Annotated in this window: 63 protein-coding genes and 2 tRNA genes (2 of these 65 cut by a window edge); 21 read left to right on the top strand and 44 right to left on the bottom strand. The window is 66.2% G+C overall.

Annotated features, from left to right (window positions below):
• The 10 genes from CFB41_RS08350 to CFB41_RS08305 form a co-directional block, all read right to left on the bottom strand.
• Positions 1 to 681, bottom strand: partial view of a LacI family DNA-binding transcriptional regulator gene (locus CFB41_RS08350; protein ID WP_011351902.1) — the 5' portion only. The gene continues 351 nt to the left of window position 1, outside the view; the window shows 681 of its 1,032 coding nt (coding positions 1-681); the start codon lies at positions 679 to 681; its stop codon lies off the left edge, out of view.
• A gap of 35 nt (positions 682 to 716) precedes the next feature.
• Positions 717 to 1,736, bottom strand: a complete 1,020-nt coding sequence (locus CFB41_RS08345; protein ID WP_046545645.1) for an ABC transporter permease — start codon at positions 1,734 to 1,736, stop codon at positions 717 to 719.
• Entirely contained in the window at positions 1,733 to 3,346 is a 1,614-nt protein-coding gene (locus CFB41_RS08340; RefSeq protein WP_089456161.1) for a sugar ABC transporter ATP-binding protein, read from the bottom strand. Before CFB41_RS08340 ends, CFB41_RS08345 begins: the two co-directional genes overlap by 4 nt.
• A 145-nt stretch (positions 3,347 to 3,491) precedes the next feature.
• Positions 3,492 to 4,442, bottom strand: a complete 951-nt coding sequence (locus CFB41_RS08335) for a sugar ABC transporter substrate-binding protein (protein ID WP_089456160.1) — start codon at positions 4,440 to 4,442, stop codon at positions 3,492 to 3,494.
• Between the two features lie 275 nt (positions 4,443 to 4,717).
• Positions 4,718 to 5,104, bottom strand: coding sequence for a DUF805 domain-containing protein (locus tag CFB41_RS08330; RefSeq protein ID WP_089440026.1), 387 nt, complete (start codon positions 5,102 to 5,104; stop codon positions 4,718 to 4,720).
• Between the two features lie 510 nt (positions 5,105 to 5,614).
• Positions 5,615 to 6,541, bottom strand: a complete 927-nt coding sequence (locus CFB41_RS08325) for a CysB family HTH-type transcriptional regulator (protein WP_006484201.1) — start codon at positions 6,539 to 6,541, stop codon at positions 5,615 to 5,617.
• A 75-nt stretch (positions 6,542 to 6,616) separates the two neighbouring features.
• The gene (locus CFB41_RS08320; protein WP_089431032.1) at positions 6,617 to 7,678 is read right to left on the bottom strand and encodes a sulfate/molybdate ABC transporter ATP-binding protein; all 1,062 of its coding nucleotides are present in this window, start codon (positions 7,676 to 7,678) and stop codon (positions 6,617 to 6,619) included.
• A 13-nt stretch (positions 7,679 to 7,691) separates the two neighbouring features.
• The gene (cysW, locus tag CFB41_RS08315) at positions 7,692 to 8,636 is read right to left on the bottom strand and encodes a sulfate ABC transporter permease subunit CysW (protein ID WP_089425349.1); all 945 of its coding nucleotides are present in this window, start codon (positions 8,634 to 8,636) and stop codon (positions 7,692 to 7,694) included.
• Positions 8,633 to 9,526: a sulfate ABC transporter permease subunit CysT gene (gene cysT / locus CFB41_RS08310; RefSeq protein ID WP_089456159.1), complete on the bottom strand. Its 894-nt coding sequence runs from the start codon at positions 9,524 to 9,526 to the stop codon at positions 8,633 to 8,635. The genes cysW and cysT overlap by 4 nt, the downstream gene beginning before the upstream one ends.
• A 123-nt stretch (positions 9,527 to 9,649) precedes the next feature.
• Positions 9,650 to 10,687, bottom strand: coding sequence for a sulfate ABC transporter substrate-binding protein (locus tag CFB41_RS08305; RefSeq protein WP_089440023.1), 1,038 nt, complete (start codon positions 10,685 to 10,687; stop codon positions 9,650 to 9,652).
• Between the two features lie 264 nt (positions 10,688 to 10,951).
• On the opposite strand from CFB41_RS08305, the gene lexA reads away from it, so the two are divergent.
• Genes lexA through CFB41_RS08285 form a run of 3 tightly spaced genes read left to right on the top strand, consistent with a single transcriptional unit; the run spans position 10,952 to position 12,697 of the window.
• A complete protein-coding gene (lexA, locus tag CFB41_RS08295; RefSeq protein WP_009689103.1) occupies positions 10,952 to 11,599 on the top strand; it encodes a transcriptional repressor LexA in 648 nt (215 codons plus the stop codon).
• Positions 11,600 to 11,625: 26 nt separating this feature from the next.
• A complete protein-coding gene (locus CFB41_RS08290; RefSeq protein WP_006476078.1) occupies positions 11,626 to 11,961 on the top strand; it encodes a hypothetical protein in 336 nt (111 codons plus the stop codon).
• Between the two features lie 28 nt (positions 11,962 to 11,989).
• A complete protein-coding gene (locus CFB41_RS08285; protein ID WP_089456158.1) occupies positions 11,990 to 12,697 on the top strand; it encodes a DUF2939 domain-containing protein in 708 nt (235 codons plus the stop codon).
• A gap of 97 nt (positions 12,698 to 12,794) precedes the next feature.
• On the opposite strand, the gene CFB41_RS08280 is transcribed toward CFB41_RS08285, so the two are convergent.
• A complete protein-coding gene (locus CFB41_RS08280) occupies positions 12,795 to 13,292 on the bottom strand; it encodes a universal stress protein (RefSeq protein ID WP_089456157.1) in 498 nt (165 codons plus the stop codon).
• 340 nt (positions 13,293 to 13,632) lie between these two features.
• Between CFB41_RS08280 and nodI the strand changes: the two genes are divergently transcribed.
• Together nodI and CFB41_RS08270 are read left to right on the top strand one after the other, a co-directional pair.
• Positions 13,633 to 14,547 carry a nodulation factor ABC transporter ATP-binding protein NodI gene (gene nodI / locus CFB41_RS08275; RefSeq protein WP_089456156.1) on the top strand — a complete coding sequence of 305 codons (915 nt, stop codon included), beginning with the start codon at positions 13,633 to 13,635 and terminating at the stop codon, positions 14,545 to 14,547.
• A gap of 6 nt (positions 14,548 to 14,553) precedes the next feature.
• The gene (locus tag CFB41_RS08270) at positions 14,554 to 15,387 is read left to right on the top strand and encodes an ABC transporter permease (RefSeq protein ID WP_089456155.1); all 834 of its coding nucleotides are present in this window, start codon (positions 14,554 to 14,556) and stop codon (positions 15,385 to 15,387) included.
• Between the two features lie 36 nt (positions 15,388 to 15,423).
• Here the strand turns inward: CFB41_RS08270 and CFB41_RS08265 are convergent, their stop codons facing one another.
• The 4 genes from CFB41_RS08265 to CFB41_RS08250 all read right to left on the bottom strand — a co-directional run bounded on the left by CFB41_RS08265 (position 15,424) and on the right by CFB41_RS08250 (position 19,148).
• Positions 15,424 to 15,846 carry a hypothetical protein gene (locus CFB41_RS08265; RefSeq protein WP_179249984.1) on the bottom strand — a complete coding sequence of 141 codons (423 nt, stop codon included), beginning with the start codon at positions 15,844 to 15,846 and terminating at the stop codon, positions 15,424 to 15,426.
• A 101-nt stretch (positions 15,847 to 15,947) separates the two neighbouring features.
• Positions 15,948 to 17,006 (bottom strand): permease, encoded by a 1,059-nt coding sequence (locus CFB41_RS08260; RefSeq protein WP_089456154.1) that lies wholly within the window; start codon positions 17,004 to 17,006, stop codon positions 15,948 to 15,950.
• Complete coding sequence (mnmH, locus tag CFB41_RS08255; protein ID WP_089456153.1) at positions 17,003 to 18,130, bottom strand: tRNA 2-selenouridine(34) synthase MnmH; 1,128 nt, start codon at positions 18,128 to 18,130, stop codon at positions 17,003 to 17,005. The genes CFB41_RS08260 and mnmH overlap by 4 nt, the downstream gene beginning before the upstream one ends.
• Before the next feature lie 64 nt (positions 18,131 to 18,194).
• Positions 18,195 to 19,148, bottom strand: a complete 954-nt coding sequence (locus CFB41_RS08250) for a LysR family transcriptional regulator (RefSeq protein WP_089456152.1) — start codon at positions 19,146 to 19,148, stop codon at positions 18,195 to 18,197.
• Between the two features lie 165 nt (positions 19,149 to 19,313).
• Between CFB41_RS08250 and CFB41_RS08245 the strand changes: the two genes are divergently transcribed.
• Together CFB41_RS08245 and CFB41_RS08240 are read left to right on the top strand one after the other, a co-directional pair.
• Entirely contained in the window at positions 19,314 to 20,735 is a 1,422-nt protein-coding gene (locus CFB41_RS08245; RefSeq protein WP_089456151.1) for a M20 family metallopeptidase, read from the top strand.
• Between the two features lie 35 nt (positions 20,736 to 20,770).
• Positions 20,771 to 22,057 (top strand): MFS transporter, encoded by a 1,287-nt coding sequence (locus CFB41_RS08240; RefSeq protein ID WP_089456150.1) that lies wholly within the window; start codon positions 20,771 to 20,773, stop codon positions 22,055 to 22,057.
• 87 nt (positions 22,058 to 22,144) lie between these two features.
• On the opposite strand, the gene CFB41_RS08235 is transcribed toward CFB41_RS08240, so the two are convergent.
• Positions 22,145 to 23,197: an NADP(H)-dependent aldo-keto reductase gene (locus tag CFB41_RS08235; protein ID WP_089456149.1), complete on the bottom strand. Its 1,053-nt coding sequence runs from the start codon at positions 23,195 to 23,197 to the stop codon at positions 22,145 to 22,147.
• A 147-nt stretch (positions 23,198 to 23,344) separates the two neighbouring features.
• Complete coding sequence (locus CFB41_RS08230; protein WP_089456148.1) at positions 23,345 to 23,782, bottom strand: PaaI family thioesterase; 438 nt, start codon at positions 23,780 to 23,782, stop codon at positions 23,345 to 23,347.
• 178 nt (positions 23,783 to 23,960) lie between these two features.
• Between CFB41_RS08230 and CFB41_RS08225 the strand changes: the two genes are divergently transcribed.
• Entirely contained in the window at positions 23,961 to 24,449 is a 489-nt protein-coding gene (locus CFB41_RS08225) for a helix-turn-helix domain-containing protein (protein ID WP_089456147.1), read from the top strand.
• Between the two features lie 338 nt (positions 24,450 to 24,787).
• On the top strand, positions 24,788 to 25,411 hold the full coding sequence (locus CFB41_RS08220; protein ID WP_089456146.1) for a phospholipase D family protein: 624 nt from the start codon (positions 24,788 to 24,790) through the stop codon (positions 25,409 to 25,411).
• A 106-nt stretch (positions 25,412 to 25,517) separates the two neighbouring features.
• Here the strand turns inward: CFB41_RS08220 and CFB41_RS08215 are convergent, their stop codons facing one another.
• Positions 25,518 to 25,736: a hypothetical protein gene (locus tag CFB41_RS08215; protein WP_089440010.1), complete on the bottom strand. Its 219-nt coding sequence runs from the start codon at positions 25,734 to 25,736 to the stop codon at positions 25,518 to 25,520.
• Positions 25,737 to 26,001: 265 nt separating this feature from the next.
• On the opposite strand from CFB41_RS08215, the gene CFB41_RS08210 reads away from it, so the two are divergent.
• Positions 26,002 to 26,973: a diguanylate cyclase gene (locus CFB41_RS08210; RefSeq protein WP_089456145.1), complete on the top strand. Its 972-nt coding sequence runs from the start codon at positions 26,002 to 26,004 to the stop codon at positions 26,971 to 26,973.
• A 66-nt stretch (positions 26,974 to 27,039) separates the two neighbouring features.
• On the opposite strand, the gene CFB41_RS08205 is transcribed toward CFB41_RS08210, so the two are convergent.
• From CFB41_RS08205 to CFB41_RS08185, 5 genes are all read right to left on the bottom strand, one after another.
• On the bottom strand, positions 27,040 to 27,513 hold the full coding sequence (locus CFB41_RS08205) for a VOC family protein (protein ID WP_089456144.1): 474 nt from the start codon (positions 27,511 to 27,513) through the stop codon (positions 27,040 to 27,042).
• A gap of 162 nt (positions 27,514 to 27,675) precedes the next feature.
• Positions 27,676 to 28,218, bottom strand: a complete 543-nt coding sequence (locus CFB41_RS08200) for an aspartyl-tRNA synthetase (RefSeq protein WP_089456598.1) — start codon at positions 28,216 to 28,218, stop codon at positions 27,676 to 27,678.
• A gap of 178 nt (positions 28,219 to 28,396) precedes the next feature.
• On the bottom strand, positions 28,397 to 28,639 hold the full coding sequence (locus CFB41_RS08195; protein WP_089456597.1) for a hypothetical protein: 243 nt from the start codon (positions 28,637 to 28,639) through the stop codon (positions 28,397 to 28,399).
• Positions 28,640 to 28,847: 208 nt separating this feature from the next.
• Positions 28,848 to 29,156: a phosphatidylserine/phosphatidylglycerophosphate/cardiolipin synthase gene (locus tag CFB41_RS08190; RefSeq protein ID WP_089440395.1), complete on the bottom strand. Its 309-nt coding sequence runs from the start codon at positions 29,154 to 29,156 to the stop codon at positions 28,848 to 28,850.
• A gap of 46 nt (positions 29,157 to 29,202) precedes the next feature.
• Positions 29,203 to 29,586 (bottom strand): VOC family protein, encoded by a 384-nt coding sequence (locus CFB41_RS08185; protein ID WP_089440006.1) that lies wholly within the window; start codon positions 29,584 to 29,586, stop codon positions 29,203 to 29,205.
• Positions 29,587 to 29,672: 86 nt separating this feature from the next.
• Here CFB41_RS08185 and CFB41_RS08180 point away from each other — a divergent pair, with 86 nt between their 5' ends.
• Positions 29,673 to 30,416, top strand: a complete 744-nt coding sequence (locus CFB41_RS08180; protein ID WP_089440005.1) for a DUF695 domain-containing protein — start codon at positions 29,673 to 29,675, stop codon at positions 30,414 to 30,416.
• A gap of 430 nt (positions 30,417 to 30,846) precedes the next feature.
• Here the strand turns inward: CFB41_RS08180 and CFB41_RS08175 are convergent, their stop codons facing one another.
• Together CFB41_RS08175 and CFB41_RS08170 are read right to left on the bottom strand one after the other, a co-directional pair.
• A complete protein-coding gene (locus CFB41_RS08175) occupies positions 30,847 to 31,473 on the bottom strand; it encodes a hypothetical protein (RefSeq protein WP_089456143.1) in 627 nt (208 codons plus the stop codon).
• 209 nt (positions 31,474 to 31,682) lie between these two features.
• Positions 31,683 to 32,078: a hypothetical protein gene (locus CFB41_RS08170; RefSeq protein WP_089456142.1), complete on the bottom strand. Its 396-nt coding sequence runs from the start codon at positions 32,076 to 32,078 to the stop codon at positions 31,683 to 31,685.
• 325 nt (positions 32,079 to 32,403) lie between these two features.
• Here CFB41_RS08170 and CFB41_RS08165 point away from each other — a divergent pair, with 325 nt between their 5' ends.
• Positions 32,404 to 32,868 (top strand): hypothetical protein, encoded by a 465-nt coding sequence (locus CFB41_RS08165; protein WP_089456141.1) that lies wholly within the window; start codon positions 32,404 to 32,406, stop codon positions 32,866 to 32,868.
• Between the two features lie 75 nt (positions 32,869 to 32,943).
• Here the strand turns inward: CFB41_RS08165 and CFB41_RS08160 are convergent, their stop codons facing one another.
• Positions 32,944 to 33,459, bottom strand: coding sequence for a GNAT family N-acetyltransferase (locus CFB41_RS08160; protein ID WP_089456140.1), 516 nt, complete (start codon positions 33,457 to 33,459; stop codon positions 32,944 to 32,946).
• A 240-nt stretch (positions 33,460 to 33,699) separates the two neighbouring features.
• The gene (locus tag CFB41_RS37255; protein WP_144029910.1) at positions 33,700 to 34,182 is read right to left on the bottom strand and encodes a hypothetical protein; all 483 of its coding nucleotides are present in this window, start codon (positions 34,180 to 34,182) and stop codon (positions 33,700 to 33,702) included.
• A gap of 101 nt (positions 34,183 to 34,283) precedes the next feature.
• On the opposite strand from CFB41_RS37255, the gene CFB41_RS08155 reads away from it, so the two are divergent.
• Positions 34,284 to 34,802 carry a VUT family protein gene (locus CFB41_RS08155; RefSeq protein ID WP_089456139.1) on the top strand — a complete coding sequence of 173 codons (519 nt, stop codon included), beginning with the start codon at positions 34,284 to 34,286 and terminating at the stop codon, positions 34,800 to 34,802.
• 268 nt (positions 34,803 to 35,070) lie between these two features.
• On the opposite strand, the gene CFB41_RS08150 is transcribed toward CFB41_RS08155, so the two are convergent.
• The 8 genes from CFB41_RS08150 to ssuD all read right to left on the bottom strand — a co-directional run bounded on the left by CFB41_RS08150 (position 35,071) and on the right by ssuD (position 40,178).
• A tRNA-His gene (locus CFB41_RS08150) sits at positions 35,071 to 35,146 on the bottom strand.
• A 57-nt stretch (positions 35,147 to 35,203) separates the two neighbouring features.
• Positions 35,204 to 36,190, bottom strand: a complete 987-nt coding sequence (gene dusA / locus CFB41_RS08145; protein ID WP_071334403.1) for a tRNA dihydrouridine(20/20a) synthase DusA — start codon at positions 36,188 to 36,190, stop codon at positions 35,204 to 35,206.
• 130 nt (positions 36,191 to 36,320) lie between these two features.
• Positions 36,321 to 36,566: a hypothetical protein gene (locus tag CFB41_RS08140; RefSeq protein ID WP_089456138.1), complete on the bottom strand. Its 246-nt coding sequence runs from the start codon at positions 36,564 to 36,566 to the stop codon at positions 36,321 to 36,323.
• Between the two features lie 55 nt (positions 36,567 to 36,621).
• Positions 36,622 to 36,819, bottom strand: a complete 198-nt coding sequence (locus CFB41_RS08135; protein WP_089456137.1) for a hypothetical protein — start codon at positions 36,817 to 36,819, stop codon at positions 36,622 to 36,624.
• Between the two features lie 142 nt (positions 36,820 to 36,961).
• Positions 36,962 to 37,177, bottom strand: coding sequence for a molybdopterin-binding protein (locus CFB41_RS08130; protein ID WP_006476104.1), 216 nt, complete (start codon positions 37,175 to 37,177; stop codon positions 36,962 to 36,964).
• A 57-nt stretch (positions 37,178 to 37,234) separates the two neighbouring features.
• A complete protein-coding gene (locus CFB41_RS08125) occupies positions 37,235 to 38,194 on the bottom strand; it encodes an ATP-binding cassette domain-containing protein (protein WP_089456136.1) in 960 nt (319 codons plus the stop codon).
• Entirely contained in the window at positions 38,191 to 39,003 is an 813-nt protein-coding gene (gene ssuC, locus CFB41_RS08120) for an aliphatic sulfonate ABC transporter permease SsuC (RefSeq protein WP_089439997.1), read from the bottom strand. Before ssuC ends, CFB41_RS08125 begins: the two co-directional genes overlap by 4 nt.
• A 17-nt stretch (positions 39,004 to 39,020) precedes the next feature.
• Positions 39,021 to 40,178, bottom strand: a complete 1,158-nt coding sequence (gene ssuD / locus CFB41_RS08115) for an FMNH2-dependent alkanesulfonate monooxygenase (RefSeq protein ID WP_089439996.1) — start codon at positions 40,176 to 40,178, stop codon at positions 39,021 to 39,023.
• 341 nt (positions 40,179 to 40,519) lie between these two features.
• Between ssuD and CFB41_RS08110 the strand changes: the two genes are divergently transcribed.
• Positions 40,520 to 40,948 carry a hypothetical protein gene (locus tag CFB41_RS08110; protein WP_006484223.1) on the top strand — a complete coding sequence of 143 codons (429 nt, stop codon included), beginning with the start codon at positions 40,520 to 40,522 and terminating at the stop codon, positions 40,946 to 40,948.
• Positions 40,949 to 41,066: 118 nt separating this feature from the next.
• Here the strand turns inward: CFB41_RS08110 and CFB41_RS08105 are convergent, their stop codons facing one another.
• Genes CFB41_RS08105 through CFB41_RS08095 form a run of 3 tightly spaced genes read right to left on the bottom strand, consistent with a single transcriptional unit; the run spans position 41,067 to position 43,092 of the window.
• Positions 41,067 to 42,221, bottom strand: a complete 1,155-nt coding sequence (locus CFB41_RS08105; RefSeq protein ID WP_089456135.1) for an enoyl-CoA hydratase/isomerase family protein — start codon at positions 42,219 to 42,221, stop codon at positions 41,067 to 41,069.
• A 31-nt stretch (positions 42,222 to 42,252) separates the two neighbouring features.
• The gene (locus CFB41_RS08100; RefSeq protein ID WP_039358831.1) at positions 42,253 to 42,591 is read right to left on the bottom strand and encodes a multidrug efflux SMR transporter; all 339 of its coding nucleotides are present in this window, start codon (positions 42,589 to 42,591) and stop codon (positions 42,253 to 42,255) included.
• A gap of 3 nt (positions 42,592 to 42,594) precedes the next feature.
• Complete coding sequence (locus CFB41_RS08095; protein WP_089456134.1) at positions 42,595 to 43,092, bottom strand: heme-degrading domain-containing protein; 498 nt, start codon at positions 43,090 to 43,092, stop codon at positions 42,595 to 42,597.
• A 197-nt stretch (positions 43,093 to 43,289) separates the two neighbouring features.
• On the opposite strand from CFB41_RS08095, the gene CFB41_RS08090 reads away from it, so the two are divergent.
• The 7 genes from CFB41_RS08090 (at position 43,290) to CFB41_RS08060 (ending at position 48,584) form a co-directional block, all read left to right on the top strand.
• Positions 43,290 to 43,366 (top strand) — tRNA-Met (locus CFB41_RS08090).
• A gap of 186 nt (positions 43,367 to 43,552) precedes the next feature.
• Positions 43,553 to 44,098 (top strand): NUDIX hydrolase, encoded by a 546-nt coding sequence (locus CFB41_RS08085; RefSeq protein ID WP_089425269.1) that lies wholly within the window; start codon positions 43,553 to 43,555, stop codon positions 44,096 to 44,098.
• Positions 44,099 to 44,109: 11 nt separating this feature from the next.
• A complete protein-coding gene (gene aat, locus CFB41_RS08080; RefSeq protein WP_089456133.1) occupies positions 44,110 to 44,874 on the top strand; it encodes a leucyl/phenylalanyl-tRNA--protein transferase in 765 nt (254 codons plus the stop codon).
• A gap of 33 nt (positions 44,875 to 44,907) precedes the next feature.
• A complete protein-coding gene (locus tag CFB41_RS08075; protein WP_089425267.1) occupies positions 44,908 to 45,738 on the top strand; it encodes an arginyltransferase in 831 nt (276 codons plus the stop codon).
• A gap of 98 nt (positions 45,739 to 45,836) precedes the next feature.
• Positions 45,837 to 46,874, top strand: a complete 1,038-nt coding sequence (locus CFB41_RS08070) for a quinone-dependent dihydroorotate dehydrogenase (protein WP_021161559.1) — start codon at positions 45,837 to 45,839, stop codon at positions 46,872 to 46,874.
• Between the two features lie 100 nt (positions 46,875 to 46,974).
• On the top strand, positions 46,975 to 47,769 hold the full coding sequence (locus tag CFB41_RS08065) for a cystine ABC transporter substrate-binding protein (RefSeq protein WP_039358847.1): 795 nt from the start codon (positions 46,975 to 46,977) through the stop codon (positions 47,767 to 47,769).
• A gap of 122 nt (positions 47,770 to 47,891) precedes the next feature.
• On the top strand, positions 47,892 to 48,584 hold the full coding sequence (locus CFB41_RS08060; RefSeq protein WP_006484207.1) for an amino acid ABC transporter permease: 693 nt from the start codon (positions 47,892 to 47,894) through the stop codon (positions 48,582 to 48,584).
• Between the two features lie 59 nt (positions 48,585 to 48,643).
• Here the strand turns inward: CFB41_RS08060 and CFB41_RS08055 are convergent, their stop codons facing one another.
• From CFB41_RS08055 to rnr, 6 genes are all read right to left on the bottom strand, one after another.
• Complete coding sequence (locus CFB41_RS08055; protein WP_089439992.1) at positions 48,644 to 49,630, bottom strand: Gfo/Idh/MocA family protein; 987 nt, start codon at positions 49,628 to 49,630, stop codon at positions 48,644 to 48,646.
• Positions 49,631 to 49,730: 100 nt separating this feature from the next.
• Positions 49,731 to 50,447: a FadR/GntR family transcriptional regulator gene (locus CFB41_RS08050; protein ID WP_089456132.1), complete on the bottom strand. Its 717-nt coding sequence runs from the start codon at positions 50,445 to 50,447 to the stop codon at positions 49,731 to 49,733.
• 279 nt (positions 50,448 to 50,726) lie between these two features.
• Positions 50,727 to 51,422, bottom strand: a complete 696-nt coding sequence (gene rpiA / locus CFB41_RS08045) for a ribose-5-phosphate isomerase RpiA (protein ID WP_011351848.1) — start codon at positions 51,420 to 51,422, stop codon at positions 50,727 to 50,729.
• A gap of 91 nt (positions 51,423 to 51,513) precedes the next feature.
• Entirely contained in the window at positions 51,514 to 52,386 is an 873-nt protein-coding gene (locus tag CFB41_RS08040) for an N-acetylmuramoyl-L-alanine amidase (protein WP_089456131.1), read from the bottom strand.
• A gap of 97 nt (positions 52,387 to 52,483) precedes the next feature.
• A complete protein-coding gene (rlmB, locus tag CFB41_RS08035) occupies positions 52,484 to 53,227 on the bottom strand; it encodes a 23S rRNA (guanosine(2251)-2'-O)-methyltransferase RlmB (RefSeq protein WP_059234599.1) in 744 nt (247 codons plus the stop codon).
• Between the two features lie 148 nt (positions 53,228 to 53,375).
• On the bottom strand, positions 53,376 to 53,578 hold the end of the coding sequence (rnr, locus tag CFB41_RS08030) for a ribonuclease R (RefSeq protein ID WP_089425263.1). It continues 2,266 nt past the right edge of the window; the window shows 203 of its 2,469 coding nt (coding positions 2,267-2,469); the start codon falls outside the window, past its right edge; it ends in the stop codon at positions 53,376 to 53,378.

The raw sequence follows: 53,578 nt of genomic DNA, 5'->3' as shown, positions 1-53,578 counted from the left end.
CGCGTGATAACCGCCGAGGCACGAGAAGTCGCTTTCCGCGATCGCGCCCGGCACGATGTCGACCCCGCGCTCGGCCATCGCGCGGATGAAGCCGTGCACGCGCATGGCGCTGACCGCCGTGTCGGTCGGCCCCGTGATGCAGCCGATCTTCGCGTGCCCGAGCTCGAGCAGGTGACGCGTCGCCAGGTATGCACCGCGCTCGTGATCGATCTGCACGAGGTCGGCCGCGAGCCCCTCGATGTTGCGGTCGACGACGACGAGCGGCGCGTGGATATCCGCGAGTGTCTGCGCGAGCACCGCATCCTCGCCCGCCGACGCGACGATCAGCCCGTCGATTCGCTTTTCCTGCAGCACGCGCAGGTAGTTGCGCTGCTTGACGGGATCGTCGTCCGAGTTGCAGAAGAACACGCAATAGCCATTGGCCGCGCACTGATCCTCGATCCCGCGCGCAAGCTCGGCGAAGTACGGATTCGTGCTGTTCGGCACGACAAGGCCGATGGTCGCCGTCGCACGCGCCTTCAGCGAGCGCGCCACGGCCGACGGCACGTAATTCAGCTCGCGGATCGCGCCCTCGACCTTCGCACGCACATCCGCGGACACCGGCCGCGAATTGTTCACCACGTGCGAGACGGTCGTAAACGACACGCCCGCCATGGCCGCCACATCCTTGATCGTCGCCATTTCCCGTTTCTCTCTGGTCTGTTCTGTCTGTCTTTTTACCGCACGCGGGTGCGCCGGCTACGATACGTATCGAGCACGACCGCCACCACGATCACCGCGCCGGTGATGATCCGTTTCGTCGGCTCGTTCGCACCGATCTGCGCCAGCCCCGCGGCCAGCACGGAGATGATCAACACGCCAAAGAACGTGCTGATCACCGAGCCGCGCCCGCCCATCAGGCTCGTGCCGCCGATCACGACGGCGGCGATCACCTGCAGTTCGAGACCGACGCCCGCATTCGGGTCGGCCGCCTCGAGCCGCGAAATCTGGAACAACGACGCCAGCCCTGCGAGGGCGCCCATCAATGCGAATACGAGAATTTTATACGGCCTCGGGTTAACCCCTGCAAGTCGAACCGCTTCTTCGTTCGTGCCGATCCCGACGAGATAGCGGCCGAACACGGTGCGCGTCAGCACGAACTGGGCCGCGATCATCACCGCGACCGCGATCAGGAATGCCGGCGAGATGCCGAGCGCGATCGGGTTCGACAGGAAATCGAACGCGTCGCCGATATAGGCCGTGCGCGAATTCGTCAGCTGGTACGCGAGGCCGCGCGCGGCCTCCAGCACGCCGAGCGACACGATGAACGACGGGATCCGCCAGCCGACCGTGACCGCGCCCGTCAACGCGCCCGTGACGGTCGCGACCGCGATGCCGATCAGCGCGGCCGGCAGCGGCCCCCACTGCCATTTCAGCGCGGCGACGCTGACCATCGACGCGGCGAGCGCGAGCACCGAGCCGACCGACAGGTCGATCCCGGCGATGATCAGCACGAAGGTCATCCCGACCGACATCACGACGAGATCGGGAATCTGGTTCGCGATCGTGCTGAACGTATCGTAGGTCAGGAAATGCGAGCTCAGCACCGAAAACAGCGCGATCATCGCGGCGAGCGCACCGGCGAGCCCGAGGTAGTTCGACAGGCCGAGCCGCGTGCCGGACAGCGTGCGCGCACGGCGCCCCGTCACGTCCTGCTGCGCGCCTGCGTCGGTCGGGGTTACGGGAGGCTGGGTCATTGCGGTCGTCCTGTATTCGAAGTGCCGGGAGCGGCGCCTTGCGCCTGCCCCGCGTCCGGATGCTGCGCGCCGCCCGGCGGCGTGTCGCGGCCGAAGCCGGCGAACGCCGCGGCCAGCAGCGCATCCTGGGTCCAGTTGCCGCGCTCGAACACGGCGGTCATGCGCCCGGCCGACATCACGCCGATCCGGTCGCAGATCAGCATCAGCTCGCGCAGGTCGCTCGACACGACGACGAGCGCGCGGCCTTCGCGCGCGAGCGCGCCCATCAACGTGTAGATCTCGAACTTCGCGCCGACGTCGATCCCGCGCGTCGGCTCGTCGAACAGCAGCACGCCCATGTCGCGGGCGAGCCAGCGACCGATCACGACCTTCTGCTGGTTGCCGCCCGACAGCTCGCCGACCGCCTGCGTCGCGCCGTGCGTACGGATCCGCAGCGCGTCGATCTGCTGCTCGGCGAGCGCCGTTTCGCGCGCGCCGTCGACGATCCCGCCGCGCGCGAGCCGGTCGAGCTGGCCGAGCGACACGTTCGCGGTGATCGACTGCGTCAGCAGCAGCCCTTCGCCCTTGCGATCCTCGGTGATCAGCGCGATGCCCTGCTTCACCGCCTCGACGGGCGAACCGATCCGCACCGGCTTCGGCGGCTGGCCGATCGCGATCGTCCCCGCGTCCGGCGCATCCGCGCCGTAGATCAGCCGCAGCAGCTCGGTGCGTCCCGCGCCGATCAACCCCGAGATGCCGAAGATCTCGCCCGCGCGCACCTCGAGCGACACGTCGCGCACCGCCGTCCCGCGGCTGAGGCCCGACACGACGAGCCGCGGCGCGCCGACACGACGCTCGCCGAGATCGATGTGCTCGCCGATCTCGCGCCCGACCATCAGCGTGACGAGCCCGTCTGACGTCGTCGCCGCCATGTCGCCCGCGTGGACGAGCCGGCCGTCGCGCAGCACCGCGACGCGCTCGGCGACCCGCGCGAGTTCCTCGAGCCGGTGCGAGATGTAGACGATCGCGACGCCGCGCGCCTTCAGCCGGTCGATCTGCTCGAACAGCAGCTCGACTTCACGCGCGGTCAGCATCGCGGTCGGTTCGTCGAGAATCAGCACGCGGCAGTCGCCGATCAGGTTGCGCGCGATCTCGACCATCTGCTGGTGGCCGATGCCGAGCGCGCCGACCGGCGTATCGGGATCGACCGCGTCGAGCCCGACCTGCGCCATCGCGGCCCGTGCATCGTCGCGCAGCCGCGCGCGATCGATGATCCCGAAGCGCCGCGGCAGGCGGTTCAGGAACAGGTTTTCGGCAACCGTCAGTGTCGGCAGAAGGTTCAGCTCCTGCATCACCATGCGCACGCCGAGTGCCTCGGCCTGCGTCCGGCTCGCCGGCGCATACGGCGTGCCGCCGAGTTGCATCGTGCCGGCGGTCGGCTCGACGAGGCCGCCGATGATCTTCGACAGCGTGCTCTTGCCGGCGCCGTTCTCGCCCGTCAACGCAAGCGCATGGCCCGCCTCGAGCGTCAGCGTGACGTCGGCGAGCACGGGTTCGGCATAGGTCTTGCCGATGCCGGAGACGGACAGCACGGGAGCGGCTGCGCGGGAGGGTTGGAAAGTCGGGTCCATCGCGATCCTGGTTGCGGCCGCGCGCACGCGGCGCGCGGGTGTGACGCTCACAAGTGCATGTGCATGCAGTGGCCGTGATCGCGCTCACCCCGGATAACGGCCGCCGCGCCCGATTCTTGAGGGCGGCGGCCGCATCGGGGCCGCGTCACTTCGTCACGAGGTCCACCGGCGTCTCGACGACGCCCGACATGTCGGCCTGCTTGCGATGCTCCGCAATCGCCTTGAGCGCCGTGTCGATACCGAACACGGCCTGCTTCGCCGCGTACTGATCGGCGGTCGCGAGCACGCGGCCGTCCTTCAGCATCGGCTTGATCGCGTTGATGTTGTCGTAGCCGACCACGAGCACCTTGCCCTGCTTGCCGGCCGCGCGCACGGCCGACACGGCGCCGATCGCCATGTTGTCGTTGCCGCACAGCAGCGCCTTCAGGTTCGGGTATTCGTTGAGCATCGCGGCGGCGACCGCATTGCCCTTGTCGATCTCCCATTCGCCGGACTGCACCGACACGACCTTCATCCCGCCCGCCTTCATCGCGTCCTGGAAGCCGGCCGTGCGCTGTTGCGCATTGGTCGTCGTCGACACGCCTTCGATGATGCCGACCTGGTCGCCCGCCTTCAGCCGCTTCGCGAGGGTGTCGCCGATCTTGCGCGCGCCCTTGCGGTTGTCCGGGCCGACGAACGGCACGTTCAGGTTCTTCGACTTCAGCACGTCGGGATCGAGCCGGTTGTCGATGTTCACGACGATGACGCCCGCGTCGACCGCCTTCTTCACGACCGGCACGAGCGCCTTCGAATCGGCCGGCGCGAGCACGATCGCGTCGACCTTCGACACGATCATCTGCTCGACGATGCGGATCTGGTTCGCGGTGTCGGTTTCGTCCTTGATGCCGTTGGTGATCAGGTCGAACTGGCCCGCGTTGTGTTTCTGGTATTCCTTCGCGCCTGTTTCCATCGTCAGGAAGAACTCGTTGGCGAGCGACTTCATCACGAGCGCGACCTTCGGCTTGGCTGCCGATTGCGCGTGGACGGCCGGTGCGGCGGCGACCGCGACGGCGGCGAGCGCGGCGGTCAGGAAGCGACGGCGAAAGCGAACATTCATACTCATCTCCTGGCGACTGGCCCCAAGGGCCGGACGATTATTTGACTGTTGTTTTAATGTGAGCAAACGTTTGCGCCACACTACCCGGGCAATGGCCATCGATGCTGCTGTCGGTACCACGGAATGGAAGCGAGGCAGACGGCCGACTGCCTGGCGCGCTGTCGTTTACGCGCCGCCGCCGGCGGGACGCCGGCGGAGTGAAGGCTATGCTGTACCGATTCGCGTCGGCGTGCAACCTGTCTGATCAATATTTAAGGGTTTATTCGGAGCGCGTGTCACGCCGGGCCCCGCGGCGCCGGTTCGTCTTCATCGGCCGACGGCGGCTCGCCGAAGCGGTTCGCATGCGGCGTGCCGGCGATGAAGCCGTTCATCACGAACAACGCGAGCGCGCCGACGATCGGCACGAACAGCAGCAGCATCCACCATCCCGACTTGTCGATGTCGTGCAGCCGCTTCACACCGACCGCAATCGACGACCACACCGCGACGACCGCGATGACGACGGCCACCAGCATCACCAGCGGCGGCAGATCGTCTTCCGGTGCACCGCGGGAACTCGCATCGAAAATCGCGCTGAGCACCGTGGAAACCAGCGCGTAGATCCACCACGGCAGGCGCCCGATCCGGCCTTCGAAGGAAAAGAGAAGCCATTTCAGATTCATTGTTTACCTCTTCGTCACGCGTGTTGCGTGCTGCGCGATAGGTCCGCGGGCATGCCGGAACCGGCGATCCACGTGCGTGGTTTCTTGAAGGCGGACGGCCTGCCGGCGTTGCTTTTCGCACTTCGTTCCGGTGTTGCGCGTTGCGTCGCTGATGCGATCCGGCCGGCAGGATGGCGACCAACGGACGGCCCGAGCGCACGTCACCCGGCATTCACGCGCATTGAATCACATTTACGGGCCAATGGATCGCTCGATAGGGCAGATGGCCTAACCCGCAACGAGGCGTGCACGCGACGCTCTTGTTCTTGTCGTTGGGCCGGCAAGCGAATACATGTCGTTCGCCTTGTGCGGCGAAGAATCGGACGGAAACCGCGATGGCGGTCGATGATACGGTGAGTCGATCGACCCAGGCAGCGGCAAATCGCCTGCCGCTGCCCAATACATGACAACCCGCGCCGGTATGTCGCGCCATCCGCGCCGAGCGCGCGGATGACGCACGACGCGCTGCCGTCAAACGGCTTCGCGCAACAGCCCCGCGATTTCCGCTTCGTTCAGATGCGGCGCGAACATCTCGATCAGCCGGTACGCATACGCGCGCAGGAACGCACCCTTGCGCAGCCCCACCCGCGTCGTGCTCGCTTCGAACAGATGCTGCGTATCGAGCGCGACGAGCCCCGTGTCGCGCTGCGGATCGTAGGCCATCGCCGCGACCACGCCGATCCCCATGCCGAGTTCGACATAGGTCTTGATCACGTCCGCGTCGATCGCGGTGAGCACGACGTCGGGCACGGCGCCCGCCTGCGTGAACGCCTGGTCGATATGCGAGCGGCCCGTGAAGTCCTGGTCGTACGTGATGATCGGGTACTCGGCGATTTCCTCGAGCGTCAGGTTCTCGCGGCCGACGAGCGGATGGCCCTTCGGCACGACGACCGTGTGGTGCCACGAATAGCACGGGAACGTGACGATGTCCGGATAGCGGTCGAGCGCCTCGGTCGAGATGCCGAGATCGGCCTCGCCATTCAGGATCATCTGCGCGATCTGCTGCGGGCTGCCCTGGCGCAGCGCGAGATGCACCTTCGGGAACACGTCGGTGAACTGGCGGATCACCTTCGGCAGCGCGTAGCGCGCCTGCGTGTGCGTCGTTGCGACGACGAGATGGCCGCTGTCCTGGTCGGCGAACTGGCGCGCGACGCGGCGCAGGTTCTCGGCGTCGAGCAGCATCCGCTCGATCAGCTGGTGCACGGCCTTGCCGGGCTCCGTGAGCCCCGTCAGCCGCTTGCCGCGCCGGATGAAGATGTCGACGCCCAGCTCATCCTCGAGATCCTTGATCTGCTTCGACACGCCCGACTGCGACGTGTACAGCACGTTCGCGACTTCCGTCAGGTTCATGTTCTGGCGCACCGCTTCGCGCACGAACCGCAATTGCTGAAAATTCATGGGTATGCCTCTTAGGCTGTCGTTGTTTGATTGTCGATTCCGAGCGTATCCCGCCCCCTGCCCTGCATTTTCTCGTCAACGCGCGGGAAACACACGCACCGCGCGCGGCACCGCCGTCGCACCGTCGCCGACCTGCAGCGACAGCGCCCGCCATGCGTCGCGATCGAGTTCCGCCTCGAGCGCGCCGCCGGCACGCGCCTCGAGCTCCACGCGCACCGAGCCGCCCAGCGGGATCACGCGGCGCACGTCCACCGCGATGCCGTCGCGGTGCCCTGCTTCGCCAACCGGCCACAGCTGCAGGTCGTGCGGGCGCACATAGGCATTCGCGGGGCCGGCGAAATCGGCGTCGACCTCGATCGGCGCGGCCGCCCCCTCGGCGACGAAGCCACGCCCGGCGACCGTGCCCGGCAGCCGGTTCGCGGCGCCGAGGAATTCGTAGACGAATGCGCTCTGCGGATGATCGTAGACGTCCTGCGGGCTGCCGACCTGCTCGACGTGGCCGCGGTTCAGCACGACGATGCGATCCGCGACTTCCAGCGCCTCCTCCTGGTCGTGCGTGACGAAGATCGTCGAGATGTGCAGGTCGTCGTGCAGACGACGCAGCCAGCCGCGCAGCTCCTTGCGGACCTTCGCGTCGAGCGCGCCGAACGGCTCGTCGAGCAGCAGCACCTTCGGCTCGACCGCGAGCGCGCGGGCGAGCGCGATACGCTGGCGCTGGCCGCCCGACAGCTCGGACGGATAGCGCTGCGCGAGCCAGTCGAGCTGCACGAGCTTCAGCAGTTCGTGCACCTTCTCGCGGATCGCGGCTTCCGACGGCCGCTCGCGGCGCGGCTTCACGCGCAGCCCGAACGCGACGTTCTCGAACACGGTCATGTGGCGGAACAGCGCGTAGTGCTGGAACACGAAGCCGACCTGGCGGTCGCGTGCGCCGACCGATGCCACGTCGAGCCCCTGCAGCACGACCTGGCCCGCATCCGCGTGCTCGAGGCCCGCGATCACGCGCAGCAGCGTGGTCTTGCCGCAGCCGGACGGCCCGAGCAGCGCGACCAGCTCGCCGGGCGGGAAGTCGAGCGATACGTTGTCGAGCGCCGTGAAATCGCCGAAGCGCTTCTGAAGGTTACGGACGGTGATACCCATTCTGGTTGCCTCTTTACGATTTCGACGAAACGGCGCCGACGGGGCCGGCATGTGCGGGAACGGCGTCGTGCGCGTCGGCCAGTTCGGCCGCAAGATGACGCTCGGCGATCAGCTTCAGCGCGAGTGTGACGAGCGCGAGCAGCGCCAGCACCGACGCCACCGCGAACGCCGCCGCGAAGTTGTATTCGTTGTACAGGATCTCCACGTGCAGCGGCATCGTGTCGGTCACGCCACGGATGTGGCCGGACACGACCGACACCGCGCCGAACTCGCCCATCGCGCGCGCATTGCACAGGATCACGCCGTACAGCAGGCCCCACCTCACGTTCGGCAGCGTCACGCGGCGGAAGATCTGCCAGCCCGACGCGCCGAGCACGCGCGCGGCTTCTTCCTCGTCGGTGCCTTGCGCCTGCATCAGCGGAATCAGCTCGCGCGCGACGAACGGGAACGTGACGAAGATCGTCGCGAGCACGATGCCCGGCACCGCGAAGATGATCTGCACGTCGTGATCCTGCAGCCACGGCCCGAACCAGCCCTGCGCGCCGAACAGCAGCACGTACACGAGGCCCGAGATCACCGGCGACACCGAGAACGGCAGGTCGATCAGCGTCGTCAGCAGCGCCTTGCCGCGGAATTCGAACTTCGCGATCGCCCACGATGCGCACACGCCGAACACGAGGTTCAGCGGCACCGCGATCACGGCGACGGTCAGTGTCAGCTTGATCGCCGACCACGCATCGGGATCGGCCAGCGATTCGAAATAGAAGCCGACGCCCTTGCGCAGCGCCTCGACGAACACCGCGGCGAGCGGCACGACGAGGAAAAACGCGAGGAACGCCAGCGCGATGCCCGTGAGCAGCCAGCGCACGACGCGCGACTCGCTGACGGGGTCGAGCCGCTTCGTGGCACGCGCGGCCGGCGACGGGGTTTTCAGCACGACGGTGGCCTCCTGGCTCATTGCTGGCCTCCTGCTGCGGCGGCTGTGGCGGCGGCGGGCGCCGGACCGCTCGCGCCCTTGCTCGTACGGCGCTGCAGATACCACTGCAGCGTGTTGATCAGCAGCAGCATCAGGAACGACACGACGAGCATCACGACTGCCAGCGCGGTCGCGCCCGCGTAGTCGTACTGCTCGAGCTTCGTGATGATGAGCAGCGACGTGATCTCGGATTTCATCGGCACGTTGCCGGCGATGAAGATCACCGAGCCGTATTCGCCGAGCGCGCGTGCGAACGCAAGCGCGAAACCGGTGAGGAGCGCCGGCAGCACGGCCGGCAGCACGACGCGGCGGAACGTCAGCCAGCGCGATGCGCCGAGGCACGCGGCGGCCTCCTCCTGCTCGCGCTCGAAATCCTCGAGCACCGGCTGCACCGTGCGCACGACGAACGGCAGCCCGATGAAGGTCAGCGCGACCAGCACGCCGGCCGGCGTGAACGCGATCTTGATGCCGAGCGGCGCGAGATACTGGCCGACCCAGCCGTTGGTCGCGTAAACGGCCGCGAGCGAAATGCCGGCGACCGACGTCGGGAGGGCAAACGGCAAGTCGACGACCGCATCGACGAGGCGCTTGAACGGGAACGTGTAGCGCACCAGAACCCACGCGACGAGAAAGCCGAACACGGCGTTGATCAGCGCGCCGCCGAGCGCGGCCGAGAACGTCAGCCGGTACGACGCGAGCACGCGCGGCGACGTGACGGCGGTGACGAACTGGTCCCACGACAGCGTCGCGGTCTTCAGGAACGTGGCGGCGAGCGGTATCAGCACCACGAGGCTCAAATAGGCCACCGTGATGCCTAGCGTCACGCCGAAACCGGGCAGCGCGCTCGGCTTGCGAAAGGTGTACGTCGTCATCGGATGCTCTTGCTGGGTCGATGCTGCTCATGGGTCCGACGCAAACGCCGGCGCAGTGAATCGCGCCGGCGGCCCCGTCGGGGATGCGGCGCGCTATCGTGGCGCGCCGCCGTTGTTATGGCGTTACTGCGGCTTGTAGATCGAATCGAACACGCCGCCGTCCGCGAAATGCGTCTTCTGCGCATTCGTCCAGCCGCCGAAGGTATCGTCGACCGTGTACAGCTTCAGCTTCGGGAACTGCTTCGTCAGCTCCGCCGGCACGTTCTTCGAACGCGGCCGGTAGTAGTTGCGTGCCGCGATCTCCTGGCCCTGCGGGCTGTACAGGAAGTTCAGGTACGCCTCGGCCAGCTTGCGCGTGCCCTTCTTGTCGACCACCTTGTCGACCACCGCGACGGGCGGCTCGGCCAGGATGCTCACCGACGGCACGACGATCTCGAACTTGTCGGTGCCGAATTCCTTGACCGACAGGAATGCCTCGTTTTCCCATGCGATCAGCACGTCGCCGATCCCGCGCTGCACGAAGCTCGTCGTCGCGCCGCGCGCGCCCGAATCGAGCACGCCGGCGTTCTTGTAGAGCTTCGTGATGAATTCCTTCGCCGTCTGCTCGTTGCCGCCCGGCTTGTGCAGCGCGTACGCCCACGCGGCCAGGTAGTTCCAGCGCGCGCCGCCCGACGTCTTCGGGTTCGGCGTGACGATCGAGATGCCCGGCTTGGTCAGGTCGTCCCAGTCCTTGATCCCCTTCGGATTGCCCTTGCGCACCAGGAACACGATCGTCGACGTGTACGGCGACGCGTTGTCGGGCAGGCGCTTCTGCCAGTCCTTGTTGACGAGCCCCTTGTTCGCGAGCGCATCGATGTCGTACGCGAGCGCCAGCGTGACGACGTCGGCCTGCAGGCCGTCGAGCACCGAGCGCGCCTGCGCCCCCGAGCCGCCGTGCGACTGCTTGAAGTTGACGGTCTCGCCCGTCTTCGCCTTCCACTCCTTGCCAAACGCCTGGTTGAAGTCCTGATACAGCTCGCGCGTCGGGTCGTACGACACGTTCAGGAAGGTCGTATCGGCCTGTGCGTGCGTCGCGACGCCCAGCGCCGCCGCCGCGCCCAGCGCGAGTGTTGCGATCAGGCGGCCCACTCCGCCCACCAGCCCCGTATTGCGCTTGCCCATCCTTGGTTCTCCAGTGTTGTCGGTATTGCGATGTCGGGCCAGTCTAACGAACGGGTTACATGATTAAAAATAATCGTTCCTTATTTTTTAATACTCAAAAGTGCTAACGCAGACGGGATGGACGGTTGTGGCAGATGAACCGCCGTCCGGACGTCGCAAAATCGCGTCGGAACCGGCGTGATCGCGTCGAACCTCACGTAACACTTGAAATTCGCGGACTACTGTATAAAAATACAGCTCACTGTCTATCCATACAGTTGAGCCATGACCAAACTCACCGCCCGTCAGCAGCAAGTGTTCGACTTGATCCGTCGCGCGATCGAGCGCTCCGGATTCCCGCCCACCCGTGCCGAGATCGCGGCCGAACTGGGCTTCAGCTCGCCGAATGCGGCCGAGGAGCACCTGCGCGCACTGGCGCGCAAGGGTGTGATCGAGCTGGCCGCCGGCGCGTCGCGCGGCATCCGCCTGCTCGGCATCGACGATGCCCCGCACCAGTTCACGCTGCCGCACGCCGGCCTGATGCAACTGTCGCTGCCGCTCGTCGGCCGCGTCGCGGCCGGTAGCCCGATCCTTGCGCAGGAGCACATCTCGCAGCATTACGCGTGCGATCCCGCGCTGTTCTCCAGCAAACCCGACTACCTGCTGAAAGTGCGCGGCCTGTCGATGCGCGACGCCGGCATCCTCGACGGCGACCTCCTCGCCGTGCAGAAGCGCACGGAAGCAAAGGACGGCCAGATCATCGTCGCGCGTCTCGGCGACGACGTCACGGTCAAGCGCCTGATGCGCCGGCCGGGCGGTCTCGAGCTGATCGCGGAGAACCCGGATTACGAAAACATCTTCGTCAAGGCCGGCAGCGCGGAATTCGCGCTGGAAGGCATCGCCGTCGGGCTGATTCGCTCGGGCGAACTCTGACATTCCGTCTCGCTGAGGAGAACATCATGGAACGCCTTGCCCGTCTGCTGCCTTTCCGTCAATTCGGCCGCCTGCGTCACCTGCGCGGCCGCACGCCCTGCGCTCCGCTGTCCGCAGCGGCGCCTGTGCAAGAAGAAGTCGCAGTCGAACGGCAGGCGTCCCTGCTGCCGTCGGCGCTCCCCGCTTTCGCGCGGGTATCGCTGAACGCCGGCCTGAATCACGCCGAACCCGCGCGCCGTGCACCGGTGCGCGTTTATCACGGCCGGTCGCGCCTGATCATGGTCGGCACGATCGATGCCGTGTGCCGGATGATCGATCGCTGCATTGCAGAGGAACGATCGGCCACGCCAGGCGGTCTCTGATTGCGGACATCCCCGCACCGGAGGCAACGTGACCGGATCTTCGGGCCGCGCATGGCGGCTCAAGCCCCTTCTGATCGTCGTGCTGGCCGTCGCCATCGTCGTGGCCATCGGCTATGCCTACGCGTCGCCGTACGTCGCCCTCGGTCGCCTGAAATCGGCGATCGATGCGCGCGATGCGCAGGCCATCAGTGAATATGTCGATTTCCCGTCGCTGCGCATCAGCCTGAAGCAGCAGGTCACTGAAGAGTTGATGCGCCGGATCGACGCGGTGAAGAAGAACAATCCGTTCGCGGTGCTCGGTGCGCTGATCGGATCCGCACTGATCGGCCCGCTGGTCGATGCGTACGCGACCCCGGAAGGCGTGGCCGCACTGATGAGCGGATTACCACCGCGTGGCAATCCAGGTGAGCGTCCACCCGAATGGTCGAATCTGCCGCCCGGTAGCAATGCGCCGGCGGCACCATCGGCCAATCCGGCTCCTCCCGCGAGCGCAGCCGCTCCGGGTAGCAACGCGGCCGCTACCGCTGCGTCATCGCCATCCGCCGCTGCCGCACCGGCCAGCCCGGTCGATGCAACGCATGCGCCGCACCCGCAGCAAACCAGCGCCGGTTACCGGAATATCGATGAATTCGTCGTGACCTACCAGCGCAGTGCCGACGGCACGCGCTATGCGGCGATATTCCACCGCTTCGGCCTGTTCTCGTGGAAGTTGTCCGCAATCGACCTGCATGCTTGACCGGTCTTGAATGGCCGCGGTCAGCGCGCGCCCGACGGACGTGGCACGACGCCCGACCGGCGCGATCCGCCGGTCAGGCAGTCATCGAATCATTGGATCATTTGCCGTTCGCCGTGGCCGCTTCACGCTCCCGCGCGATTTCTTCCTTCTGCTCCTGCGCCGACGAACACGCCACCAGAATGCTGCAATTCACGCGATCGAGCAGTTGCGTGTTGCCCGACCCCATCCACCATCTGGACAACCCGCTGCGGCACCGATGGCCAACGACGACGAGGTCGACGTTCAGCTCCCTTGCGAGATTCGCGATTTCGTCGATCGGATAGCCGAACGCGAAATGGCCTTCGGCCTGCACGCCGCGCTCGCGCAGCCAGTTCACCCCTTCCTGCAGGATTTCACGCGCGGTTTCCTCGAACCGGCCGCACGCGACGTCGGTCAGCAAACCCGCGCTCTGTGCAATGCTCGAGCGCATGTCGACCACCGACAGCAAATGCGTCTCGGCCTTGAGGTCCATCGCGAGATTGGCGCCGCAACGCAGTGCCTTGCGTCCTTCGAGCGTGCCGTCGTAACACAGCAAAATCTTGTTGTAGCTAGCCATGAAACCTCCCTATCGCAACAACGAGCCTACGCATTCATCATGGTGCGCCGCAATTCAGGACGCAAGGGATGGAAAACGCTGATTCGCCCCGCTCGGCTCGTGCGCGATGATGCAGTGCACGATCGGTGCGTACAGGCATCGCACCGTGCAGGCATGCCCTGAAGAGACGCAGTCGATGCACTAGAATGGCCCGTTCGTACTCCAGCGGGCCATCAGGCGCCGGCGTCGTGCGCTTCGGTCATGCCCGTGTGACACGCAGTCGTCCGATCGGTTCGTCAACCGGCCACGCATCCGGCCACAGCGGAACGCTTCCGCGCCGGCCTACAACGACAACATGCCCATGTCCGTTGCACCGATCGATTTCCGGAACGTCGAAAAGCGCTATGGCGACAAGCTCGTCGTCAACGGCCTGTCCTTCACCGTCCAGGCCGGCGAATGCTACGGCCTGCTCGGGCCGAACGGCGCCGGCAAGACCACCACGCTGAAAATGCTGCTCGGCCTCACGCATCCCGATGCAGGCACCATTTCGCTCTGCGGCGAACCGGTTCCATCGCGTGCGCGGCATGCGCGCCAGCGCGTCGGCGTCGTCCCGCAATTCGACAATCTCGACCCCGACTTCACCGTGCGCGAGAACCTGCTCGTCTTCAGCCGCTACTTCGGCATGTCGGCGCAGGCCGCGCACGCGCTCGTGAAACCGCTGCTCGAATTCGCGAAGCTCGAGAACAAGGCCGATGCGAAGGTCGGCGAGCTGTCGGGCGGCATGAAGCGCCGCCTGACGCTCGCCCGCGCGCTCGTCAACGATCCCGATGTGCTGGTGCTCGACGAGCCGACGACGGGCCTCGACCCGCAGGCGCGTCACCTCATGTGGGAGCGGCTGCGCTCGCTGCTCGCGCGCGGCAAGACGATCCTGATCACCACGCACTTCATGGAAGAAGCCGAGCGCCTGTGCGACCGCCTGTGCGTGATCGAGGAAGGCCGCAAGATCGCCGAAGGCGCGCCGCACGCGCTGATCGAATCGGAGATCGGCTGCGACGTGATCGAGATCTACGGGCCCGATCCGGCCACGCTGCGTGACGAGCTGTCGGCGCTCGCGAAGCGCACCGAGATCAGCGGCGAGACGCTGTTCTGCTACGTGAGCGATCCGGAACCGCTCAGTGCGCGACTCAAGGGGCGCACGGGGTTGCGCTATCTGCATCGCCCGGCCAATCTTGAAGATGTGTTCCTGCGGCTCACGGGCCGCGAAATGCAGGACTGATCGATCATGGACGTCCGCAACTATTCGACCGCCGCACCGTCGGCACCGCCGCGCGTGTCGCGCTTCGCGATCGCGATGCCCGCGAACGCGACCAACTGGATCGCCGTCTGGCGGCGCAACTATCTCGTCTGGCGCAAGCTCGCGCTCGCGTCGATGTTCGGCAATCTTGCCGATCCGATGATCTATCTGTTCGGGCTGGGGTTCGGGCTCGGGCTGATGCTCGGCCATGTCGACGGCGTGTCGTATATCGCGTTCCTCGCGGCCGGCACGGTCGGGTCGAGCGTGATGATGTCCGCGAGCTTCGAGTCGATGTATTCGGGGTTCTCGCGCATGCACGTGCAGCGCACGTGGGAAGCGATCATGCATACGCCGCTCGCGTTGGGCGACATCGTGCTCGGGGAAATTGTCTGGGGAGCGAGCAAGGCGATGCTGTCGGGGGCCGCGATCATGCTCGTCGCGGGGGCGCTCGGCTATGCGCAGTTTCCGTCGATGCTCGCGGCACTGCCCGTGATCGCGCTCGCGGGCCTCGCGTTTGCCAGCATCGCAATGATCGTCACGGCGCTCGCGCCGTCCTACGATTTCTTCATGTTTTATCAGACGCTCGTGCTGACGCCGATGCTGCTGCTGTCGGGCGTGTTCTTCCCGATCACGCAGCTGCCGCCGATTGCGCAGCATGCGGCGCAGGCGCTGCCGCTCGCGAATGCCGTCGAGTTGATCCGGCCCGCGATGCTCGGCCGGCCGGCAACCGACGTCGCGTTGCATGTCGCGGTGCTTACCGGTTACGCGGTCGGCGGATTCCTGCTGTCCGCGTGGCTGTTCCGGCGGCGGATGATGCGCTGACGGCCGGCGCGCGAGCGCCGGCTTTCTGCGACGACCTTACTCGTCGTCGTCGCTCCACGGGATCTCGACGTCGGTCAGGAACGCGACGGTCGCGAGCGGGCCGCCTTCCTGGCGGCCGAGCTTGCCGTCCGCGCGATGCCATTCGACGCGAAACTGCGTGCCCGGATCGTCGGCCAGCAGATACACCGTACGCAGTTCTTCCTTGTCGGCTTCGTCCACCGGGCCGTCGAACGACACCAGCATCTTCTGCGGCCACAGGCCGTTGACCGGATCGTAAATGCGGTCGCCTTGCGGAATGTCGATGCTGGCCTCGACGCCGATCGTTGCGGAGGCCTCGATGATCATCGTGCCGAGTGCGTTCAGCACGGCAGTCGCCCGCGCGGAATTGGCCTGGCGGATCGCGAGATCGCCGCGCGTCAGCGCCTGTTCGAGTCGAGGATGGATCTTCGGTTGGGTCATGCGTTTTCCTGTTTGCTTCTTGTAAATGGCGCCGCACGCGTGAAACGGCGGCGCCGGATGAATACGACGATTGCGCCCGTTTGGCGCGCCGCTTGCGCGCGTCAGAACCCGAACGCGACCGCGAGCAGCCCGCTCGCGATCCCGAACACGACGACGAGCGTCGCGACGATCGCCAGCATGTACGGCTTGAACGAACGCGCGAGCATCGCGAGCGACGGCACGCTGATCGGCGGCAACGTCATCAGCAGCGCGGCGGCCGGGCCGACGCCCATGCCGAGCGACAGCATTGCCTGGATGATCGGCACCTCGCCGGCCGTCGGGATCACGAACAGCATGCCCGCGACCGCGAATGCAATGATCCAGCCGAGATGATTGCCGATGTCCGGGCCGATATGCGGGAACAGCCACGCGCGCGCGGCGCCGAGCAGCAGCACGAGCACGATGTATTCGGGCACGAGCCGCACGGCCATGCGCGCGAGCAGCTTCATCCAGCGGACGAACGGATTGCCGGCCGCGGCCTGCTCGGCCGCCAGCGCGGCGAGCTGCGCATCGTCGATGCTGCGGTCTTCGGGGCGTGCGATGCGGTTCAGCAGATAGCCGATCCCGAATACCATCGCGATGCCGAGCACGAGGCGCAGCGCACTCCAGTGCCAGCCGAGCACGAAGCCCATGAAGACCAGCGCCGCCGGGTTCAGCACCGTGTTGCCGAGCCAGAACGCGACCGCGCCGCCCGGCGATGCATGGCGCGCACGCAGCCCCGCGACGACCGGCGCCGCACAGCACGTGCACATCATGCCGGGCAGCGACAGCAGACCGCCCGCGGCGACACTGCCGAAGCCGGTGCGGCCAAGCACGCGCGCGACCCAGTGCGCCGGCAGCAGCGCCTGCACGGCCGAACCGAGCAGCAGGCCCAGCACCATCGCCTGCCAGATCGCCTTGCCGTACGCCCACGCGTAGTCGAGCGCGGCCTTCAGCGACGGCTCGGGCGCGGCCGCCGACGTGCCCATCAGGATCGACTGGCCGATCGAATGATGCTCGGCGGCGACGAACGCCTTGTTGTAGTACGGGAACCATTTCACATAGAACAGGCCCGCGACCGCGATCAGCAGGAAGGTCATCCAGCCGAGGGCCGGACTGGGTTGGGTGCGTGTGGTCGTCATCGTGTGGTCGTCGATTGGTTTTGATCAGTTTCGAATGTCGCGCCTGCAGCAAACGCGGCCGATGCGGGTAGCCCGGCCTGTGCAAGCTGGGCCAGCAGCGCGCGCGCCTGCTCGCGCCCATCGGCGGCGTTGGGCCGGAACGTGAACGTCAGCGCCCGGTTCGGCTTGTTGTACGTCGCGCGATAGGTGCGCGCATAGGCGGGATCGTAATGCTTGTCGATCAGCTCGGTGAACAGTTCGGCCCGTGCGTCCGCGTCGATCAGCGCCTTCCAGTGCGTCACCTGCTCACGGCTGTGCAGGCCGATCAGCCGATGGAGCTGCGCCTTGAACGCATCCGGTTCGTCGAACAGGTGCGCGTAATCGTCGAGGAGGAATGCGATGCGCTCGTCGTGCGCCGCGTCGACATGCACCCACGGCCCCGCGTGAAACGCTTCGATCAACGCGATCGGCAATTGCACGAGCCCGATCCTGCGACTTTCCGATTCGACGAACACCGGCCATTCGGGGTCGAAACGTCCAAGCGTTTCGACGAGCCCGGAATCGAATCCCTTCTGCGCCGGCTGCGGCTTGCCCGGCAGCGCACCAAGCAGCGAACCGCGATGGCACGCGAGCGCCTCGAGATCGAGCGTCTGCGCGCCCACGTCGCGCAGTGCGTTCAGCAGGCGCGTCTTGCCGCAGCCCGTATGGCCGACGAGCGCGATGTAGCGAAAGCGCGTCGGCAGCGAGTCGAGCGTCGCGCATACCGACTGGCGGTACGCTTTGTAGCCGCCGTCGAGCTGGCGCGCCTTCCAGCCGATCAGGTTGAACCAGGTCGTCATCGAGCCCGAGCGCTTGCCGCCGCGCCAGCAGTAGATCAGCGGCCGCCAGTTGCGCGGACGGTCGGCGAAGGTCGTGTCGAGATGGCGCGCGATGTTGCGCGCGACGATGGCCGCGCCGACCCGCGTCGCCTCGTACGGCGACACCTGGCGGTACATCGTCCCGACGAGCACGCGCTCCTCGTTGCTGAGCACGGGTGCGTTCAGCGCGCCGGGAATATGGTCCTCGGCGAACTCGAGCGGCGTGCGCACGTCGATGATCTCGTCGAACTCGCCGGCGCGATCGAGGGTGACAATCAGGTTCTTCAATTTGGCGTCGAACAGGGGCGATGCGGCTCGATGAGCCGCATGGGCACGGAAGGCGGATTGACGATTATCTCACGGGCCGGCCTCTCGGGCCGCGCGCGGCAGTCGGCGGCGCCGACGCGGCCTGCATCGCATCGATCAGATGATCGCGGAACGCGCGAACCGACGCGGGCAGATCGCGCCCCGCCATCGTCTGCACCTGGATGCTGCGCTCGCGCAGCTGCGGGTTCGTCACGGGCACGACGACGAAGCCGTCCGCGGCGCAGCAATCACGCACCGACAGCAGCCCCGTGAACATCACCGCGCCCGTGCGCCGCGCGTAACCGTACATCGCCGCCGTGTTGTTGCTCGTCAGTTCGGGCTCGAGCAGCAGCCCGTCGAGCGCGCACGCGATGTCGATCAGCTGGCGCACCGTCGTGCCGGCCTCGGGCAGCACGTGCGGGTGACGCGCGACATCGGCGAGCGACACGGCCTCCCGCGCCGCGAGCGGATGGTCGTGCCGCACCAGCGCGAAGATCGGCGCGCGCTCGGAGTGGTCGACGCGCACGCCCTTCTCCGGCGCGAGGCTGAAGCTCAACGCGATGTCCACGTCGCCATCGCGCACACGCCGCGTCGCGTCCGCCGGCGACACCACCCATACGGAGAAGTCGACACCGGGATGGCGCGCCTTGAAGCTGGCCAGCGTGCCGGGCAGGAAATCGATCGCGAACCCTTCCGAGCACGCGATCTTCAGCAGGCTGCCGTGCAGCGCATCGAGCCCGCCGATGTCCTTCATCACGTGCTCGGCCTCCAGCAGGCTGCGCTGCGCGAACGCCAGCAGCCGCTCGCCGGCCTCCGACAGCGCCATCCCGCGCGGCCGGCGCTCGAACAGCGGTGCGCCGAGCTCGCTCTCGAGTTTCGCGATCTGGCGGCTGATCGCCGATACGGCCACGTGCAGCCGCGCGGACGCGTCGCTGATCGAGCCGGTGCGCGCCACCTCGACGAAATACCGCAACGCCAGGCCATGCAGGAAAGCCGCCATCGTTCTGTCTCCGCCCGGCTACCGGGCCTGCCGCTTTGCCTTTTCGGCAAAGAAAGGTTCGAAATTCGATCATTGTGACAAAAAAAACGGCTTCCTAGAATCGATCGCACTTCACGCTGCGTGCCCGATCCGGCGCGTGCAGGAACCCGTCAGAGGAGACCCGACTTGAGCCGTACCGCCGCCATCCAGCACGCGCTGAACCAGTTCGAATCCGGTGCGTTCTTCAAGACCCTGAGCCGCCGCGTCGGCCTGCGCACCGAAAGCCAGGACAGCGGCAACGAAGCCGCGCTACGCGCCTACCTGACCGACGAGATCGCCCCCGAAGCCGCGCGCCTCGGCTTCACGTCGCGGATCGTCGACAATCCCGTCGACGGCGGCGGCCCGTTCCTGGTCGCGTCGCGCCACGAAGACGACACGCTGCCGACCGTGCTGATCTACGGCCACGGCGACGTCGTGCGCGGCTACGACGCACAGTGGCGCGCGCCGTTGTCGCCGTGGACGCTGACGGCCGACGGCGACCGCTGGTACGGCCGCGGCAGCGCCGACAACAAGGGCCAGCACACGATCAACCTGGCCGCGCTGGCGAGCGTGCTCGACGCGCGCGGCGGCCGGCTCGGCTTCAACGCGAAGCTGCTGATCGAGATGGGCGAGGAAACGGGTTCGCCGGGCCTCGACGCACTGTGCCGCCAGGAGCGCGACGCGCTCGCGGCCGACGTGCTGATCGCCTCCGACGGCCCGCGCATCGCCGCCGCGCGCCCGACGGTATTCCTCGGCTCGCGTGGTTCGGTCAATTTCAAGCTGAGCCTGCGCGCCCGCGACGGCGCGCATCACTCCGGCAACTGGGGCGGGCTGTTGCGCAATCCGGCGATCGTGCTCGCGCATGCGCTCGCGAGCCTCGTCGACGCGCGTGGCGCGATTCGTGTCGCGGGGCTGCGTCCGCCGCCGATCCCGGCCGCCGTGCGCGATGCGCTCGCCGACCTCTCCGTCGGCGGCGGCCCCGGCGATCCGGCGCTCGACGCCGACTGGGGCGAGCCCGGCCTCACCGCGCCCGAGCGCGTGTTCGGCTGGAACACGTTCGAGATCCTCGCGTTCAAGGCCGGCAACCCCGAGCACCCCGTCAACGCGATCCCGCCCGCCGCGTATGCGCACTGCCAGTTGCGCTTCGTCGTCGGCACCGACTGGGAAGCGCTGCACGCGCATCTGCGCACGCACCTCGATGCGCACGGCTTCGCCGACATCGAGATCGACGTCGAGCGCGGCGCACCGGCGACACGCGTGCCGCCGGACGATCCATGGGTGCGCTGGGCCGTCGCGTCGCTCGCGCGAACCACCGGCAAGAAGCCCGCGATCCTGCCGAACCTCGGCGGCACGCTGCCGAACGAAGTGTTCGCCGACACGCTCGGGCTGCCGACGCTGTGGGTGCCGCACTCGTACCCGGCGTGCTCGCAGCACGCACCGGACGAGCACCTGCTCGCGAGCGTCGTCAGCGAGGGGTTGCAGATGATGGCCGGCCTCTTCTGGGATCTCGGCGACGACGCGCCGACCGCTCGCCGCACCGCGCCCGCCGCGGCCGGCGCCGCCCTGTAACGCGCTTCGCCCTTCTCACGGGACGTGCAAACACGATGAATACGACCACCCTCACTTCGCAGGAAGCCGCCCGCCCCAGCGCCGCGAAGATCCGGCGCATCATCTTCGCGGCGTCGATCGGCAACGCACTCGAATGGTTCGACCTGATCGTCTACGGCTTCTTCGCGGTCACGATCGCCAAGCTGTTCTTCCCCGCCACCAGCGAAGCGACGTCGCTGATGCTGACGCTCGGCACGTTCGGGCTGTCCTACCTGATCCGGCCGATCGGCGGCTTCGTGCTCGGCGCGTACGCGGATCGCGCTGGCCGCAAGGCGTCGCTGCTGCTGTCGATCGCGATGATGATGGCCGGCACGCTGCTGATTGCGCTGATGCCGACCTACGCGTCGATCGGCATACTCGCGCCACTCGGGATCATGCTGTCGCGGCTGATGCAGGGCTTTTCCGCGGGCGGCGAATTCGCGAGCTCGACCGCGTTCCTCGTCGAGCACGCACCGCAGCGGCGCGGTTTCATGTCGAGTTGGCAGTTCGCAAGCCAGGGCCTCGCGACGCTGCTCGCATCGGGCTTCGGCGCGTTGCTGACCGCCACGCTGACGACCGCGCAACTCGAAAGCTGGGGCTGGCGCGTGCCGTTCCTGTTCGGGCTCGCGATCGGCCCGGTCGGGCTGTACATCCGCCGCTACGTCGACGAAGGCGTCGAGTTCAAGACGCAGGCACGCTCGGAAGCGCCCGTGCGCGAGCTGTTCGCGGAACAAAAGGTGCGGGTGCTGCTGTCGATCGGCGCGCTCGTCATCTCGACCGCGATCAACTACATGATCCTGTACATGCCGACTTACGCGATCAAGCAACTCGGACTGCCCGCATCGACGGGCTTCGCGGCCACGCTCGCGACCGGCTTCGTGCTCACGCTCGTCACGCCGATCGTCGGCCACCTGTCCGATCGCACCGGGCGGATCCGCATGATGGCGGTCGCGGCGGTCCTGATGCTCGTCACCGTGTACCCGACGTTCGCGTGGCTCACGCGTCACGCGTCGTTCGCGACGATGCTCGCTGCCCTGGTCTGGATCGGTGCGCTGAAGGCGATGTACTGCGGCGCGCTGCCGGCGCTGATGGCCGAGCTGTTCCCGTCGCAAACCCGCGCAACGGGGCTCGCGGTCAGCTACAACACGGGGGTCACGCTGTTCGGCGGCTTCGCGCCGTTCGTCATCACCTGGCTGATCAGCGCGACCGGCAACCGGCTGTCGCCGGCGCTCTATCTGATGGGGTGCGCGCTGCTGAGCCTCGCCGCGCTGTTCGTCGCGCGCACGCGGCTCAAGATGCGGTAACGGAAGGAACGGAGGCACAGCGATGCGCCGCCGGTGCGGCCCGTCGCGGCATCGCTGCCGTGCGGGCCGGACGCCACCTGCTTCAGGTCACGGCGCCGGGTTCGGCTGCAGTTCGTGCAACGCGTCGATCTCGGCGAGGATCTCGTCGGACAGCGTCACGTCGACGCTGCCGATGTTCTCCTTCAACTGCTCGAGCGACGTCGCCCCGATCAGGTTGCTGCGCGTGAACGGCCGGCTGTTGACGAACGCCAGCGCGAGCTGCGCGGGCGACAGCCCGTGACGCCGCGCGAGCGCGACATAGCGCGACGTCGCCTCGACGGCCTGCGGCTTGCTGTAGCGCTGGAAGCGCTCGAACAGCGTGATGCGGGCGCCGGCCGGACGCGCGCCGTTCTCGTACTTGCCGGACAGCCAGCCGAACGCGAGCGGCGAATAGGCGAGCAGGCCCACGCCGTCACGATGCGTGAATTCCGACAGCCCGTTCTCGAACGTGCGGTTCAGCAGGCTGTACGGATTCTGGATGCTCGCGATGCGCGGCAGCCCGAGCTTCTCGGCCGCGCGCAGGAACTGCGCGACGCCCCACGGCGTTTCGTTCGACACGCCGATCGCGCGCACCTTGCCCGCCTTCACGAATTCCGCGAGCACGCCGAGGGTTTCCTCGATCGGCACCGTATAAGCATCGTCGACCCACGGATAGGCGGGACGGCCGAACGTCGTCGTGCTGCGATCGGGCCAGTGCAGCTGGTAGAGGTCGACGTAGTCGGTCTGCAGGCGCTTGAGGCTGCCGTCGAGCGCTTCGGTCAGGTTCTTGCGGTCGAACTGGTTGCCTTCGCCGCGGATATGGCGCGGATTGTGCGGCTGCCGCGCCGGGCCGGCGATTTTCGTCGCGAGCACGATGCGATCGCGCTGTGCGCGATGCTGCGCGAGCCAGGTGCCGATGTACGCCTCGGTGCGCCCCTGCGTGTCGGGTTTCGGCGGTACCGGATACATCTCCGCGGCATCGATCAGCGTGACGCCCTGCCCGATCGCGTAATCGATCTGCTCGTGCGCATCACGCTCCGAATTCTGCTCGCCCCACGTCATCGTGCCCAGGCCGATCAGGCTCACCTCGATGCCCGAATCGCCAAGTGTGCGGTATTCCATGCTGTTCCTGTCGCGTCGGTGGAAAGCAGGAACGCTATCACATTGAAGCGACTGCTTCAGACAGGCTCCGCCTACGCTTACAGGCGGCCTTCGGCGCCGGCAACGACGTTCACGCGCCGGCCCGAACGATGGCGCGGCCGCCCGCCGTCACTGCGGCCGCTGGATGAAACAGGTCGCCGACGCATGCGCGACGATCTTGTCGTCCGCGGTCTTCAGCGTGCCCTCCGCGACGCCCAGCGAACGTGACAGGTGGATCACGCGCCCTTCCGCGACCAGGTCGACGTCGCGCGGCACGGGCCGCAGCATCTTCACATGCAGGTCGACCGTGCCGTAGCCGACACCCGCATCAAGCATCGAATGCACCGCGCACCCGGTGACCGAATCGAGCACCGTCGCGGCGAACCCGCCGTGCACGCCGCCGAGCGGATTCAGGTGCCGGCCGTCCGCCCGCGCCGAAAACTTCACATAACCGAGCTCGACGTCGAGCGGACGCATCGGGATCGTCTCGGAAATCGACGCGAGCGGCGCATCGCCCGATACCGCCGCGCGCAACAGATCGAGACCAGACAGGGAATGCGGGTTCATCGGGTTGTCTCCGGGTTGAAAGCGCGTCGCCGCGCGAGTAAGTTCTAAATTGGAACTCATTATTGACAACGACGGCGGCCGTTGTCAACGTGGCCGGGCCCGTTACAACCGAAGGCGGGTTCTATAATCGAACCCGCTGTTTCGCTGAACCGCCGCCAAGGATGCAAGAGACTCGACGATGAAATGGGATGACATCGGCACGCTGAACTGTTCGGTCGCGCGTACGCTCGCCGTGCTCGGCGACCGCTGGACCATGCTGATCCTCCGCAACGCGTTCCTCGGCTGCCGCCGCTTCGACGCGTTCCAGACCCAGCTTGGCCTCACGCGTCATGTGCTGGCCGAGCGGCTCGCGCGACTCGTCGACGAAGGCGTGCTGGTCAAGCGCGCGTATCAAGAGCGGCCGCCGCGGTTCGAATACCGGCTGACCGACAAGGGCCTCGACCTCTACCCGACCCTGCTCGCACTGACGGCGTGGGGCGACCGCTGGAAAGACGACGGCCAGGGGCCGCCGGTGCAGTTGCGTCACCGCACTTGCGGCCATCTGATGCATGCGGTCACCGTATGCTCCGCGTGCGGCGAGCCGCTCGACGCACGCGACGTGCAGCCGGAGCGTGGCCCCGGTGGGATAGCAGCCGAGGCAGCCGGGACGCCCGCGGCCGAGGATTGATGCTGCGTCGTGCATTCAGGAGTGAACGCGTAGCGCACACGGATCGTTAGTCGCACTCACGCTGCTGTTGCGTGCCGCATCGTGCCCAACCGGCCGCGCGCGCATGGCTTATACGCTGCCATTCCACCACCATCGCACGCGCAATCGCGCGCTGCTATCGCCTGCATCCGTCGATCAACCCGATCACGCACTCGGATCCTGTACAACGCAACTTTGCATCACCGCCCCTGCGATCACGGTCATCGCGATGCGTCGTCCCGTCTCATCCACACGTGACCGGGCCGCCACGTCTGCGTTACACTCACGGCCCGCTGTCTCGAAATTGTTCGCTGTCCAAGATGTTGTCGCGCAATCGCCTCGCCGCTGCCTGTCTCGCCGCCTCCCTGCTCGCCACTCCGTACGCCGCCTTCGGCAAGACGCAAAGTGAATCGCTGCTCCAGCAGGCGATCGACTTGGTGTCGCGTTGGCTGCCGGCCCCCACTCACGAAGCGCCCGCGACCCAGGTCGTCGAATCGGCGTTTTCGCCCGACGGCGGTGCTGAAGCGCTCGTGCTGAAAGCGATCGGCGCCGCGCGCAGTTCGATCCGCGTCGCCGCCTATTCGTTCACGTCGCCGCCTGTCACACGCGCACTGCTCGCGGCGAAGCGACGCGGCGTGAATGTCGCGGTGGTCGTCGACGACAAGGGCAATCGCGCCAAGAGCAGCAAGCAGGCGCTGAACCTGCTCGTCAACGCGGGTATCCCGACGCGCACGATCGACGCCTATGCGATCCATCACGACAAGTACCTCGTGATCGACGCCGAGCACGTCGAAACGGGCTCGTTCAACTACAGCGCATCGGCGGCCAGCCGCAATTCCGAAAACGTCGTCGTGGTGTGGAACAACCCGCAACTCGCGTCGCGTTATCTCACGCACTGGCAAAGCCGCTTCGACCAGGGCACGCCGTACCGCTCCAGCTACTGAGGCAGGCCGCGCGGCGCGCGCCCCGTGTTCGATCCGCCGTGGTGCTGATGATCGGCGAGCGTGGCGCGAAGCTCAATTCAGCCGAATGGCCAGCGCCCCGCCGCACTCAATGGATGTCGGGCGCCCGCCCGGTCGCCGCACCGGCCTGCGTCGTCGGCGCACAGCGATTCGCCTGTCCGCTCGCGCCGCTTGCCGACGACGGCGGCAAGCCGCCGGGCAGCGCGCTGCTCACGCAAACGACGCCGAATGCCAGCGTGTTCTGAACCATCGGATAAAGAAGATACAGCGCAAACGCGAGATAGCCCGCGTACAGAAATCGAACCATGGTGTGGTGGGAGGCGATGGACGAATGGACTCGCCCTGTTTACGGCACTGCGCCGGGGTACCTTGAGGTGTCGCGCCGCCGATTGCGCATCTCGGCGAAACGCGGCCCCATGGCGCCTGCTTCTCACCCGATCTGCATCGATTCGTGCCGGGCCGAAACCACCGGTCGGCGGATTGGCAACGTGGCGATGCGCCGAACAATGCGCGATACTGTCCGACATACGATCCCGTAACCGGCCTCGCAGCCGGAACAAAAGACAAGGCCCATGCAAATCGCCCCGAAACCGGCTGACGAGGCGGCCCGGCTCGATACGCTTCATTCGCTCTCGATCCTCGACACGCCGCCCGAAGAGCGCTTCGATCGCCTGACGCGTCTTGCACGCAGGCTGTTCGACGTACCGATCGCCCTCGTCAGCCTCGTCGACGACGATCGCCAGTGGTTCAAGAGCCATGCCGGGCTCGACGTCACGCAAACGTCGCGCGACGTGTCGTTCTGCGCCCATGCGCTGCACGAGGGCCATACGATGGTGATCCAGGATGCGCTGAACGACAATCGCTTCCACGACAACCCGCTCGTCACCGGCGCGCCCGGCATCCGCTTCTACGCCGGTCGACCGATCACGGCGCCCAACGGCGCACCCATCGGCACGCTGTGCCTGATCGACACGCGGCCGCGCTCGCTCGAACCCGACGAGCTCGCGCTGCTCGGCGATCTCGCCCACATGACCGAGCGCGAGATCGCCGCGCTGCATTTCGCGACCACCGACGAGCTCACGCAACTGACCAACCGGCGCGGCTTCGAGATTCTCACCCGCCACGTGCTGAGCCTGTGCGATCGCCTCGACCGTCACGCGGTGCTGCTGTTCTTCGACCTGAACGATTTCAAGTCGATCAACGACCGCTTCGGCCACGCCGAAGGCGACCACGCGCTCAAGGCCTTCGCCGACACGCTGACGGGCGCGCTGCGCGACAGCGACGTGATCGCCCGGCTTGGCGGCGACGAATTCGTCGTGCTGCTGAGCGCCACCGATCCGGCCGACGTGGCCGAGCCGGTCGAACGCGTGACGCGGGCGCTCGCGCTGCGCAACGCGGCCGACGCACGCGGCTATGACATCCGGTTCAGCGTCGGGCATGTCGACTACGATCCCGCGCACCATCGCGACGTGGCCGACCTGCTCGCCTCGGCCGATCAACGGATGTACGAGCACAAGCAACGCGGCAAGTCGACCGGCGCGTAAGCGCGGACGGAACGGGCGCAGGCACGCGCCGCCGCCCCGTTGCTCAATTGGTGTTGCGTGGTTGCGTCAGCTTCCGCACGGCGGCGCGCTGGCCATGGCCTGCGCGATCTGCTCGGGCGTCAGGTCGCGCTGATGCGTCGCGAGCGACCAGCGATGGCCGAACGGATCCTCGACCTGTCCGTAGCGATCGCCCCAGAACATGTCGGCAGCCGGAATCGTGACCGTCGCGCCGGCCGCGACCGCCTTCGCGATCGCCGCGTCGGTGTCCGGCACGTACAGGTGCAGGCAGACCGGCGTGCCTTTGAGTGCCTTCGGCCCGAGCGCACCGTGCTCGGGCATTTCATCCACCAGCATCAGTGTCGAATCGCCAATCGCGAGGCACGCGTGCGCGAGCCGGCCGTCGGGCATCGCCAGGCGAAACTGTTCGCTCGCATTGAACGCACGCTTGTAGAAGTCGATGGCTGCGGTTGCGCCGGCGCAGATCAGGTGCGGCGTCAGCGTGCGCATCCCTTCCGGGATCGGTTTGACGGACGTGGACATGGGTGTCGCTCCTTCGGGCGGTTGTCGTATCGGAATCGGGATGGACGCGCGCTGCGCACGCCTCCGATGCTACGACGGACGAACCCGGCGGAAATCGACACGGCGGCCGACATTTTTTTGTTTTCCCCGGTATCGGCGCACACGGGTTCCCCGCATCGGGCGTCATCGGCCCGTCAGGTCGGCCTCGTTGTCCGGTACGCCGAACTGCCGGCGGCATGCCTCCAGCAATCCGGCCACCGCATCGAGCGGCAGATCGGCAAACCGGGCGATCGGCAGCATCACGCCACCCGGTACCTTGTTGCGCGATGAAAGCGCCGAGAACTGGTAGCCGATGTAGCGATTTCCGGCGACGCTGATGATCCGGAATTCGGTGACGTCACGCCATCGCGTGACGGGTTGCTCGCGCAAAGCCCCGACCAGCCTGAAGCCCGTCTCGTCGACATGCAGCGCCATCCTGCGCCGCGACGACACGAAGAAGGCGGCCCCCGCCAGCGCCAGCAACACGGCCAGTGCCGCCACGGGCCAAAGCGCCGGCGCGGCCGCATAACCGCACAGGCTCGCCACGGCCAGCACCGCGCACGCGATCGCCCTTCCTTTCAGGCTCCGGCCGTCGACCGCCAGCGTCACCGGCAACGGGCCGACGACGGTTCCCGCATCGGGATCGACATGCCGGCCGGAATCGGTGGTTTCGCTTTCGTCGTTCATCGCGCAATCGCTCACATCGACGACAACCCGCTCATCGAGGCCGGATATCCGATCGACGCGCCGAGACAGGCGGCCTGTCGCCGGAAAACGGTCGGGATCGGTGAAGGTAAGTATCGACGCACGACAACGCGCCTTCGTCCGCGCGGAACGGGCCACGCTCCGTCGGCATCGGTCATGTTCAGTTGCACACCTTGACGGTGCCGTTGGTCGTGCATTGACCAATGGCCCAGTGGCTCTGCCCGGCAAGATGAGGAGCCTGGCCGACGCCACGGATCGGCTCGGGCGGCGACGATGCCGGCACGGCCGCGGCAGCCGACGCGGTGTCGGGCGACGGTAGCGGAGGCGGCTCGGGCGCGGTCTGGCAAGCCGACAGCGCCAGACAAAGCGCGGATGCCGACAGGGCGAGGAGCGGTCTGGACATGGTCTCGTACGCGTTTGCGATATTCGCTTCCGGTAAAACGGGCTCGCTCAAGATCACGTGCCCCGTCAGACCGTTCGGCGCAACCGCCAATGCAGCATGACGGTCATCCAATACTACTCCTCGCGATCGACGTCGCGCGAGCGGCCGTTCGGCCAGGTGCCGCCCTCCATGCAGCGGCACCCGTTATCGCTGACGCATACCGCGCCGGTCAGATTTGCGGCAGGTCGCGCAAAGTGCGCGACTCGTTCGTTGCATCGATGTCGAGTTCGATGCCTTCCGATGCATCGCGATACAGCACGCGCTTCAGCCGGGGCCCAATCGCGGTAGCGTCCGCTGCCGAGAAGATTGCGCGGACATCGTTACCGGACGCAAGCGCACGCGCCACATCTGCCACCGGTGCTTCGCTGGGCGTCGCCGCCCACGACCGGTCAGCCGGATTCACGGCCGCCCAGCGCACGTGCGTCACGCGCGCGCTGAGCGGATCGATTCGCACGCCATTCACCGCAAACATCGACATCGGCATCTCCTTCGAATTTTTTGCGGCCCGCCGTACCGATACACGATCACGGACGGCCCCAGATCTCGCAGACGTTTCCCGCCGGATCGGCCACGGAAATCGCGATCGTGCCGTCGCCGTAGTCCCATTCGTTCAGGATACTGACGCGACACGACTCAAGGCGCGCGACGGCTTCCGACACGTGCGCGACTTCGATCGCCAACGCAATGCCATGGCCAGTCGGACGAAACTCAGGGTACGGAAACTTGCCACCGCTACCCGTATGGATGGTCAGCGTCGCCCCGTCCAAGACAAAGCGATGCCACGGATTCCCCGCAGCCGACACGCCTTCGGCATGCACGGGCAGCGCGAGCGCCAACCGATAGAAATCCACCACCGCCCGGAAGCGATCGTCTTCGACCGGCACCAGAATGCCCAGACTCGCGATCATGCGCGCTTCTCCGGCCCACGTGATTTTCGATGATACATTGGGACGCTTTACAACCGTCAACAGACAATCGTGCACGGGAGAAACACATGACCGACGCCTGGGGAACCTTCCCTGCCAGAATGGGCGACCATCAGGCTTTCATCAGCTTCAACCACAGCTTTGCGGAAATCGCCGAAGGCGATCCGCGCACGTCGCTTCTCAGCGTGCGCGTCCCCTTTGCGCATCCGACACCGGAGGGCCTGCCGACCGGCGACGAATTCACCGACCTCGCGACGATCGAGGATCTGCTCGACGCCACGATCACCGCGAAAGGGGGCGTGCAGGTTGGCCGCATCACCGTCGACGGCCATCGGGATTTCCTCTTCTACGTGCCGTTCGACCAAGAGGCCGCGGCGGAGATCGTCGACGCGCTGGCCGATCAGACGACTTACGCCCTGCAGTACGCGCATCAGGACGATCCGGACAAGGAAGCGTACTGGCAGACGCTCTACCCGACCGATGACGACTGGCTGATCATGCGCGACATGCGCGTGCTGGACGAATTGCGCAAGAAAGGCGACGCCAGCGACGTAAGTCGGCGCGTGATGCACTGGGCGTACTTCCCCGACCCGAGCGACGCGCATCAGTTCGCGGACTGGGCCGAATCGAAAGGCTATCCGGTCGAATCGGTGGCGCCCACCGAGGACGGCAAATCGGCGGTCCGGTTTTCACATGAAGGCACCATGGCGCTGGCCGACATCACGCGCCATACGATCGCGATCAACCACGAAGTGCGTGCACTCGGAGGGGATTACGACGGATGGGAAACCAGCGTGGAACAGGCTGGCTGAGCGGGTCGACCTGCCCACTGTGCGACACGTGATGCAACGCATCCAGCGCAAAAAATATCCCGGCGGCATGCTTGCGCGCCGCCGGGACCAAGGCATCACCGGCCGAAACCGGCGATGGGCCTGAGGGTTCGCTCAGGCACGAGGAAAGCGATTCGTGCGGATCAGGCGAACGGATGCCGGGGTGCGCAATCGATGCGCTCACACCGCCCGCCGGACGCCCGTCCGGTTCCGTCGACGCAGCCTCCCCGCGTCGGACGGGCAAAAAGCCCCCGCTCCTGCGCGAGCGAGCGGGGAAACGGTTGACCGGGCCGGGGAAGAACGATCAACCGGCCAAATTGTGAGCGTGGGCCGCGCAACGATCTGTGCGGCAACTCACCATTTGGTGACAATGCCGCAGCAATTGGTTCGCTCGCGTGCCGCTCGGATCGCGTCACGGTCCGAGCGCAACGCCCGCGACCGGCGCGAGCACCACCACGATGACGGGTGACAGCACCACGGCCCCGATCATCATCACGCCGTCGGCTGCGAGCGTGACAGGCGTCGCGAGCACGCGCACGGCCTTGCCCGCCGTCGTGATGCGGTCGGTGACCGGGATCTTGTACGCATGCGCAAACGACGACCACGTCTTGCCTTGCGCAAAACCATCGGCGAGATAGCGCGATCCGGCCAGTTCACCCTTCATCCCGAGATCCCAGTCTCCGAGCTTCGTGAAGCCGTCCTCCAGCGCACGATTCCAATCCTCATTGGTCATGTCATCGCGATGGAGCCGCAGCGAGAAATCGCCCGAAATCTTGCTGCCCTGCGCGACGAACCCAGATAGCGACGCCTCGATCGATTTCCGGTAAGGCGATGCCAGCACCGCGCCGAGATGCTCCGGCATCTCGAAGATGTAGTGATATTTCTTGCCGAGCACGACGAATTTCTTGCCGTCCTCGCTGACGAGGAATCGGTCGACTGTCTCTTCGTAATGGCCGTCTTCGAACAGCATTGCAGTGCAGCCTGTCAGGCCGGCAGCGACAACGATCACGCCCGCCGTCAGCAGCGTTCTTCTTTTCATTTCTGGAGTTTTATTTTGTTTTAATTCAATCGGATATTTTCAGCCCGAACCCAGTTTCCGGTAAGTCGCAGGTGTTGTCAAAGCAGGTTTATTCTATTTTTCCGATCGACACGATTCGGGCTTCATTTTTCGGTACCGACTTTTTCGAAACCGTATTTTTCGAACACCGGGACGCGCGTCATGACAACCGGGTTTCGTCATCGTGACGGTCAGCTGAAAAGCCATTCTGCGACCCGCTCTATCCAGTCGAGGTCGCCAGCAATATCGATGACGGTTTCGCCGACGATTTCGGCAGTCGATGTGGTCGATACGCCCGTCGCCACCGCCCCGGCAGCAACAGCATTCGCCTTCGCCATTTCGACCGGCGCGCCCGAGCGCGGATCGGCCAGTCGCTCCAGCCAGTCGACGATGTTGGCGCGCGCATCCTCTTCATCAGCGAAATCATGTCGCTCGAGAAAGCGATCGAACACGATCCACGCAAGCGTCTTGCTTCGCGAATCGGATTCGAGATGCCAGTCGACAACGCCTGTCCGACCGGACGCCCCGATTTCGAGCATCGCGGTGAAACAGTAATCGAGGTACTCGATTTCAAGTTTCGACGACATGGTTTTCTCCGGTCAATCTGCCAGTGCCGTACTTACGATGAGCCGCGCATCCGGTTCCTCGACACTGTATGAATCTTCGATGAAATTCGCGCGGCGCATCATGTCCTCGGGCAGTATCGAGATATTCTCGCGACCTGTCGATATCGATCGCCGACACATGAGCGCAATCGATTTGCCCACCATTCTCCTCCGCGCTTTTTGCTCGCGGCTCAGGTTCTGCCGCGAATCGCTCCGATTTCATCTTTCGGGTATTGTCCTGCCTCGCCGCCGCAATCGCGCTGCTAAACTGGAATCAGAAAGGCCGCTCGCGGCATCAGAGGAAACAATGGCACTCGCCCACGCACAGGAAAATGGCGTAGAAGTCTGGGTTATCCAGCTTCCCGGGCACACACCCTATGCCTATACGCACCTCAAGCGGGTATTCTCGTCTGACGATACGCGCCATCGGGTCGTGACGATCGACCTGCCGAAACTGCTGGCATGTGCCGACCGCGACACGACGGACTACGTGTTGCCGTCCGTTCTGTACTGGGCCCCTGGAAAAGCCGCGGGCATTCGCGAATTCCTCGATCCTGAACAGGACAGGATTGCAGACATGCCATACATCACGTTTCGCGAGACGCGAACGCGAACGCTGCTCGGCATCCCCGGCCTGTCGAAGGTCGGCGTCGCGTCGTTCCGCAACGGCCAGCATCGCGCACGCTATCTGGCCTATGCAGGCGCAACGACCCTGCCCGTCGAGGTGCACGAGACGGAAGCCGATTTGCTCGTGCGGTACTGCGGCGAGTAGCGACGGAGCCTGTTCGGCCTTCGCCCGGCGACGGCCGCACATCGTGCGACCGCTCGCTCGAATGTCGCCAGGCCACTACGCCTGTATCGCATAGATCCGGTCGGTGACCTCCGTCTGGCCGATGCGGCTCGTCTCGATACCCGCCCGTTGCCATCCGTTGTGTTCATAGAAACCGATCGCGCGTTCGTTGTTCTCCAGCACCTTCAGATGGACCTTGTGCACGCCAATCGTGCGCGCCCAGGCACGAACGGCTTCGATCATGCGCTTGCCCGTACCGCTTCCGTGATGCGAAGGATGGACGTGCAGGCAGTCGAGCAACACGCCCAGCACCGCGTTGACAGGACGCTCGGCACTGACGAAACCCACGGGTTCGCCATCCGCGTCGGCGATCAGCACGAGACCCCACTCTTTTTCATTGCGATCGAGATAGTGCCGCCATCGGTTCGCGTGCTCCGTCGGGACCTCGTCGGCCAGATAGGCAGCCGGCAGGATGTGGCTGTATGCGGTTTGCCAGCTCAGCGTGTGCAGGCGAGCGATGTGGTGTGCGTCTTGCGCTGTCGCGGCACGCAGCGTGGCCCGGGTTGCCGGCATCGGTGGTCACTCCTTCAGCTTGTCCTCTTGATCGGTACGTCTCGCCGCAAAATGTACCGCGCGTTGCGGTATGCAACCCTCAACGACGCTGCGCTCGAACGATCCCGTGTCGGCGAGTCCCGGGACGACGAAATCAAGGCATCGCACTCCGCACGTTATCATCGCGTACCTTGCATGCGCGGTCGCCATCCGCTGGCGCGTGACGTTCGCCGGCGCTCGTCCTGGTCACGGCTGACGCGCTCACGTCAGCGCCTGCCCGCCGGACGTCGCCGCAACGCGTTGCCCGCGCAACGGAATGCAGGCAAAAAAAATCCCGACACCATCATCGGTCGCCGGGATCGAACGGCCCTGCAAAGCATGCGGGCACGAGGAAGGCGACACATTACACCAATGTAAGACTGTTGCGCGCCATCGGTTCACGCCAACTCCCTGTCCCATTCCGCCATTCATGCGGCAAAGCGCGGCCAAGAACGAAAAAAGCCTGCTCGCGCGGAACGCGAGCAGGCAAGAAAACGGATCAGCATTCGAGGCACGAGGGCTGTCCATGGAAGATAACGGCACGGGGCGCGAGAACCTTAGCTGGGACAGGAAACTTCGCAACATCATGGCGACGGGATACGACCATCCCATCTCGCGTCGAAGATCCATGGATGAAAACCGGCAGCGCAGTGACGATATCCTGTCGCTCGCAACTCCGGCTTTTCGCCAATCGCGCAGTTCCACCCGGCTTGCTCGTAGCGAAGCAGCACTCCGTTCAATCGGCCATGTATGGCAAACTTCGGCTCCGAATCGGCGCAGCGCGCACTCTTCACTGCAGGGAAATCATGTACGTCTTGATCTATATCGCAGCAGTCGCTGTCGCGAACCTGATGGTCGCTCATTTCGGACCCGCTGCTACACCGATCATCGCGTTCTTTCTGATCGGACTCGATCTCGCGATTCGAGACCGTCTTCACCTGGACTGGCGCGGCCGCGCACTTTGGTCGAGGATGCTTGCGTTGATCGCGGCCGCCGGCGTCGTCAGTTACGCGCTCAATCCGGCTGCCAAGGAAATCGCCCTCGCGTCTCTCGTAGCGTTCGGCTCGGCAGCCGTCGCAAGTGCAATCGTGTTTCAACTCGCACGTCGTTTTCCGATACTGGCGCGCGCCAACGGCGCGAACGTCGCGGGTGCGGCTGTCGACTCCATCGTCTTTCCGCTCATTGCGTTCGGGGCAGTGTTTCCGACGATCGCCGCATTGCAGTTCGTTGCAAAGGTGGCGGGTGGTGCGTTGTGGTCGTGGGTGGTTTTTCGAAACACTCGAACGGGTCAGGCAGGGATTGCGAGTAATGCGGCCGATCGTTAAGCACGGGTTGCGCATATAGCGGCGTTGTTCGTTGCCGAGGTCGCCGCTTCTGTTCGTCCGGACGTTTCTCGTCTCGACCAAGTTCACGATCACGGAACAAATACCGGCGTGTCGTGTTATTGGTCGGCTGCGTGGACGGCATAACCATCGAATGAAGATCGTAAAGCGACGAGGTCTGTCATTCCGAATTTTGGAATTCCAAAACAAAAACGGCACTGTCTTTTGGGACAGTGCCGTTTTTAACAACTTGATACCGCTTGGAATTCTGTGGGGTGGCTGATGGGACTCGAACCCACGACGACAGGAATCACAATCCTGGACTCTACCAACTGAGCTACAGCCACCACTGTTACTGCTTTTTGTTCTTCGCTGCTTTTGTGTTTCAGCAGCGAAGAACAAGATTATACGAACACTTTTGAATCTTGCAAAGCTTTTTTTTCAAAAACTTCTTCGGCCTCGTTCAGATGCGCGCGCGCCTCGTCGAACACGGCCAGATCGGCTCGCGCGAGCTTCTTGTTGTCGGACAGCACACGACGCCAGCCGCGTGCGCCGGGCATGCCGCGATACAGTCCGAGCGCGTGCCGCACGATCGCGCCGAGGTAGGTTCCGCGCTTCAGTTCGGCCGCGCAGTATTCGATCAGCTTCGCCTCGGCCTCTTCGCGCGTCGGCACCGCCGCGGTCGACCCGTAGAAGCGCGTATCCACCTCCGCGAGCACGTACGGGTTGTGATACGCCTCACGGCCAAGCATCACGCCATCGACATGCTCGAGATGCTGCGCAACCTCGTCGAGGGTCGTGATACCGCCGTTGATGACGATCTCGAGCGACGGAAAATCGCGCTTCAACTGATACGCATAGTCGTACTTGAGCGGCGGGATCTCACGATTCTCCTTCGGCGACAGCCCCTTCAGGATCGCATTGCGCGCATGCACGACGAACGTTTCGCAGCCAGCCTCGGCCACCGTACCGACGAAGTCGCGCACGAACGCGTAGTCCTCGACCGCATCGACCCCGATCCGGTGCTTGACCGTGACCGGTACCGACACCGCATCGCGCATCGCCTTCACGCAGTCGGCAACGAGTTGCGGCTCGTTCATCAGGCACGCGCCGAACGCACCGCGCTGCACGCGCTCGGACGGACATCCGCAATTCAGATTGATTTCGTCATAGCCCCACTGCTCGCCGAGCTTCGCCGCGCGCGCGAGATCGTCGCGCTCACTGCCGCCCAGTTGCAGCGCGACCGGCGATTCGTTCGGCGTGAACGCGAGATGCCGCTGGGCATCGCCGAACAGCAGCGCGCCCGTCGTGATCATCTCCGTATACAGCCAGGTATCGCGCGTCAGCGTACGGTGGAACGAGCGGCAATGCCGGTCGGTCCAGTCGAGCATGGGCGCGACGGATACGCGGCGGGGAGGAAGTGAAGACGGTACGGACATGGATTTCGGGCAACAGGCCTGGCGGCGCGGAAACAACCCGGTATTTTACCGCAACACGGGCCGTGCCCGCCCGGCACGCGTGCTACCCCTCGCCCAACTCCGCATCGACTGCGCGCCGGGCCTCGTCGAGCACGCGCTCGATCACGCGCCGTTCGGTCAGCAGCATCCCGTCGACCTTGACGAGCCGCCAGTCGATCCGCACCGCACCGCCCTGCAGCACGCGGTAATGCGCATGCTCGCCGTCCCAGACCTGCTCGGTCTTCACCTCGATCTCGAAGCCGCGGTACGGCTCGCTGAAATCGCCGAGGTCGCTGCCTCTCGGTTCCATCGCACGCTCCGTGGCGACGCAGCGCCAGGCCGCCCTGGCGGCCGGCGCCGCGCGCTCATTCGTATTCGTCGGATAAAAAGGATTTGCCATCGGCCGTCAGGTCGACCCGGTCGGTCGCCGCCTGGTAGATCAGCCCCTCGTTCAGCAACGCGTAGACGACATCGTCGAACACGGCGGGAACCGGCCGGCTTTCACCGAACTGGTCGATCCATTTCAGCGCCTCGATGGCTTCGGGGGAAAGGATGGGGGTCATGCGTTGGCCTCCGGCATCGGTGTCGCTCCATCCTAGCACTTCGTCCGGACGTCGAATACCGAGGCAAACGCGCTGCGCCAATGCCGGGCGGCGCCAACGGGCAGGTTGCCCGCGGCGCCGCGCCGGTGCAGGACACGCGGGCTCAGAGGCGCGCGATCGAGACTTCGGTCGATTTCACGAGCGCGACGACTTCCGCGCCCACCTTCAGTTCGAGTTCGTCAACCGAACGGGTCGTGATCACCGACGTGACGATGCCGAACGGCGTCTCGACGTCGACCTCGGACACCACCGATCCGCGAATGATCTCCTTGACCTTGCCCTTGAACTGGTTACGTACGTTGATTGCAGTGATGCTCATCAGGTTGATCGCTCCGAAGAAAAAGATCTCAGAACGGGCGGCCGCTGCCGCCCGGATTTAAACGGCCCAGCGGATCTGCCCGACCGGTCGAACGTTGTCTGCCTCATGCGGTGCGTCGTGGTCGGCCGCACCGGGCCCGCCGGCGAGCACGCGTTTCAGCACGCGATCCTCGAGCGCCGCAAACGCGGCCGACGCGCGGGCGCGCGGCCGGTCGAGCGGCACCGGCTGATCCAGCGCCACCCGCCCCTGCTCGATGAGCAGGATGCGGTCGCCGAGCGCGACGGCCTCCTGCACGTCGTGCGTGACGAGGAGCGCAGTGAATCGATGCTCGCGCCACAACCGCTCGATCAGCGCGTGCATCTCGATGCGGGTCAGCGCGTCGAGCGCGCCGAGCGGCTCGTCGAGCAACAGCAGTTGGGGCCGGTGCACGAGCGCACGAGCCAGGGCGACACGCTGCCGCTGGCCGCCCGACAGCTGCGCGGGCCAGTCGTTCGCGCGTTCCAGCAGGCCGACTTCATCGAGCACCGCGCGTGCCTGGTCGCGCGCGCCGCGTCCGAGGCCCAGCATCACGTTCTGCAGCACGGTCTTCCACGGCAGCAGGCGCGCATCCTGGTACATGATCCGCGTATCGAGTTCGCCGCCGCCCTCGCCGCGCGTTTCGAGCGTGCCGCTGCTCGGCTGCTCGAGTCCCGCGACGAGACGCAGCAGCGTCGATTTCCCGCAACCGCTGCGGCCGACGATCGCGACGAAGCTGCCGCGCGCGATGCCGAGCTCGACGTTGTCGAGCACCGTGCGTGCCCCGAAGCGCTTGCTGACACCCGATAGTGTCACGGCATCGTCGGGTGCCGGGCTTGCCGGCCGTCGCCGCGCGAGCGGAACGACGGATGCGCCGGCGTCACGTTCGAGAACCGCTGCGTCCCGCGCGTCACCGTCCGCGACACGCGCCTGCGCCAGTTCGGCCTCGAGGTCTGCGCCGGCAAGCGGGCCGTAGGCGGCCGCCGAAGTCGTCGCATTCATGCCTTTGCTCCTGATTGATAAGCGGGGTGCCAGCGCAGCGTCACGCGCTCGAGCCATTTCGCCAGCACGTCGGCCAGCTTGCCGAGCACCGCGTACAGCAGGATGCCGACCACCACCACGTCGGTTTGCAGGAATTCACGTGCGTTCATCGTCATGTAGCCGATGCCCGACTGCGCGGAGATCGTTTCCGCGACGATCAGCATCACCCACATCAGCCCGAGCGCAAAGCGCACGCCGACGAGGATCGACGGCAACGCACCAGGCAGGATCACGTCGCGGTACAGCGCAAAGCCGCGTACGCCGTAGCTCTTCGCCATCTCGATCAGGTTTGCGTCGACCGAGCGGATCCCGTGATACGTGTTGATGTAGACCGGGAAGAACACCCCGAGCGCAACGAGGAACAGCTTCGCCTTCTCGTCGATGCCGAACCACAGGATCACGAGCGGAATCATCGCGAGCGCCGGGATGTTGCGGATCATCTGGATCGTCGAATCGAGCGCGACCTCGGCCGCCTTCGACAAGCCGGTCGCGAGCCCCAGCGCGAGGCCGACGCCGCCGCCGATCGCGAAACCGAACAGCGCGCGCCACGTGCTGACCTTCACGTTCGCCCACATTTCACCCGACGTCACGAGCGACCAGGCCGCTCGCACGACCGCCACCGGTTCGGGCAGCACGCGGGTCGACAGCCAGCCGATGCGCGCGCCGACTTCCCATGCCGCCAGCAGCGCGAGCGGCACGAGCCACGGCGCGACGCCGCGCCATGCGCGGGCGGCCACGGCCGCGGCCGTCGTCGACGTTTTCGTTGTCATCGCAGGCCTCCTGTCGCTCAGCTCTGGGCCGCTTTCGGCAGATAGCTGTTGCCGACGATCTCGCCGAACGGGCCCGACAGCGGGCCGGTCGCCTTCGCCACGCCGTTGCCCTTGATCAGCGGGAATACGAGTTCCGCGAAACGGTACGACTCCTCCAGGTGCGGATAGCCGGACAGGATGAAGGTCTCGATGCCGAGATCCGCGTATTCGCGCATGCGCTCGGCGACCTGCTCCGGGTTGCCGACGAGTGCGGTGCCCGCGCCGCCGCGCACGAGGCCGACGCCGGCCCACAGGTTCGGATACACCTCGAGCGCCTCGCGGCCGCCGCGCTTGCCGCCGTGCAGCGCGGCCATCCGGCGCTGGCCTTCCGAATCCATGTTCGCGAACGCCTTCTGCGCGCGTGCGATGGTTTCGTCGTCGAGGCGGCTGATCAGGCGCTCGGCGTCGCGCCATGCTTCGTCCTCGGTCTCGCGCACGATCACGTGCAGACGAATGCCGAACTTGATCTTGCGGCCGCGCGCCTCGGCGCGGGCGCGAATATCGGCGATCTTCTTCGCGACGGCCTCGGGCGGCTCGCCCCAGGTCAGGTAGGTGTCGATGTGATCGGCCGCGATCTCGTGCGCGGCCGGCGACGAGCCGCCGAACCACAGCGGCGGATGCGGACGCTGCACGGGCGGATACAGTGCCTTGCCGCCCTTCGACTGCAGATGCTTGCCGATGTAGTCGAACCCGCCGTTGTCGTGCGACGCGGACAGCAGCCCGCGCCAGATGTTCAGGAAGTCGTCGGTGATTTCATAGCGCGTGTCGTGATCCGCGAACAGGCCGTCGCCTTCGAGCTCGGCGGCATCGCCGCCCGTCACGACGTTGATCAGCAGGCGGCCGCCCGACAGGCGGTCGAACGTCGCGGCCATGCGCGCCGACAGCCCCGGCGATGCGATGCCGGGACGGATCGCGACCAGGAATTTCAGACGCTGCGTCGCCGGGATGAGGCTCGACGCAACGACCCACGCATCCTCGCAAGAACGGCCGGTCGGCAGCAGCACGCCCTCGTAGCCGAGCGTATCGGCCGCCACCGCGACCTGCTTGAAGTAATCGTAATCCGCGGCGCGCGCGCCTTCGGCCGTACCGAGGTAGCGGCTGTCGCCGTGCGTGGGGATAAACCAGAACACATTCATCTGCTGCTCCTGCTTGACTGTCCTTGCCGGAATTTGAAAAAGTCACCGCCCTGCTCGCGTCGCGGATGCGCGGCGCATGCATGGTGTGCGTTCGAATCGGGATGGCTCGCCGGTCAGGCCGTGCAGCGGGCGAGGACGCGATTGCACGGCTGTTTCTGGGAAATCAGTCTAGGGATCGGTGCAGGGCTTTGGAACGATTTTTTTGAGCTTAGGTTTTCCGCTTTCGTGATTAGCACGACGCTGGAGCGAATATCGCGGCGGGCGGGCCCTATAATGGCGCACCTATCCGAATAACTCCGCGCGGACGGCCCCGGCCGTGCGCGCCTGCGGTGCACTCATCGATGCAGAAAGTCATCCTGCCATTCCTGTCCGGCTTCCTGGCCGCCCTGTTCTTCCGCGAAGCGACGCTCGCCCTCCTTCATACGGCCGACCTGATCGCCGCAACCGGCTTCTCCACGCAGCCGTTCGCGCCGCTCGGCATTCCTGAATTTGTCGCGAATGCGTTGATCAGCGCGTGCTGCGCGATCCCGATGGCGTGGCTGCTGCGCGTCTCGCCGGAGCGCGAGGCCTCGTGGATCGGCGCGCTGGTGTTCGGCGGCATCGTGCTGACGGCCGCCCGCGTGTTCGCGATCGATCCGCTGCGCGGCATCTGGCCGTCGGGCAACATGATGCCCGTGCTCGCGGCCGGCTTCGCGGCGAACGCGGTATGGGGCTTCGGCGCACTCGTGTTCATGCGCGCGTTCATGTCGGACGACGCAGGCGACGAATAACGCGGCGGCAAGCGCTGCGCCCTTCGCCATCCACCGGTCGGCACCCATGAAAAAGGCCGCCTGCTCGTGCAGGCGGCCTTGTCGTTTCCAGCGCGCGCTTCGGTCAGTCCGACCGATGTCAGTCCTGCAGCTTCCGCAGCGGATGCGTGTCCGGCATCCACGGGCTGTCGAACATCGCGAGCACGTCCGCGCGATCGATATCGGCGGACGACTTGAAACGCCAGGCCGGCTGGTGGTCCTTGTCGACGATCAGCGCGCGCACGCCTTCGATCACGTCGCCGCGCGCGAACGTCGAGCGCGTGAGATCGAGATCGCGCCGCAGGCAATCGGCCATCGTTGCCCCGCGTGCACGTTCGACGACTTCCAGCGAGACGGCCATCGACAGCGGCGACAACTGTTCGCGCATCGCGTGGGTCGCCTTCTCGACCCATCCGTCGACAGCGGCGCAGTCCTGCTCGGCGTCGAGCGACGCGAGGATCGCACCGATGTCCGGCTGCGCGAAATGCCGGTCGATTCCGGCACGCGCGTCGGCCAGCGCCGACGTGTCGGGCGTCGGCACGACCCTGTGCGCGGCCGCCGCGTCGGCCACGCACGCGACCGCCTGCTCGCCGCTGGCGATGCGCGCGCTGCGCAGCGTGTCGAGCAGCGCCGGCACTGCGGCATCGGGCAGATAGACGTCGGCGAGCTGCGCGTACAGCGCGCCGGCCGCGTCGAGCATCGCGCCGGTCACGGCGAGATAGCGGCCGAGCGCGCCAGGCGTGCGCGCGAGGAACCAGCTCATCCCGACGTCCGGGAACAGGCCGATACGCGTTTCCGGCATCGCCATCTTCGTCGAGTCGGTCACGACCCGCAGGCCGCCCGTATGCCGCGCCGCCTGCGAAATCCCCATGCCACCGCCCATCACGACACCGTGCATCAGCGCGATATAAGGCTTCGGGTAAGCGAAGATCGTGTGGTTGAGCGTGTATTCCTCGATGAAGAACGTGTCGACCGCATCGCGGTCGCCTCGCTGCCACGCATCGTGGAAGAAGCGCACGTCGCCGCCCGCGCAGAACGCGCGCGGATGCGGGCTGTGCACGACGACCGCGACGACCTCCGGATCGTCGCGCCACGCGTCGAGCGCCTGCTGCATCAGCCGGATCATGCCGACCGACAGCGCGTTCAGCGCCTTCGGCCGGTTCAGTTCGAGAAAGCCGATACGGTTCGCGACAGTCGCGCGCACGTCGGGCTGAGCGGATTCGGCGGAAACGGCAGCGGAAGTGGAATCGGTCATGAGGGTCATCCGGCAAATGGCAGTCGCACGCTCAGTGCGCCTGCATCTTCGAGAACAGGTTCAGCACCACGACGCCGGCGATGATCAGGCCGAGGCCGATCACGGCCGGCAAGTCCGGCACCTGGCGATAGAGCAGCATCGCAACGAGCGTGATCAGCACGATGCCCGCGCCCGACCAGACGGCATAGATGATGCCGACGGGCATCGTGCGCAACGTGATCGACAGGCAGTAGAACGCGATGCCATAACCGGCCACGACCAGCAACGACGGCCAGAGGCGCGTGAAGCCGTCCGCCGCGCGCAACGCCGACGTGCCGATCACTTCCGCGACGATCGCGATCGCGAGCCATGCGTAACCGGGAAGCTGCATCGCTCAGCTCCTCGCGAGGGCCAGCACGGCGTAGTCGTGGCCGAGCTCGGCACAGAGCGCCTCGACGACGAATTCGTGGTCCGCGCGCTGCGGCAGCCCCGACGCGGTGATCGAGCCGATCACGCCGGCACCGGCGACGGTCAGCGGGAACGAGCCGCCGTGCGGCGAATATTCGGCGATCGGCAGCCCGTGCTTGTCGGCGAGCGTCGCGCCGGCCTGCTGCATGCGCAGGCCGATCGCGTACGAGCTGCGGCGGAAATGGGCGACGACGTTGCGCTTGCGGCGTACCCAGTCGGCATTGTCGGGCGTGGCGCCAGCGAGCGCCGCGTAAAACAGCGGCTGGCCGAACGTGACGATGTCGATCGCGACCGCATGGCTGCGCGACGTCGCGAGCGCGTGCATCCGGTTGCCGAGCGCCCACGCGCGCGCCGGGTCGAAATGGGGAAATACGAGCGCCTGTTCCTGCGCGCCGATCGATTGCAGATCGTGAGCGATGTCCATGAATCCGTCGATACAGTAATGAGAGTCGCAACAGCGCCGAAACGATCGCGCATGGCCCCGCTGCCGAAGAAACGAAACAAACCGCTCGATTCTAGCGCACGCACCCGCCGTACCGGCCCCACAAGCAGCGACAAGAAATTGTCAGAAAACGCTTGCACGCATTCGGGTTACTCCTTATAATTCATTTTTTCGACGGACGCGGGGTGGAGCAGTCTGGCAGCTCGTCGGGCTCATAACCCGAAGGTCGTAGGTTCAAATCCTACCCCCGCAACCAATCGTCCAGAATTACGCAAAAAGCCCGGCTCCGCGCCGGGCTTTTTGTTTTTCCGCGCCCGGGCGCCGCGCCCTCTTCGCGTACACGTACCCTCCGCTTCGCACCCCATGCCGTGCGCACGCGCAGGCGTTCAAGAATGCCGCGCCCCGGTGATACACTCGCATCACCTCGTCCCTTCCACTCGACATGAAATTCTGCTCCGTCTGCGGTCACGAAGTCATCGCGCGCATTCCTCCGGGCGACAACCGCGAGCGCTTCATCTGCGATCACTGCGGCACGATCCACTACCAGAATCCGCGCAACGTCGTCGGCACGGTCCCGGTCTGGGGCGACCAGATCCTGCTGTGCCGCCGCGCGATCGAACCGCGCTACGGATTCTGGACGCTGCCCGCGGGCTTCATGGAAATGGGCGAGACGACGGCCGAAGCCGCCGCACGCGAAACGCTCGAGGAAGCCGGCGCGCGCGTCGAGGTGCAGAACCTGTTCACGCTGCTCAATGTGCCGCACGTGCACCAGGTCCACCTGTTCTACCTCGCGCGGCTCACCGATCCGGCGTTCGAGGCCGGCGAGGAAAGCCTCGAAGTGAAGCTGTTCGACGAAGCCGACATCCCGTGGGACGAAATCGCGTTCCCGACCGTCAGCCAGACCCTGCGGTTCTTCTTCGCCGATCGCGCCGCGGGCGACTACGGCGTGCACACCGGCGATATCTTCCGCTCGCTGCGCAACGGCTGAGCCCCCGCCCCATGGTCCCCTGGCTCGGCCCGGACGATCCGTTTCCGCCCATCGAACGCGCGCTCGGTCCCGCGACGGGCGCGCCCGGGCTGCTCGCCGCGAGCGCCGACCTGCTGCCCTCGCGCCTCATCGACGCGTACCTGCGCGGCATCTTCCCGTGGTACTCGGACGGCCAGCCCGTGCTGTGGTGGAGCCCCGATCCGCGCATGATCCTCGTGCCGGCCGAATTCAAGGTGTCGCCCTCGCTGCGCAAGACGCTGAAGCGCGTGCTGCGCGAGCCCGAATGGGAAGTGCGCGTCGACCACGACTTTCCGGGCGTGATGCGCGCGTGCGCGCAGGCGCCGCGCCGTGGGCAGCGCGGCACGTGGATCACGGCCGAAATCATCGACGCGTACACGTCGCTCTACCGCTCCGGCAACGCACACAGCATCGAGACGTGGCACGACGGGCGGCGCGTCGGGGGCCTGTACGGCGTATCGTTCGGGCGGATGTTTTTCGGCGAGTCGATGTACGCGGACGCGACCGATGCGTCGAAAATCGCGCTGGCCACGCTCGTCGCGCACCTTCGCGAGCAGGGGCTGGAAATGATAGACTGCCAGCAGAATACGTCGCATCTAGCGTCGCTCGGCGGCCGCGAGATCGCACGCAAGGCCTTTGTCGCTCACGTGCGCAGCGCGGTAGCCGAACCGCCGATTCCGTGGCAGTTCGACAAGCGCGTGCTCGCCGCGCTGACGGGCCGCACCGAAACGGCGGCCCCCTCCGGAATCGAGCGCTAGCGCGGCACTCCCTCCCTGCAACGAGAGCTGCCCATGACTCACCCGACTGAGCTGCCGCTTTCACCGCTTTCGGCGCTGCAATTCTATGCAACGGCGCCCTATCCGTGCAGCTATCTGGACGGCCGCGTCGCGCGCTCGCAAGTCGCGACGCCGAGCCACCTGATCAACTCCGACATCTACACCGAGCTCGTGAAGGCCGGCTTCCGGCGCTCGGGCGTCTTCACGTATCGTCCGTACTGCGACGGCTGCCGTGCCTGCGTGCCGGTGCGCGTCCCCGTCGCCGCGTTCGCGCCGTCGCGTACGCAGCGCCGGATGTGGAAGCGCCATCGCACGCTCGTCGCGACGGTTTCGCCGCTGCACTACGACGAAGAACACTACGCGCTCTACATGCGCTACCAGTCCGCGCGCCACGCGGGCGGCGGCATGGATCGCGACAGCCGCGACCAGTACGAGCAATTCCTGCTGCAGAGCCGGATCAACTCGCGCCTCGTCGAATTCCGCGACCTCGACGCCCCGGGCGGCGAGCCCGGGAAGCTGCGCATGGTCAGCATGATCGACATCCTCGGCGACGGGCTGTCGTCCGTCTACACGTTCTTCGAGCCCGACGACCGGCACACGAGCTACGGCACCTACAACATCCTGTGGCAGATCGAGCAGGCGAAGAGCCTCGGCCTGCCCTACGTGTACCTCGGCTACTGGATCCGCGAGAGCCCGAAGATGGCCTACAAGGCGAACTTCCATCCGCTCGAAGGGCTGATCGACGGCCGCTGGAAGATACTCGATCCGGAACGGATCGACCTGCCGCCCGTCGATGCTGCACTGGCCCGTGCGCCGTTGCCGGGCGGGCATTCCGGCTCGGGCTGACGCGCGCCGCGGGGGTGACGAAGCGAAGCGCGCCCCTGCCGCCCAACTCCCGGTAAAATAGCGGGTTGTCATTCATTCCGGCTGTCCGCCCTATTCCCGTGTTCAGTTCCCTCTATCCGCTGGCCCGCGCATCCCTGTTCAAGATGGATGCGGAAGACGCTCACCACCTCACGCTGCGCGCGCTCGGCGCGGCCGGCCGCACGGGCCTTGCCTGCGCGCTGTCGGCCCGCGTGCCCGACGCGCCGCGCACCGTGATGGGGCTCACGTTCCGCAACCCGGTCGGTCTCGCGGCCGGCCTCGACAAGGATGGCGCGGCCATCGACGGCCTCGCGGCGCTCGGCTTCGGCTTCATCGAGGTCGGGACGGTCACGCCGCGCCCGCAGCCCGGCAACCCGCGCCCGCGGATGTTCCGCCTGCCGCAGGCCGAAGCACTGATCAACCGGATGGGCTTCAACAACCACGGGGTCGACCAGTTCGTGAAGAACGTCCAGGCGGCCCGCTATCGCGGCATCCTCGGCCTGAACATCGGCAAGAACGCCGATACGCCGATCGAGCGCGCCGCCGAGGACTACCTGTACTGTCTCGAACGCGTGTACCCGTTCGCGAGCTACGTGACGATCAACATCTCGTCGCCGAACACCAAGAACCTGCGCCAGCTGCAAGGGGCGGGCGAGCTCGACGCGCTGCTCGCGGCGCTGAAGGACAAGCAGCAGCGCCTCGCCGACCTGCACGGCAAGCTCGTGCCGCTCGCGCTGAAGATCGCGCCCGATCTCGACGACGAACAGGTCAAGGAAATCGGCGACACGCTGCTGCGCCACAAGATCGAGGCGGTCATCGCCACCAACACGACGCTGTCGCGCGCGGCCGTCCAGGGCCTGCCGCATGCGGACGAAGCCGGCGGCCTGTCGGGCCGCCCCGTGTTCGACGCGTCGAACGAAGTGATCCGCAAGCTGCACGCCGAAGTCGGCAGCGAAGTGCCGATCATCGGCGTCGGCGGTATTTTCTCGGGCGAGGATGCCCGCGCGAAGCTCGCGGCCGGCGCGGCGCTGGTGCAGCTCTATACGGGGTTCATCTACCGCGGTCCCGCGCTCGTCGCGGAATGCGTGAAGGCCGTCGCCCGCGAACGCACCGCGTAATATAGGCATAAACAAACGATATTTAAAAGTCGATTGCATTTTTGCTATGATCGACCCCGTTATCAGAATCAATGACCCGGACAGGGCAAGGAAACACACGATGAAGATTGCGCTGCTGAAGAAGCTGCTGGTTGCCGGCCTGATCGGCACGTCGTTCGCCGCTGCCACCGCGCATGCGGCCGACCTCCTCGACCAGGTGAAACAACGCGGCACGCTGCGGGTCGGCCTGGAAGGCACGTTCCCGCCGTTCAACTCGAAGAACCCGCAAGGCGAACTCGTCGGCTTCGACGTCGACATCGCGAAGGCCGTGGCCGCGAAGCTCGGCGTGAAGGCCGAATTCGTGACGACCGAATGGAGCGGCATCATCGCGGGCCTGCAGGCCGGCAAGTTCGACGTGATCGCCAACCAGGTCGGCATCACCGACAAGCGCAAGGAAACGCTCGACTTCTCGCCGGCGTACACGTATTCGTCCGCGCAGCTGATCCAGCGCAAGGACGACACGCGTGACTTCAAGTCGCTGGAAGACCTGAAGGGCAAGAAGCTCGGCGTCGCGCTCGGCACGAACTACATGGACATGGCGAAGTCGGTGCCGGGCATCGACGTGAAGACGTACCCGGGCGCGCCCGAGTACCTGCGCGATCTCGCGGCCGGCCGTCTCGACGCGGCACTCAACGACCGCCTGATGCTCGCGTACCTGACGAAGAACTCGCAACTGCCGCTGCGCCCGGGCGCGAACGTCGGTTCGGCGAACCCGTCGGGCATCCCGTTCAAGAAGGGCAACCCGAAGTTCCAGAAGGCGATCGACGACGCGATGGCGCAACTCGAGGCCGACGGCACCTTCACGAAGATCTCGGACAAGTGGTTCGGCATCGACGTGACGAAGCCGATCAAGTAAGCACGCCTGCATTTCCCGCCTGACGGCGGGCCGGAAAGGGCGGCATCCGTCACGATGCCGCCCTTTGTTTTATGCGTCCGGTTTATGATTGCGCTTTCGCGCACGCATTCGATTCGTATTCCATGTCGACAACGTCCCTGCTCGTCCAATCGCTGCCGGTGCTCGCCCAGGGCGCCGTTCTGACCGTCAAGTTCGCCGTGCTGTCGATGGTGTTCGGCCTCCTTGGCGCCGTCGTGCTCGCGATGATGGGCATCCGGCAAAGCGAAGCGCTCGACGGTTTCGAACGCATCTGGGTCAACGCGCTCGCGTGGCTGGCACGCGCGTACGTGAGCCTGATGCGCGGCACGCCGCTGCTCGTGCAGATCTTCGTCATCTATTACGGGCTGCCGAGCCTCGGGATCTCGCTCGACCCGACGCCCGCCGGCGTCATCGCGCTGTCCGCGAACGTCGCGGCCTACATGTCGGAAAGCATGCGCGGCGCGATCAACGGGATCGCGCGCGGCCAATGGCTCGCCGCGTACAGCCTCGGGTTGTCGTGGGGGCAGACGCTGCGCTACGTGATCGGCCCGCAGGCGCTGCGCATCGCGGTGCCGAGCCTGTCGAACAGCCTGATCAGCCTGATCAAGGACACGTCGCTCGTGTCCGTGATTACCGTGACCGAACTGCTGCGCAGCGCGCAGGAAGTAATCGCGGCAACCTATCAGCCGCTGCCGCTTTATCTCGCCGCCGCGGCCGTGTACTGGATCCTGTGCCAGATCCTCGAATGGGTGCAGCGCTGGTACGAAAAGCGCCTGTCGCTGCCGTCGCGGCACTGAGCGCACGCCGCGCGCCGGGCCGCTCGCGCGTGCCCGGCTCCCGCCTTCCGCTTACTCGCTTACTCGCCCGAATAACGCACGCCGAGCGCCGCGCGCGCGGCGTCGGTCATCGCGATCATCTGCCGCGAGTGGTCATGCGTCATGATCGGGCTTTCGGTCTTGCCCGCGCGCAGCAGGTCGCAGAAGTGCGCGGTCTCGTAGTTCAGGCCGCCGCCGTCGACCGGTGCGTCGAGTTCGACGGTGCGCCCGTCCGCATAACGAATCGTCGCGCGCGCGGGGTTCCACCATTTCTCGTGAATCGTCACGTGGCCGCCGGCCGCGGCGATCAGCGCGTCGCCGCGCCCCATCACGTCGAGCCCGCAAAAGAGCTGCGCGATCCCGCCGTTCGCATGCACGCTGTTCAGGCTCGCGAACAGGTCGACACCCGTTGCCCCGACGCGGCCGAGCGTCTGCACGTCGCGCGCGGCGCCGAGCCAGTCGACCGCGAGAAACGCCTCGTAGATCCCGATATCGAGCAGTGCGCCGCCCGCGCGATCGAGATGATAGACGGCATGGTCGTCCGGCACCGATGACGACGCGCACCCTGCCCGCACGAGCCGGATTTCGCCGATCGGATCGTCATGCAGATGCGCACGTAACTGACGGTACAGCGGGAAGAACGGCGGCTTCATCGCCTCCATGAAAAGCCGCCCGGCGTCGCGTGCCGCACGCAGCACGGTGTCGAGCTGCGCCGCGTTCAGCGTCGCGGGCTTTTCGCACAATACGGCCTTGCCGGCAGCCAGCGCGGCCAGCGTGTACTGCGCGTGACTGTCATGGAGCGTCGCGATGTAGACCGCGTCGATATCGCTCGCGAGAAGTGCGTCGAGGCTTGTAGCAGGCGTACCGCCGTACGCTTCGCAAAAGTCTGCCGCGGCATCGGCGCGGCGGGCCCAGGCACCGGCGAGCGTGGCGCCCGGCACGTGCGCGAGGCTTTGCGCGAAACGGCGCGCGATGCTGCCTGCGCCAACGATGCCGAAGCGCACCGTGCGTTGGTCGTTGTCGTTCATCCTGATCTTCCGTGTCGGTCGTATGACGATGGCCGGCACGCTGCCGGCCGGCCGTCATGATAAACGGCCCGCGGCACACGGATGAGCGACTCGCGCAGCGTCAGGCGCGCATGGGCACGTCGACGGAGAAATCGCGCGAGATCTCGTCGGCGCTGAAATCGATCAGCGCGAGCGAAGCGGCTTCGGCTTCGCGCGGGTCGCGCCGCTCGATCGCGTCGACCACCCGTGCATGCGCCTTCACGACGATGTCGTGCGCACCTTCCTTCTGCACGACACGCGGATTCACGAGACGCACCGCCCCGCGCACGATCGCCGCCATCTGCTGGAAGAACTGGTTGCCGCTCGCCTGCACGATGCGCGTGTGCAGCAACTCGTCCGCCGTGTCGTAGCCGGAGTCTCCCGGCTGCAACACCTTGAACGCATCGAACGCTTCGCGGATGCCCGCGATGTCGGCAGCCGTCGCACGCACCGCCGCCTGCGCGGTCGCGCGCGGTTCGATCAGCATCCGGAATTCGATGACGTCGCGCATGAACTGCGGATCGGGTTTCGCCCGGAATCGCCAGCTCACCACATCTTCGTCGATCATCCGCCAGTCGCGCATCGGCCGCACGCGCGTGCCGACTTTCGGACGCACGTCGAGCATGTCGCGCGCAAGCAACATCGATAGCGCTTCCCGCATCACGGTGCGACTCACATCGAACTCTTTCGACAGCACGTCCTGCGGCGGCAAGATGCCGCCGTACTTGTCCTCGACGATACCCGAGACAAGCCCATCCATCACTTTCGCGACCAGTGACCGGTCTTTGCCCTGCTCCATGACACCTCCCCGTGCGTCGATTTGCGAACACCTGCTCCGCAGTTCCGCCGGCCCTGGTTACGACTGTTCTTATGATCTATAAGTTGATGAGTTCGAGGATATTTCGCTATCTGGTAAACACCTGACAGGGTTATCCCTCTTTTTGACCGGGTGATTTATACGGCTAAAAATAAGGCCCGGGAAGCGCATTGCGCCTACCGGGCCCCGATTTCCACAAGATTTAAACATTCAGTCCATTACGACACGCGACACCTCATTACGGACTGCTTGTGAAATCTTTCAATTGGCCGAATAAACGATCGTTTCAACGCCGTTTTCCGTGCCGAGCAAGCACAGGTTCGCACCGCGCTCGGCGAACAGGCCGACCGTCACGACGCCCGGCCATGCGTTCACCTGGGCTTCGAAACCGCGCGGATCGGCGATCTGCAGCCCCTTCACGTCGATGATCTCGTTGCCGTTGTCGGTGATGTACGGCGCGCCGTCCTTCGTCACGCGCAGCACCGGCACGCCGCCGAGCGCGGTCACGCGCCGGCCGATCGCCGTGCGCGCCATCGGCACGACTTCGATCGGCAGCGGGAACGCGCCGAGCACCGGCACGCGCTTGCTGGCGTCCGCGATGCAGACGAACGTATCGGCCACCGATGCGACGATCTTCTCGCGCGTCAGCGCACCGCCGCCGCCCTTGATCATCGCGCCGCTCGCGTCGATCTCGTCGGCGCCGTCGACGTACACCTGCAGCGAATCGACCTCGTTCAGGTCGAACACCTTGATGCCGTGCGACTTCAGGCGTTCGGTCGTGGCGACGGAGCTCGACACGGCGCCGCGATAGCGCGCCTTGACGACGGCGAGCGCGTCGATGAAGCAGTTGGCGGTCGAGCCGGTGCCGACGCCGATCACGGCGCCTTCCGGCACGTTCTGGATCACGTAATCGGCGGCTGCCTGGCCGACGAGGCGTTTGAGTTCGTCTTGAGTCATGGAGTGGTAATGCTGCGGGATTGCGGGAAACCGCCAGTTTACCGGACTCGGATGACGGCCCGGGTTTTTCGGCGTGCCGGGCGCGACGGATTCAGGGCGCGCCCGCCGCGGGCGCATTGTCCGCCGGTTGCGTGCCGGGAAAGTACTTGTCGAGCAACGCCTGCGCGATCGCGTCGGTTTCGGCGTCCGGGTTGCCTGCATAGTCGGACGGCCTGAAATGCATCTGGAACGCGGCGAACACGCGTCGCGTGCGTGCGTCGAGCACGCCATCGGTGGCCACGTCGTAACCGTAGCGCGCGAGCTTGAGCTGCAGTTCGCGCACGTCGACCGGCGCATGCGGATCGCGACCGCCGAGCCGCGCGGCCACGGCCGCATCGTCCGGCCACGCGCCGACGCCGGCCAGGGCCAGCGCATGCCACGGAAACAACGGCCCCGGATCGATCTTGCGTTGCGGCGCGATGTCGCTGTGCCCGACCACGCGCGTCGGCGGAATCCCGTAGCGCGCGACGATGTCCTTCGACAGCCGGGTCAGCGCCGCGACCTGTTCGGGCGGATAAGGCTGCCAGGTGCGGTTTTGCGGATCGAGCGGCCCGCGGTTCACGTTCTCGATGCCGATCGACACCGCGTTCAGCTCGGTCGTGCCCTGCCACTCGCTGACGCCCGCGTGCCATGCGCGCTCCGATTCCGGAACGAGCTGGAAGACGACCGGCATCCCGCGCTCGAGGCGTGGCTGCGGCGGGATGACGTAATGCACGCTGACCGAATTGCCCGTCAGCGTGCGCAGCGATTTCGCCTCGTCGCTTTCGGTGTAATGCATCACGAGAAAGCGTATCCGCGCATCGGCGCCGCGCGCGTGCAGGCTCGTGTCGGCGTAGTAGGTACCGCGTTCGACGAGCGACGGCGACGTGCAGGCAGCCAGCAGGCACAGCACGGCGCAGGATGCGCCAGCGCGAAACAGGGTCATCGGTCGCGAGCTCCGGAGAGCCGCGTGCCGCATCGGATCGCGGCATGCGTCGTTCGGGTCATTCGAGGCCCGCGCAGGGCGCGCGGGGCGGGCTGCGTCAGCCCTTCACGCGCCGCTGGCGCACGGCTTCGTACAGGCATACGCCGCTGGCGACCGACACGTTCAGGCTTTCCACGCTGCCGGCCATCGGAATGCTCATCACCTCGTCGCAGGTGTCGCGCGTCAGCCGGCGCATGCCTTCGCCTTCCGCGCCCATCACGAGCGCGACGGGGCCGTCGAGCTTCGTTTCGTAGAGCGTCGCCGATGCCTCGTCCGACGTGCCGATGATCCACACGCCGGCCTCCTTCAGCTCGCGCAGCGCACGGGCAAGGTTCGTCACCGTGATGTACGGCACCGTATCCGCCGCACCGCTCGCCACCTTGGCCGCGGTGGCATTCAGGCCGACCGCACGGTCGCGCGGCGCGATCACCGCGTGCGCGCCGGCCGAATCGGCGACACGCAGGCACGCGCCGAGGTTGTGCGGATCGGTGACACCGTCGAGCACCAGCAGCAGCGCCGGGCCCTGGATGCCGTCGAGCAGCTCGGACAGGTTCTGCGCGAGCGGGACGTCCTCGACACGCGCGACGACACCCTGGTGACGCTCGGTATGCGCGAGGCCCCACAGGCGCGTTTCGTCGGCCGCGATCAGCCGCACGCCCGCTTCCTTCGCGGTGTGCAGGAAGTCCTGCATGCGGCGGTCGCGGCGCGTCTGGTCGTACAGCACCTCCGCAACCGTCGATGCATCGTGCCGCAAACGTGCGGTCACCGCATGAAAACCGTAAAGAACCTTCAGACGTGACATGACTGGAACAACCTTCGATCAAACGTGCGGCCGCGCGACGCGCGCAGCCGCGATCCATGGAAAAGGAAAGCGCCGCGTTGCCGGCGGATGACCGGTCACGCGGCGTCTCTCGATACTGCAGGGCGGGCGCTGGCGCCGCCCCGAACGCTCAATACTTCTTGCGGGCGCGCGTCTTCTTCGCCGTCGGCTTCGCCGCCGCACCACCACCGCTGCTACCCTTCTTGCGCGCGGCGCGCGCTTCATTCACCGCAACGCTCGGCGCACTCGCGGCCTTCTTGCGACGCGGCACGGGATCCTCCACCTGCGGCAGCGTGCGTACGCGCGGGCCATTGCCGCGGTCGACACCGCCGC

The organism is Burkholderia sp. AU33803 (assembly GCF_002223095.1).
Taxonomy (GTDB): domain Bacteria; phylum Pseudomonadota; class Gammaproteobacteria; order Burkholderiales; family Burkholderiaceae; genus Burkholderia.
This window is presented reverse-complemented; position numbering and strand designations above follow the sequence as displayed.

Excerpts from the sequence above, each read along its gene's own strand:
- CFB41_RS08305 (WP_089440023.1), bottom strand. The coding sequence starts at position 10,687 with ATGGGCAAGCGCAATACGGGGCTGGTGGGCGGAGTGGGCCGCCTGATC.
- CFB41_RS08230 (WP_089456148.1), bottom strand. The coding sequence starts at position 23,782 with ATGAACCCGCATTCCCTGTCTGGTCTCGATCTGTTGCGCGCGGCGGTA.
- CFB41_RS08075 (WP_089425267.1), top strand. The coding sequence starts at position 44,908 with ATGACTCACCCGACTGAGCTGCCGCTTTCACCGCTTTCGGCGCTGCAA.
- CFB41_RS08195 (WP_089456597.1), bottom strand. The coding sequence starts at position 28,639 with ATGTCCAGACCGCTCCTCGCCCTGTCGGCATCCGCGCTTTGTCTGGCG.
- CFB41_RS08265 (WP_179249984.1), bottom strand. The coding sequence starts at position 15,846 with ATGACCCAACCGAAGATCCATCCTCGACTCGAACAGGCGCTGACGCGC.
- CFB41_RS08270 (WP_089456155.1), top strand. The coding sequence starts at position 14,554 with ATGGACGTCCGCAACTATTCGACCGCCGCACCGTCGGCACCGCCGCGC.
- CFB41_RS08240 (WP_089456150.1), top strand. The coding sequence starts at position 20,771 with ATGAATACGACCACCCTCACTTCGCAGGAAGCCGCCCGCCCCAGCGCC.
- cysW (WP_089425349.1), bottom strand. The coding sequence starts at position 8,636 with ATGAGCCAGGAGGCCACCGTCGTGCTGAAAACCCCGTCGCCGGCCGCG.
- CFB41_RS08130 (WP_006476104.1), bottom strand. The coding sequence starts at position 37,177 with ATGAGCATCACTGCAATCAACGTACGTAACCAGTTCAAGGGCAAGGTC.
- rlmB (WP_059234599.1), bottom strand. The coding sequence starts at position 53,227 with ATGTCACGTCTGAAGGTTCTTTACGGTTTTCATGCGGTGACCGCACGT.
- CFB41_RS08345 (WP_046545645.1), bottom strand. The coding sequence starts at position 1,736 with ATGACCCAGCCTCCCGTAACCCCGACCGACGCAGGCGCGCAGCAGGAC.
- CFB41_RS08200 (WP_089456598.1), bottom strand. The coding sequence starts at position 28,218 with ATGAACGACGAAAGCGAAACCACCGATTCCGGCCGGCATGTCGATCCC.
- dusA (WP_071334403.1), bottom strand. The coding sequence starts at position 36,190 with ATGCTCGACTGGACCGACCGGCATTGCCGCTCGTTCCACCGTACGCTG.
- CFB41_RS08225 (WP_089456147.1), top strand. The coding sequence starts at position 23,961 with ATGAAATGGGATGACATCGGCACGCTGAACTGTTCGGTCGCGCGTACG.
- CFB41_RS08170 (WP_089456142.1), bottom strand. The coding sequence starts at position 32,078 with ATGTCGTCGAAACTTGAAATCGAGTACCTCGATTACTGTTTCACCGCG.
- lexA (WP_009689103.1), top strand. The coding sequence starts at position 10,952 with ATGACCAAACTCACCGCCCGTCAGCAGCAAGTGTTCGACTTGATCCGT.
- CFB41_RS08065 (WP_039358847.1), top strand. The coding sequence starts at position 46,975 with ATGAAGATTGCGCTGCTGAAGAAGCTGCTGGTTGCCGGCCTGATCGGC.
- CFB41_RS08220 (WP_089456146.1), top strand. The coding sequence starts at position 24,788 with ATGTTGTCGCGCAATCGCCTCGCCGCTGCCTGTCTCGCCGCCTCCCTG.
- CFB41_RS08040 (WP_089456131.1), bottom strand. The coding sequence starts at position 52,386 with ATGACCCTGTTTCGCGCTGGCGCATCCTGCGCCGTGCTGTGCCTGCTG.
- CFB41_RS08055 (WP_089439992.1), bottom strand. The coding sequence starts at position 49,630 with ATGAACGACAACGACCAACGCACGGTGCGCTTCGGCATCGTTGGCGCA.
- ssuC (WP_089439997.1), bottom strand. The coding sequence starts at position 39,003 with ATGACAACGAAAACGTCGACGACGGCCGCGGCCGTGGCCGCCCGCGCA.
- aat (WP_089456133.1), top strand. The coding sequence starts at position 44,110 with ATGGTCCCCTGGCTCGGCCCGGACGATCCGTTTCCGCCCATCGAACGC.
- CFB41_RS08250 (WP_089456152.1), bottom strand. The coding sequence starts at position 19,148 with ATGGCGGCTTTCCTGCATGGCCTGGCGTTGCGGTATTTCGTCGAGGTG.
- CFB41_RS08060 (WP_006484207.1), top strand. The coding sequence starts at position 47,892 with ATGTCGACAACGTCCCTGCTCGTCCAATCGCTGCCGGTGCTCGCCCAG.
- CFB41_RS08215 (WP_089440010.1), bottom strand. The coding sequence starts at position 25,736 with ATGGTTCGATTTCTGTACGCGGGCTATCTCGCGTTTGCGCTGTATCTT.
- cysT (WP_089456159.1), bottom strand. The coding sequence starts at position 9,526 with ATGACGACGTACACCTTTCGCAAGCCGAGCGCGCTGCCCGGTTTCGGC.
- CFB41_RS08100 (WP_039358831.1), bottom strand. The coding sequence starts at position 42,591 with ATGCAGCTTCCCGGTTACGCATGGCTCGCGATCGCGATCGTCGCGGAA.
- CFB41_RS08335 (WP_089456160.1), bottom strand. The coding sequence starts at position 4,442 with ATGAATGTTCGCTTTCGCCGTCGCTTCCTGACCGCCGCGCTCGCCGCC.
- CFB41_RS08260 (WP_089456154.1), bottom strand. The coding sequence starts at position 17,006 with ATGACGACCACACGCACCCAACCCAGTCCGGCCCTCGGCTGGATGACC.
- CFB41_RS08235 (WP_089456149.1), bottom strand. The coding sequence starts at position 23,197 with ATGGAATACCGCACACTTGGCGATTCGGGCATCGAGGTGAGCCTGATC.
- CFB41_RS08340 (WP_089456161.1), bottom strand. The coding sequence starts at position 3,346 with ATGGACCCGACTTTCCAACCCTCCCGCGCAGCCGCTCCCGTGCTGTCC.
- rpiA (WP_011351848.1), bottom strand. The coding sequence starts at position 51,422 with ATGACTCAAGACGAACTCAAACGCCTCGTCGGCCAGGCAGCCGCCGAT.
- CFB41_RS08175 (WP_089456143.1), bottom strand. The coding sequence starts at position 31,473 with ATGAAAAGAAGAACGCTGCTGACGGCGGGCGTGATCGTTGTCGCTGCC.
- nodI (WP_089456156.1), top strand. The coding sequence starts at position 13,633 with ATGTCCGTTGCACCGATCGATTTCCGGAACGTCGAAAAGCGCTATGGC.
- CFB41_RS08160 (WP_089456140.1), bottom strand. The coding sequence starts at position 33,459 with ATGCCGGCAACCCGGGCCACGCTGCGTGCCGCGACAGCGCAAGACGCA.
- CFB41_RS08180 (WP_089440005.1), top strand. The coding sequence starts at position 29,673 with ATGACCGACGCCTGGGGAACCTTCCCTGCCAGAATGGGCGACCATCAG.
- CFB41_RS08205 (WP_089456144.1), bottom strand. The coding sequence starts at position 27,513 with ATGTCCACGTCCGTCAAACCGATCCCGGAAGGGATGCGCACGCTGACG.
- CFB41_RS08110 (WP_006484223.1), top strand. The coding sequence starts at position 40,520 with ATGCAGAAAGTCATCCTGCCATTCCTGTCCGGCTTCCTGGCCGCCCTG.
- CFB41_RS08280 (WP_089456157.1), bottom strand. The coding sequence starts at position 13,292 with ATGGCTAGCTACAACAAGATTTTGCTGTGTTACGACGGCACGCTCGAA.
- CFB41_RS08165 (WP_089456141.1), top strand. The coding sequence starts at position 32,404 with ATGGCACTCGCCCACGCACAGGAAAATGGCGTAGAAGTCTGGGTTATC.
- CFB41_RS08320 (WP_089431032.1), bottom strand. The coding sequence starts at position 7,678 with ATGGGTATCACCGTCCGTAACCTTCAGAAGCGCTTCGGCGATTTCACG.
- CFB41_RS08125 (WP_089456136.1), bottom strand. The coding sequence starts at position 38,194 with ATGAATGCGACGACTTCGGCGGCCGCCTACGGCCCGCTTGCCGGCGCA.
- CFB41_RS08155 (WP_089456139.1), top strand. The coding sequence starts at position 34,284 with ATGTACGTCTTGATCTATATCGCAGCAGTCGCTGTCGCGAACCTGATG.
- CFB41_RS08135 (WP_089456137.1), bottom strand. The coding sequence starts at position 36,819 with ATGACCCCCATCCTTTCCCCCGAAGCCATCGAGGCGCTGAAATGGATC.
- CFB41_RS08190 (WP_089440395.1), bottom strand. The coding sequence starts at position 29,156 with ATGTCGATGTTTGCGGTGAATGGCGTGCGAATCGATCCGCTCAGCGCG.
- CFB41_RS08095 (WP_089456134.1), bottom strand. The coding sequence starts at position 43,092 with ATGGACATCGCTCACGATCTGCAATCGATCGGCGCGCAGGAACAGGCG.
- CFB41_RS08105 (WP_089456135.1), bottom strand. The coding sequence starts at position 42,221 with ATGACCGATTCCACTTCCGCTGCCGTTTCCGCCGAATCCGCTCAGCCC.
- CFB41_RS08290 (WP_006476078.1), top strand. The coding sequence starts at position 11,626 with ATGGAACGCCTTGCCCGTCTGCTGCCTTTCCGTCAATTCGGCCGCCTG.
- CFB41_RS08325 (WP_006484201.1), bottom strand. The coding sequence starts at position 6,541 with ATGAATTTTCAGCAATTGCGGTTCGTGCGCGAAGCGGTGCGCCAGAAC.
- CFB41_RS08185 (WP_089440006.1), bottom strand. The coding sequence starts at position 29,586 with ATGATCGCGAGTCTGGGCATTCTGGTGCCGGTCGAAGACGATCGCTTC.
- ssuD (WP_089439996.1), bottom strand. The coding sequence starts at position 40,178 with ATGAATGTGTTCTGGTTTATCCCCACGCACGGCGACAGCCGCTACCTC.
- CFB41_RS08140 (WP_089456138.1), bottom strand. The coding sequence starts at position 36,566 with ATGGAACCGAGAGGCAGCGACCTCGGCGATTTCAGCGAGCCGTACCGC.
- CFB41_RS08050 (WP_089456132.1), bottom strand. The coding sequence starts at position 50,447 with ATGGAGCAGGGCAAAGACCGGTCACTGGTCGCGAAAGTGATGGATGGG.
- CFB41_RS08210 (WP_089456145.1), top strand. The coding sequence starts at position 26,002 with ATGCAAATCGCCCCGAAACCGGCTGACGAGGCGGCCCGGCTCGATACG.
- CFB41_RS08330 (WP_089440026.1), bottom strand. The coding sequence starts at position 5,104 with ATGAATCTGAAATGGCTTCTCTTTTCCTTCGAAGGCCGGATCGGGCGC.
- CFB41_RS08085 (WP_089425269.1), top strand. The coding sequence starts at position 43,553 with ATGAAATTCTGCTCCGTCTGCGGTCACGAAGTCATCGCGCGCATTCCT.